This window comes from Corynebacterium minutissimum (assembly GCF_000805675.1).
Lineage (GTDB): Bacteria > Actinomycetota > Actinomycetes > Mycobacteriales > Mycobacteriaceae > Corynebacterium > Corynebacterium minutissimum.
Window position 1 is genome coordinate 1 of record NZ_JSEF01000015.1, and the last position, 57,671, is coordinate 57,671.

The window sequence follows — 57,671 nt, forward strand, 5'->3', positions numbered from 1 at the left end:
TGGAGCGGATGACGAGACTCGAACTCGCGACCCTCACCTTGGCAAGGTGATGCGCTACCAACTGCGCTACATCCGCATGGCAAGCAAAAGCCTGCCACGGGCTCCTCTAAGGAAACCCTGTGCGCGATACTGGGATTGAACCAGTGACCTCTTCCGTGTCAGGGAAGCGCTCTCCCGCTGAGCTAAACGCGCGCAGTGCCCATGGAGTGGGCACTAACAGTTTGAGGTGGAAACGGGAATCGAACCCGTGTGCACGGTTTTGCAGACCGTTGCCTCACCACTCGGCCATTCCACCGTGGCGATACCGCCTCACACACTACATGTGCTGGAGCGGATGACGAGACTCGAACTCGCGACCCTCACCTTGGCAAGGTGATGCGCTACCAACTGCGCTACATCCGCATTCGAAAACCAGGCCCGGTTTTCTAGGACTAAGAAGTCCGTGTGCGCGATACTGGGATTGAACCAGTGACCTCTTCCGTGTCAGGGAAGCGCTCTCCCACTGAGCTAATCGCGCTTATGTAATTGTCAAGGCCTTCCAACTAAGTGGAGGTCTTGGAGCGGATGACGAGACTCGAACTCGCGACCCTCACCTTGGCAAGGTGATGCGCTACCAACTGCGCTACATCCGCATTGCATCTTCCCGGCTAGTGTGCCGTGGTGCGAGTAAAGACATTATCGTGCACCGTCCCAGTTTCCAAATCCGCAGCCCACGGCAATAATTCCACCAACTACAAAAGAGCGAAGATTACACCGATGTGATTGAGACTCATTTTCGGCGAAAATCTGGTTGAGCTGGGCGATTAGGGAGTTAGTCCAACTGCGGTGTAGCTTAAGGGCTGCACCGGGGTTCTATAGCTCAGTGGGAGAGCGTTCCGTTCACACCGGAAAGGTCGCTGGTTCAATCCCAGCTAGAACCACCAAACCCCGCAGCTACGCTGCGGGTTTAGTTGTTTTTGTAGTACGGCATGTGGGGACAACATGGGTACAGAGTAGCTGGACCATGGATACAAAGTAGCTGGCCGCAGCTAGCCCACGTACCCTCGGGCGTCATGGAAGACACCGCACTCATTGACTCGTTGCTGGGCCCGGATAGCGAGGGCATTCGCCTTATCGCGGTCAGCACTCTCCATGGCTCGGCCACTATTGACGGAACGTCGGACCCTATGGGCAATGACGCCGATGCCAAGCTCTTCGCCGCGTTACGCGAGTGGGCGGACGTTGCTGTGGTTGGCTCGGGCACGGTGAAGGCGGAGGGGTATGAGGCGTCGACAAGCACGCGCCTCGCCGTCTTCAGCCACTCCCTTAATTTTGAGGGATTCGAGGAATTCATCGCCGGCAGTCCCATTATTCTCACCCCAGAGGATCGTGCGGACTCCGAAAAAGCACATGCCTTGGCTACAGCTGGTGCGGAGATTGTGAGCACTGGTACTGGCACGGTCACTGAGGCCATCGAGGCCCTTCGTGCACGCGGCGCTACACGAATTTCCTGCGAAGGTGGACCGTCGGTTTATTCAGCCTTCATCGAAGCTGGGCTCGTGGACAAGCTGTACCTGACAATGGATCCGCATCTGTCGCCCTCAGTGGAAAAGCCCGTTGTCGACGGCAGCACGACGTCGCCAGCACTTCGTTTAGAGCTCGAGAACGTCACGCCCGTCGACAGCACGGTGTTTCTGCGCTACCGGCGCATATCAACCCCGTAAACTCTCTTGCCGTGACTTCTCTGGCCTCCTCTCCCCCGACCCCTGCCCGACTGTGGACAGCCGCCGCGTGGCCGGCAGCCGTCGTTCTTGTGTTTCACCGTGTTGTCGTCCTTGCTTTTACCGGGACGGTCACGGATGACTTCGGCACGGTGTATCGCGCGATTCGCCGCTTCTGGGAAGGTGCGCCAGTTTACGAGCAGGATTATTCCTCCGTAGAACCGCTCTACCTCTACAACCCAGGAGCAACGGCACTGCTCTCCCCCATGGGTATCGTTTCTGAGGAGCACGCACGCTACGCCTTTATCCTCGCCAATGCTGTGGCCATCATCGCCGCCTTGGCGCTCCTGACTCGCTATGTGGGCCACAGCCTGCGCGGCCCTGTCTTGCCCATCAGCATCGCGGCAGCTTTTGCCTCCGAGTCCGTCATCAACACCTTGGTGTTCACTAACATCAACGGCCTACTACTATTGGCCATGGCAGCTTTTCTCGTCCTCCTAGAGAAGCACGGCTGGGCAGCAGGGCTATGTATCGGACTAGCCATTTTGATCAAACCCCAATTCGCACCGCTACTTTTCCTCGCACTCGTGCGCACCCAGTGGTGGGCACTGGGCCTCGGCCTAGCCGTGCCCATCACGGCCAACCTCATCGCCTGGCGGCTCGTTCCGGGCTCTGAGGGATTCCGCGAGCATCTTCTGCCCTACCTTTCCACCACACGTGATTATGCGAATGCTTCGTGGCCAGGTGTGAAGGCTTACTTCGACATGCCAGGAGACCTCTATTACCCCATATGGCTGCTGTTCGCTGTCTTGTGCGCCGTGGCCATCCTGGGTTTGCTGCGCTGGCGCGACTCCGAGCCCGAATTCTGGGCACTGAGCACTACCGGCATCATCATGGCGGGAATCTTTTTCCTGTCATCACTAGGACAGCAGTACTACTCCATGTGGCTTTTCCCCATGATGTTCACGGTTCTGCTGCATCGCTCGGTTTTCCACACGTGGGGCGCATGGTTGGCGGCATTTTTATTCTTGGCGCCGTTCGAGTGGACGTCGACAAGCATGCCCACCGCCGCACATTGGATGAGTGTGTTCATCGCCACCATCGGGTGGGGTTTGCTCATTGTAGTCACTGCCGCATCGGTGGTCGGCTGGTGGATATCTGAACGCAATGGTGGCCCGAAGGCGGACAAGAGCGATAAAATCCCCGCATGACCGATTTCAAGCTCATTGCGGATACCGAATGGCGCAAGCGCCTCACCTCTGAGGAGTACTACGTCCTGCGTGAGGCCGGAACCGAGCCCCCACACGTTGGCGAATACACCAACACCACCACCGAAGGTGTGTATTCCTGCAAGGCCTGCGGCACCGAGCTTTTCCGATCTACCGAAAAGTTCGAGTCACACTGCGGTTGGCCGTCCTTCTTCTCCCCACTCGCGGGAGACAAAATCATTGAACGCGAAGACAACTCGCTTGGCATGCGCCGCGTCGAGGTGTTGTGCGCCAATTGCGAATCACACTTGGGCCACGTTTTCGAAGGCGAAGGCTACGATACCCCTACCGACCTGCGCTACTGCATCAACTCCATCTGCCTCACCCTCGAAGAAAAGCCGGTCGAAGGTTAAACCTTCAACCGGCCCATTGTGAGCTCTCTGCAGACGGCTCCGCGTTAGGGAAGCACGGCGATAAGCTCTGCCACATCCTTGACGCGGCGGCCCGTGTGGAACGGGATTTCCTCACGCACATGGTGGCGTGCCTCGGTGTAGCGCATGAGGTACATCAGATCGACGATGCGGTGCAGCTCAGGAGCCTCAAAAGCAAGGATCCATTCATAATCACCTAGAGCAAACGCCGGAACGGTGTTCGCGCGAACATCCGGGTAGTCACGGCCCTGCATGCCGTGCTCCATGAGGATGCGGCGGCGCTTTTCCTCATCCATGGTGTACCAGTCATAAGAACGCACGAAGGGGTACACAGAAATCCACTCGCCTGGTTCTTCACCCATGATGAAGGACGGCAGGTGGGACTTGTTGAACTCTGCCGGGCGGTGCAGGGCGTTGCCTACCCACGTCACCTCAGACACCTGGCCCAGGACGGTCTCTCGGCGGAAATCAGCGAACGCCTTTTGAATATCAGCGAATTCCTCTGCGTGCCACCAGATCATGAAGTCAGCAGACTCGCGCATGCCGGACAGGTCATAGATGCCACGCACGGTTACGACGCCGGCCTGCTCAAGGTCAGCAAAGAACTTCTGTGCCTGCGCAATGGCCTGCTCACGCTCGGTACCCAGCGCGCCAGGAATCACCTGAAACACTGCGTGCTGCGAATACCGCTGGACCTTATTGAGCTCCTTGAAGTTGACCTTCGACATGCATTTCTCCTTGCTCGGAAGCGACTAGAATTCCTATCCATCATAAGTTGTAGACCTCGCCGTGCGCCACTACCCCACGGCGCGCCTTCCCCCGCTTGCGGCACAGAACTTATACGTTGTTTCCCGTGAGCAATTCAGACGTTTCTTCGCGCACTTTGGCAGGGGCACCGACCAACCTGCATGATCGTGCTTCGTCCGCCAACGGCTCCCGATCTGCAGAGCCGTCGACTCCGGCCGCTTTCACAGAGGCCGTTGAGTCCCTTCATGCAGCGCAGCTGCGCTCTGAAATCACCTTGGGCACCATTCGCCCGCCGCAGCGCCTCGCACCGTTTAGCCATGCCATTGGTTTGGAGGTTGAGCGCGGACACCACGACGCAGACATCGTTCCAACCGATTCCGAAGGTGATGCCTTCGGTCGTCTCATCCTTCTACACGACCCCGGCGCTGAAGAAGCGTGGGAAGGTGCCATGCGTCTGGTCGCCTATATTCAGGCCGACCTGGAGGATTCGGTAGCAGGCGATCCGCTGCTTCCCGACGTCGCCTGGGAATGGCTCACCGAGTCCTTGGAGTTGCGTGAGGCTGCGCACACCAATCTGGGCGGAACCGTAACCTCAACCTCCTCGGTGCGCTTTGGTGAAATCGGCGGCCCACCGCGTGCTTACCAGCTTGAGATGCGTGCATCCTGGACTGCTGAGGGACTCGACTTGGCCCCTCACGTCGAAGCATTTTCCCAGGTGCTTGCTCTCGTTGCTGGCCTGCCGCCGGAGGGCGTGGCCGAGCTCGGCCGCTAAGCACTGCGATACACAAGCTCACTGAGGAGGCTCAGGGATGACTGAACTGCGCCAGGTACCCAAGGACGGAACCCCGAAGGTCCTCACTTCCCCGCGTGACTTTCACGCGGCCGCCGAACGGCTAGATGCTGGTACTGGCCCTTTTGCTATCGATACCGAGCGCGCCTCCGCCTACCGCTTCGATGATCGTGCCTTCCTCGTGCAGATTCGTCGGGAAGGCGCCGGAACGGTCTTGCTGGCCCCAGAGAATCGCCGCGCGGAGTTTAGCGCCGCACTCGCCCCTGTTCTCACTGGGCAAGACTGGGTTATCCACGCCGCGCCTTCTGATCTTCCTTCTTTGGCATGGCTCGGCCTCTACCCAGGGACACTGTTCGACACAGAGCTAGCCGCCCGCTTCGCGGGTTTTGCGCACCCCAACCTTGGTGCCATGGTGCTGGAGCTTTTCGACGTCGAATTGGAGAAGGGCTATGGCGATTCCGACTGGTCCGAAACCCCCATCCCGCAGAAGTGGCGCAATTACGCAGCACTCGACGTCGAGCTTCTCAACGAACTGGCAGTAGCATTGCGCGACATCCTCGCAGAGGAAGAAAAGTTGGACTGGGCCTACGCAGAATTCGACCACATCGCTGCCGAGCATTCTGGCATCACCGCACCAGAGCCGCGTTCGTGGCGCGAGCTCAAGGGCATATCCTCCCTGCGTTCGCGCGAGCAGCTTGCCGTGGCCCGTGAGCTGTGGCAACGCCGCGAATCTATCGCGCGTTCGCAGGACATCGCTCCCAACCGTCTGCTTCCCCATCGCGTGCTCGTGGAGATCGCGCGCCGCGTTCCCACCACGCCCTACGAGATCAACAAAATCAAAGGCTTTCCCCGCCGCCGCGGCGGAGCGACCCTGCAGTGGCTCGATGCCGTCACCACGGCGATAGAGAGCCCCAAAGAAAAGTGGCCGGTACAGCTACGCAGCCCGCAACCGGTGCCTTCAAAGTCCGTCTTTACCCGCGAGTTCCCAGAGCTGTGGTCTGTGTATCAAGACATTCGCGGCGCCTTCGAGGACCTTGGCGACGAGCTCACCATGAGTTACGAACTCATCCTTAAGCCCAGCCTTGTCCGCGCGGCCGTATGGGCTGCCTTAGGACCTGAAGGCGGCGTGGCCGGCGAGATTTCTGGTTCTGCGGACATTCCAGGTTTCCTGCTCTCTCAAGGCGCACGCGAGTGGCAAGTAGAGCTTGCCGCCCCGCTCATCGCAGACGGCCTCCACGCCTTCCGTGGTTAGGCCTCGCCTGAGCCTTCCTCGTCGCTGCGCGCAGCAACCCACTCCTCAATCGACTGCGCAATGCCCTGCGGCGTAATACCGAACTCATCGAGGATTTCTCCACGGCTGGCGTGGCGCGGGAAGGTGCTCGGTATACCGAGGCGATGCACCGGAGTATCCACGTCTGCTGCATCTAAGGCCTCGGCGACCATGGAGCCCACGCCGCCGCGCAGCACGCCGTCCTCGACAGTCACGACAAGGTCATGGTCGCCAGCCAGCGCCACAATGGACTGCGGAACGGGCACTGGCCACCGTGGGTCCACCACCGTGACGTTGAAGCCGCGTGCCTCAAGCAGTTCAGCAGCACCCAGTGACCGAGTGCTCATTGCGCCGACAGAGACAATCAGAACGTCGGTCGCTTCCTCTTCAGCGTCATCAGAATAGCGCAGGATGTCCACGCCATCATCCAAGCGCTTGAGTTCGTCTGTGTCTTCAAGCAAATTGCCCTTGGGGAAACGGACGACAGTGGGGCCATCATCAATAGCGATAGCCTCGTTGAAGAGCTCGCGGAGCCGAGCACCATCACGCGGTGCAGCAATGCGCATCCCCGGCACAATGCTCATAAACGCCATATCCCACACGCCGTTGTGCGACGGGCCATCGGAACCGGTCACGCCCGCGCGATCGAGCACGATGGTCACCGGCTGCTTGAGCAAGGCAATGTCCATAATGACCTGGTCCACCGCGCGGTTGAGGAAGGTGGAATACACGGCCACCACCGGATGCATCCCGGCCAATGCTAAACCGGAAGCAGAGGCCATGGCATGCTGCTCAGCAATTCCGACGTCAAAGAAACGCTCCGGAAACTCTTCCTGGAAAGGCGCCAAACCAGTAGGGCCAGCCATCGCAGCAGTGATTGCCACAATATCCTCACGAGCGTGGCCGGCCTTGATGAGCTCTTCGGAAAAGGCTGCGGTCCACCCCGGCTGTTTCTGCCCCTTGGACACGCCAGTAACCGGGTCAATAGCTCCTGTGGAGTGCATCTGGTCCTTCGGCTCATTGACAGCCGGAGCAAAGCCGTGACCCTTCTCCGTCACCGTGTGGACGATGATGGGTCCCTCATAATCGCGGGCATAGCTCAGCGCACGTACCACCGCATCAATGTCGTGGCCATTAATAGGGCCGACATACTTGATACCGAGCTCCGGGAACATCTCCGTGGGCATCACGGTGGATTTGACGCCTTCCTTCATAGCATGGAGGGCATCAAAAGTACGCTCGCCAACCCAGCCCATAGACTTCAGGCGCTTTTTGCCCAATTCCATGAATTCGTCATACCCATGCTGTGCACGGATACGACCAAGGTTTTCTGATAAACCGCCGATAGTGGGCGAATAAGAACGGCCATTGTCATTAACCACGATGACCACGTTGCGGTCTTTATCAGCGGAAATATTGTTCAGTGCTTCCCAGCACATGCCGCCGGTCAAAGCACCATCGCCCACGACTGCCACGGCGTTGCGGTGCGATTCGCCGCGAATCTTGAAGGCCTTAGAGAGGCCATCCACCGTGGACAGTGCAGCCGACGCATGCGAGGACTCGGTCCAGTCATGTTCTGACTCAGTGCGGTCGGTGTAGCCAGACAAGCCACCTTTCTGACGCAGTGTATCGAACTGCGCAGTGCGGCCGGTCAGCATTTTGTGCACATAAGACTGGTGGGAGGTGTCGAAGACGATGGGGTCTCGTGGGGAATCAAAAACACGGTGAATCGCCACGGTGAGCTCAACCACGCCCAAATTCGGGCCGAGGTGGCCACCGGTGACAGATACCTTCTCAATGAGGCGCTGGCGGATATCCGCCGCGAGCTCGGCCAGCTGCGTCTTGCTCAGAGCCTTGAGATCAGCTGGCGATTCAATGGAATCCAGAATGCTCATAGAGCTGCCGTCAACCCCTTCATCGTTCGTACTTTCTTTACCACCGTACCCGCTTATGTACGTGACACGACAATCATTAGGCAGTACTTCTCTTCTGTCTTAGGCCGCAGGAACGAGGAGTGCCAAAGTTTCAAAATGATGGGTCCCCGGGAAAGCGTTAACCATGGCTAGGCGTTGCAGTCGGTAGCTGTGCTCCGACCATGCGGCGAGGTCACGGGCAAAGGTGGCAGGGTCGCATCCAACATGCAACACTTTTCGCGGCTCCGCTGCGGCGACCGCAGCGATAACGTCAGTACCTGCACCAGTGCGCGGAGGGTCCAAGATTACATTTACTGGCTTCGGCAGCTGGGCCGCAATCTCTTCGACTTTGGCGGTGCGAAACTCCACATCGATTCCCTCAAGACCTGGTTGCGAGCCAGAAGCTGCGGGCGAATAGTCAACGGAATACACCGTGGCCTGTCCTCGCTGCGGGGCCGTGACTTCCGCTAGAGCTGGTACAAACAGCCCCACACCGCCATAAAGATCCCACGCCACGAGCGGTTCGTTGGCATCCACGCGTTTGTCGTCTAGCTGCCCAGCGACGCCGCTTTCCACCGTCAACCACTCACGTGCAATACGGGTATAGGTGTCAGGCGCTGCGACGTGCGCCTGCCAGAAGGCCGTGGGCGGGAAACGGAACTCGTGACCATCCGCTCGCTGGACCACATTCTTCGTCGGGGCCTCGATAACCTCCCGCACGGTTTCGACCCGGCGTCCCCTCGGTGCTTTACGAGATTCCACGACGTGGCGGTTGCCATCGCTGTCCATGACGGCAATGACCTCTGCACCAGGTGTGAAGATACGGGCATTAGGGCCAACGAGGCCGTCGACCAGCCCTGGCACTAGTTGGCTACAGGAAACGTCCGTGATGAGTTCGGTCGAACCACGTTTTCTGGTACCAGCACGCCCCTGCTTGTCGACGCCCAACCGTACCCGAGTTCGCCAACCCCGTTGCGGTTCTAAGTCGATGCTCTCAACCTCGGGAGTGTGCTCAATCCGCGCAACGCGGCGAATTTGGTCAAGCAAGACCTCAACCTTGATTCCCGGTTCTGCGGCTGGGTCCAATTCGGCGAAATCGCAACAACCGGCTCCTTGCTGTGCTGCCGGGCACGAGGACTCCACGCGGTACTCCCCTGGCTCGATTACCGCATCACGTTCTGCCTCTACGAAAGCCTTCTTGACTTTTCGTGCGGTCACGGTGAGACGGTCTCCGGGAAAGCCTCCCGCAACGAAGCACACACGGCCATCCGGGGCAGCGCCGATGCCTACTCCTCCATGTGCCATCCGCTCGATGGTGACGTCGAAGGACTGCCCCTTTGCGACGCGTTGGGCTGCCGCAGCGGCAGATGCGATGGCGTCAGGATTAGTCATCGACGGTCTCCTTCTCAGTGGTGGCGTCCTCAGTGGTGGCGCCCTCGGTGTTTTCCGCAGCTTCGTCCACGGCCGCGTTGGCGCGCCGCACCATCCAAATGGTGAGCAGGGTGACTACGCCGGTAAGCGGCCAGCCCATGATGATGCGGACAACGCCCAGAGTGGTCGTCGCGTCGGCGTCGTACAGCGCGCGTTGCACAGCGAACCGGGCGAAGAAAACCACAGCCCAGCCCGCCGTAGCCCATGCGTAGGCGCGGCGAGCCTTCGGAATCGTGCGCCAACTCATGTCATCGCCGTTGAGGCCCTTCCACACCACGCCAACCAATGGCCAGCGCGCAATGATGGATATCGCCGCGACGATGAAGAGCGCCAATGACATCCAAATGCCGTAAAGGAAGTAACCTTTGGCATCCCCTGTAAACCACGCGATGCCTGCGCAAATACCTACTCCTAGAAGACCTGACAGGGCCGGTTGCAGCGTTTCCTTGCGCAAAAGGCGCCACACGCTAATGAGCAACGCCACGCCCAAGGCAGCGATGAGCGCTGGCCCCAAGCCCCAAACGTTATTAACCGGGATGAGGACCAGAACCGGCAACGTCGCTGAGACCAAGCCTGTAAGGCCGCCCATCTGCTCCAGAGGGGACGGTTCAGCGTTGGCTTCTACCGTCGTCGGCTCTTCCTGCGAAGTTTCCGGCGCAGCGCCTTCGTTGTCCAGAGATCTAGCGGCCTCGTGCTTATCCGCGTCAGGGTTAGGTGTGGTCACGGTGGTGAGTGGTCCTTGTCGGTGCGGTTAGTTCTTATCCGGATTATCGAGCTCACTTAGCTGCTCGCGAGCCTGAGCTTCGGCAGGAGTTTCGTTCTCGGGGCTAGCGGGAGTGCCCGGGGTGCCGGAGTCTGCGTTGTTAGCCGCCGCTTCTTGTTGGCGCTGCTGAAGAGCTTGCGAGACCTGCTCCGCCAGCTGCTGAGGCAGCATCACGGGCAAGGAGCTACCGGCGAGGATCGGATCCTCACCACGGTAGATGAAGGTGCGGGCAACGACCTCGCGGCCGAGCTTCGCCAGCTCCTCTTCCTTCCCCGCTGGGGCTGCCAGTGTGAGGCGGTACATCCAGCGCGGACCTTCCACACCGATGATGCGGATGCCGCCCTTGTCGCTAGTGCCCACGATTTCCGAACCCCATGGCCCATCTTCTGGGTGGGCAGAGAAGCCATCAGACTCCAAGCCATTGATGATGTCGGCGGCGGATTCCGCCCACTGGCCCGGGGTGCGCGGGGCAGCGAAAGCCACCGGAGTCATCCGACCATGCGGGGTGAGGATGTGAAGCATACGGGGGCCGTCCTGGCCCATCTCTACCTGTACTTGGGATCCCTTGGGAAGCGGGATACGCATCGAGCCAAGGTCGAGCAAGCCGACAGAGAAATCTTCGAAGTTGAACTCAGCAATATCGACGGTATCGCCATCGTAGGGGCCCATGTCGCCGTTGACTGCGTCGTGTGCCACGGCCTTAACTCCCAGCCCTGCGGCACTATCAGCACTATCGGCGCTATCGTTGTCCTCGCTTACGGGGCCTGCCGAGTGCGAAGCGTTAGCATCAGTGTCTTCGTGCGCCGGTGCGGCAGCACCCGATGCTGCCTCATCGCGCTCAACAGCGCTCTCTGAGTTGTTCTCTTTGTTCTTCTTGCCAAAGGGCCACAACGCCATTATCTGTGCCTTTCTGCTAGTCGGTGTGGGTACGCACGGTGTTCGTTAAGTGTGTGCTGTCTTGGTGTGTACCGGGGGATGTACAGGGGTCTTAGTTCACGCCGGTGGAACCGTAACCACCGTCGCCGCGTGTGGTGTCATCGAGCTCCTCAACCTCGCTAAAGCCCACCAGCTCTACCCGCTGCACAATGAGCTGCGCGATACGCATACCGCGCTCAACCTCGAAAGTCTCGGTTGGATCGTGATTAATGAGACATACCTTAATCTCCCCGCGATAGTCCGCATCAATAGTCCCCGGGGTATTGGTAACGGAGATGCCATGCTTCGCAGCCAAACCGGAGCGTGGGTGAACCAATCCCACCGTGCCTAGGGGCAAGGCAAGGGCAATACCGGTTCCAACTAGGGCGCGTTCACCGGGACGCAAGGTGACATCGTGTGCGGCATACAGATCCGCACCAGCATCGCCTCGGTGGGCACGCTTTGGCAATGGAAGCTCTTTATCAAGGCGCTTGACCTTGACATCACCAAAAGGACTTACCGGATCTACAAGGGGGTGTTGCTCATTCACTCGGCCCAGCCTACCTTGTCCCCTCTTACTGGGGACCACGTGGCAGGGAGGCGCTCGCGGCCAACATGCTCCCCTGGGAGGTTAGGCTCCTTCATCGAGTGGCGACTAGAATCGAGGGCCATGACTTCCAGTTCCTCGTCTGCCGAGCAGAGCCCTGCTGCTGATTCCCCGGTTGTTCTCTACCGCGAGCGCCAGTGGGTGCCGTGGTACTGGTGGCTAATGGCGGCTTTCGTTGTGGTGATCAGCACAGCAACGGTCAGCCTTAACCGCGGAATTCTGTGGGTCATCATTCCCGCTATCTTGCTGTCTGCCATCGCTGTGTGGGTGCTGCTGACATGGTCCAACACTGTCGTGCAAGTAGAGCAAGACAGTGACGGCACGAGGTGGCTGACGGTTAAGGAAGCACAACTGCCCCACGATGTGGTCTCGCGCAGTACTGCGGTGCCCGCCACCGCACGGCGAAATGCACTCGGTCCGCAGCTGGACCCAGCAGCTTTTATTGTCACGCACGGCTGGGTTCCCGAGCACGTCATGCTCGTCCTTGATGACCCCGAGGACCCCACCCCCTATTGGCTCATTGGCTCAAAGAACCCCGAGAAGCTGCTCGCTGCTTTCGTCCCTGACCAAGCTGGAACGAGCGCGACTCACTGACTTCACTTACTGTGCCCCTAGCGCTCGCAGAGTCCGCAGGGCCCACAGACCCCGAAGAGCGACATGCTTAGACGGCGTTGTTAAGCACAATCCTTACATACCAGTTCGCCGTTCTCTTCGTGGTCCAAGCGCTTGTTGGACTGGACGAGGAAGCATACCGAACAGGTGAATTCGTCTTCCTTGCGCGGAACGACGGTGACGTTGAGCTCTTCGCCGGTCAGGTCGACTGACGGCGGCTCGAATGCCTCAACGATTTCGCCGTCATCATCCATGCCATTGTTGTCATTTTCCGCTGCTTTGAGGCCCTCGAGGGAGTCAGCCTCAAGCTCGTCTTCAGCGCGGCGACGCGGTGCGTCATAATCGGTGGCCATAGTGTTCGCCCCTGTGTGTCAGATCGATGGGAATGTGTATTTATCGACGGCATCCTAAACCACGCGCGCCTAACTGTCACACTCGCCTCGCCGCGGGGGCAGGATTCTGCTCACCCCCACACCACTTTGCCTGAAAGTTTCCCCTGTTCAGCCTCTTCTTTGCGCGGCTTTTTCGGCAAAGAAAAATTACCTTGATCCACCTCACATAGAAGGAACTATGGCTCTTTTCGGCACCGCCCATGTCGTCTGTTTCACGCCTAAATGACACCGGAATGTCCGCACATCATGCGGGACAGTTGCTTAAACTAGACACCATGACTGCGCAACACTCACAGCACCAAGCGCCTCTCCATGATGGCCACTCTTTCGGTATCGACGTCGGCGGCTCCGGCATCAAGGGTGCCGAGGTCGACCTCGCCACCGGTGAGTTCGTGGGCGACCGCCTCAAGATTGCCACCCCCAAGCCTGCCACTCCGGAGGCAGTTGCCGAAGTTATTGCACAGATCGTCGCTGAGAAAGGCTGGGATGGCCCCGTTGGCATCACCATGCCCGCTGTAGTCAAAGACCAGGTTGTTCGCAGCGCCGCCAACATTGACAAATCCTGGATTGGCATTGATGCCCAAGAGCTGTTCAGCCAGTACCTTGCTGCGCCTTTTACGGTGCTGAACGACGCCGACGCGGCCGGGCTCGCCGAGGTTGCTTACGGTGACGACGTCGCTCGTACGGGCCCGGTTATCTTCCTTACTCTCGGTACGGGTATTGGTTCTGCTTTCCTTCTCGACGGTCAACTTTTCCCCAACACTGAGATTGGTCACCTCATTGTGGGCGAGCAGGAGGCCGAGCACCAAGCGTCCTCCGCCGTCAAAGATCGCGAGGGCCTCAAGACCAAACAGTGGGCCAAACGTGTGAACCGAGTGCTGTATGAATACGAGGCGTTGTTTAACCCTTCCGCGTTCGTTATCGGCGGTGGCATCTCCCGCAAGTTCGACAAGTGGGGCGAGCACCTCAGCATTGAAACCCCAGTTGTGGCAGCTCAACTGCGTAATCGTGCAGGTATCGTCGGCGCTGCTATGGCGGCGAAGGAAGGTATCCGCCCATAAGCAAAGGCGCGTTCAACTTTCCCAGTTGACCCCAGTCACCGCCAGCAGGAGAAAATGATCTATACTGGGCTGTCGATTACCCAATCTTGAGCGGCGCGCCTCTCCTGCTCATCTCGGAGGCGGGCTAGCATCGGGGACTAGTTGCGATGACTTTGCGCTTCCCCATATTTTCCACACAGAGAGCAAGTCGAAAGGGCGTACGTGGCAGCCACTGATTCTTCAGACCAGGTACTCGGTGAAGGCGAGAACACCTCCGAGGCATCTGCACCTGCACAGAAGACCGCCAAGAAGACGGCAAAAAAGACCGCTAAAAAGACGGCTAAAAAGACCGCTAAGAAGACTGCGAAGAAAACAGCTAAAAAGACTGCCAAGAAGGCAGCCAAAAAGACGGCTAAGAAAACCACTCGCAAGTCTGCTCAGAAGGCTACAAAGAAGACGGCTAAAAAAACCGTCCGCAAGTCGGCCGCTAAGAAGGCAACGTCTCCGGAGGGAAACGCTGAAGCAACCGAGTCTGATGAGGACCTGATCGAGGACCAGACTGACGACTTGGACGCAGACGCAGCAGACGACGCGGATATCGATTTTGATCCGGACAACGCCGACATCGACGATGATGATGAGTTCGGCGACGAAGATGATCTGGAAGGCGAGGACGCTGACGACGAGGACGAGGAGGATGGCTCCTCCGTCTGGGACGAGGACGAGTCTGCTGCCCTGCGTCAAGCGCGTAAGGACGCAGAACTTACTGCGTCTGCTGACTCCGTTCGCGCTTACCTCAAGCAGATCGGTAAGGTCGCACTGCTCAACGCGGAGCAGGAGGTCTCGCTAGCCAAGCGCATTGAGGCAGGCCTCTACGCGCAGTACCGCATGGACGAGATGGAAAAGGCCCGCGCTGAAGGCGATAAGGCCGCCAAGCTCTCCCCCATGGAAAAGCGTGACATGCGGGCTATCGCCCGTGATGGCCGCAAGGCAAAGAACCACCTTCTCGAGGCGAACCTGCGTCTCGTGGTGTCCTTGGCCAAGCGCTACACCGGCCGCGGTATGGCTTTCCTTGACCTCATTCAGGAAGGAAACCTGGGTCTTATCCGCGCCGTGGAGAAGTTTGACTACACCAAGGGCTACAAGTTCTCCACGTACGCCACGTGGTGGATCCGCCAGGCTATTACCCGCGCTATGGCAGACCAGGCCCGCACCATCCGCATTCCGGTGCACATGGTGGAGGTCATCAACAAGCTTGGCCGCATCCAGCGTGAGCTGCTGCAGGACTTGGGCCGTGAGCCCACCCCGCAGGAGCTGGCCAAGGAAATGGACATCACCGAGGAAAAGGTGCTGGAAATCCAGCAGTATGCCCGCGAGCCGATCTCCCTGGACCAGACTATTGGTGACGAGGGCGATTCCCAGCTTGGTGACTTTATCGAAGACTCCGAGGCAGTTATCGCCGTCGATGCAGTTTCCTTTACATTGTTGCAGGACCAGCTTCAGGATGTGCTGACGACTCTCTCCGAGCGTGAGGCTGGCGTGGTTCGCCTGCGCTTTGGTTTGACCGATGGCATGCCGCGCACTTTAGACGAAATCGGCCAAGTCTACGGCGTTACCCGCGAACGTATTCGCCAGATCGAGTCCAAGACCATGTCGAAGCTACGCCACCCATCGCGTTCGCAGGTTCTGCGCGACTACCTCGACTAAGAGGCCAAGCTAGCCAAGGCAAGCGACCAGACGCACACGCTTGCCGACGCCGCCCCTCGCCTCCCCCGTTAGCACTAAGCTGCGGAGGGACGCGATACCGCGCACATCAGGAGTTGAGGTATCAGGATTCTTGATGAAGGAGAAACTCTCAACCTGAAAGATGGTCATTCAGCCAGCTCACTGTACGACATCGCCACCATTTGGAAGTGGAGTACTCATGTGTAGTCCATAATGGACACCATGTCTGCTTTCGGTGAAGTCCTATCCCAGCTCCGTGAAAATCAGCCTCAAGGCTCGTACGGCATTAAGTTCGAGAAATTAATGGTCAATTACTTCCGAACCGATCCCGTCCTCCAGGAGCAGTTCTCGGAAGTCAGCCGTTGGAGCGATTGGGAGTTCAACGGCGGTAAGCAAGACACCGGCATCGACCTCGTTGCCCGGCGCGCCGATGACGACGCGTGGGTTGCCATCCAGTGCAAGTTCTACAAGCCGGATACCTATATTCAGAAGCGTCACCTCGATTCCTTCTTTGAGGCATCCGGACACTCGTTTACTACAGACAAGGGCAGAGAGTCCTTCGCACAGCGGATCATCATCTCCACGTCGGAGCGATGGTCAAAGAATGCTGAGGAGATGCTGGAGCACCAGCTCATCCCGACCAACCGTATCGGCACGGCAGCGATTGCAGAATCCCCTATCAACTGGGATGTGACCTTCCCGGGTTCTGAGATCGAAATTAACCTCACCCGGCGCGAGGTTTTCTCCTCGCGTCCACACCAGCAAGAAGCGATCTCGAAGGCCATCGCAGGCTTTGAAGCACACGACCGTGGAAAGCTCATCATGGCGTGCGGTACGGGAAAGACGTTTACCGCCCTGCGTCTGGTGGAGCAGTATGCAGAAAACAACGGCGGGCGTGCCCGCGTCCTCTTCCTCGTTCCCTCCATCTCCTTGCTCTCGCAGACGTTAAAAGAATGGACCGCACAGAACCAAGAGCACCTGCCTCTGAAGTCCTACGCAGTCTGTTCGGATACGAAGGTCTCCAAAAAGGCTGAAGACATTGCCTCCTATGACTTGGAGGTTCCGGTCTCTACCAACGGCAAGGACATTGCCGAGCGCACCGCGCAGGGCAAGCGTCGTGCCGGTATCAACGTCATCTTCTCCACGTACCAGTCCATTGAGGCCATTCACGAGGCCCAAGCGGAGTACGGCATGGATGACTTCGATCTCGTCATCTGCGACGAGGCCCACCGCACCACCGGCGTCACCCTCGCCGGGGAAGACGCCTCCACCTTCGTGAAGATTCACGACGAAAAATACATCAAGGCCAGCAAGCGTCTCTACATGACCGCGACTCCCCGACTCTTCGATGACAACGTCAAGGGCAAGGCCGAGGAACATTCCGCGGAGTTGGCCTCCATGGATGACGAGGCCATCTACGGCCCCGAGTTCTACCGCCTCGGCTTCGGCGAAGCCGTGGACAAGGGTCTACTCACCGACTACAAGGTCCTCGTCATGACCGTCGAGGAAGATATCGCCGCCGACGTCCTCGCCGCCAACCCCACCAACGAAATCAACCTCACCACCGCCTCAGCCATGATTGGCGCCTGGAACGGACTCGCGAAGCGTTCGGGTGCCGAGCAAGACACCAAGTCCGGCTTTGAAGCGAACGCCCAACCCATGCGCCGTACCGTTGCCTTCGCCAAGGACATCAAGGCCTCGAAGACCATCCAGGAGACCTTCCCCACACTCATCCGCCAGTACCAAGAGCAGCTCAAGGACCACGCCGCCACCAACGACGTCAGCCTGCTCAACATCGATCTCCAGGTCGCCGTCGAGCACGTCGATGGCACCATGAACGCCCTCGAGCGCGGCAACAAGATCTCGTGGCTTGAGTCCTCCATCCCCGAGGACGAGACCCGCATCCTTACTAACGCCCGCTGTCTGTCCGAGGGCGTGGACGTCCCTGCCCTCGATAGCGTCATCTTTTTCCACCCGCGCAATTCCATGGTGGACGTAGTCCAGTCCGTCGGCCGCGTCATGCGCAAAGCCGAGGGCAAGGACTACGGCTATATCATCCTGCCCGTCGCTATCCCGCCGGGAGTCTCCCCGTCCCAGGCACTCAACGACAACACGCGCTTCCGCGTGGTCTGGCAGATTCTCAACGCCCTGCGCGCCCACGATGACCGCTTCAACGCGAAGGTCAACTCGATTGCGCTCAACGAGAAGGTCGAACTGCCCATCGACATCGAAAGCGTAAAGAAAACCAAGAAGGACGAGGAACAGTCCCTCGCGGACAAGGCCAAAGAAGCACAGGCAAAGCTCGATGCTTCCGATACCACCTCAGCCAGCCACTCTGAGTCCTCCGGTGAGCAGGACCTCACCTCGGCACAGATCGCGCTGTTCTCCCTCGAGGCCTGGCAGGAAGCCATGTACGTCAAGCTCGTCGACAAGGTCGGTACGCGTACTTATTGGGAAGACTGGGCTGACGATGTCGCCACGATCGCCGAAGCACAAATCGCCCGCATCAAGGCACTCATCAATGCCGCGGATGACACGATCCGCAAGGAATTCGAGGTCTTCATCGAGGGCCTGCGCGGGAACCTCAACGACTCGATCACCGAGGACGAAGCAATCAGCATGCTCTCGCAGCACCTTATCACTGCCCCGGTCTTCAACGCGCTGTTCACCGAGCACGACTTCGCCGCGCACAACCCAGTCGCCCGCGTCATGCAGCGCATGGTCGACGCATTGTCCGACGCCAAGCTCGAATCCGAGACCGAGTCCCTCACCAAGTTCTACGAGTCGGTCCGCATCCGCGCCTCCGAGGTCTCCTCCGCTTCCGGCAAGCAGCAAGTGATCAAAGACCTCTACGAACGATTCTTCCGCAAAGCCTTCAAGAAGCAGTCCGAGGCCCTCGGCATCGTCTACACTCCAGTAGAAATCGTCGACTTCATCCTGCGCTCCGCCGATCACATCTCCCGCTGGCACTTCGGCAAGGGCCTTACCGACGAAGGCGTCCACATCCTCGACCCCTTCACCGGCACCGGCACGTTCATGGTGCGGCTCCTCCAGTCGGGTCTCATCGAACCCGACGCCCTCGCCCGCAAGTACGCTGGCGAACTCCATGCCACCGAGATCATGCTGCTCGCCTACTACGTCGCCGCGGTCAACATCGAGACGACGTATAACGCACTCCAGGCCGAACGCGCCCAACGCAATGGCGAACCCGAACCCGAGTACGTCCCCTTCGACGGCATCGCACTTGCCGATACCTTCCAAATCCACGAAGAAGGCGACATCCTCGACCTCAAGGTCTTCAAGGAAAACAACGCCGCCATCCAGCGCCAGATCGATTCACCGATCAACGTCATCATCGGCAACCCGCCCTATTCTGCAAAGCAGACTAGCGCAAACGACGATAATGCCAATCTGAAGTACCCGACCCTAGACAGCCGCATTGAAAGTACATTTGCTGCAAACTCCACGGCAACAAATAAGAACTCACTGTATGACTCTTACCTACGAGCTTTCAGATGGTCTATCGATCGGCTCGGCACGCATGGTGTCTTGGCATTTGTTTCAAACGGAGGTTGGATAGATAGTAACACTGCGGACGGCGTCCGACTTTCACTAGAAGATGAGCTCAGCGACATCTACGTGTACAACCTCCGTGGCAACCAACGAACTGCCGGCGAGCAATCCCGCAAAGAAGGCGGCAAGGTCTTCGGCTCCGGTAGCCGCAACACCGTCGCCATCATCATTGCCGTCAAGCGCGAAATCGCGGACGATGTCACAATTCATTACCGCGACATTGGTGATTACCTCAGCACGGAGGAAAAGCTCGATATTGTCGAAAGCTCGACCCTTGAAAATATTGACTGGGAAATTATTGAACCAAATGAATACGGTGACTGGCTTAATCAACGAGATGTAGATTTCGAGACTTGGCCAGTTCTTGGTAGCAAAGGGGATCACAACAAAATCGAAGTTTTTCGTGAATTTTCTTCAGGCTTGCAAAGCAATCGCGATACTTGGGTCTACGATTTTGGCTTCGATAAACTCCGATCAAAGATCTCGAGATTAAAAGGGGTCTATGCCGCTGCCCTAAGTAAGAAGGGCGAGCACTCAACGCTTCAATCCCTCATATCAGCCTTTCCAGAATTCAATGATCCGTCGGCGATCAAGTGGTCCTCGAGTCTGGAAGCGAGGTTTAACCGCGGTCATGCTTTGAGCAATGACGGTTTTATTGCTGAAGCTCTGTATCGTCCATTCTGCAAACAGCACGTTTATTTTGATACTTCGCTAATTCACAGGCGTTATCAACTCTCAAAGCTCTTTCCATCTATTAAGCAGGACAATGTCTTGATCACAGTCGCGGGGCCGTATCCCAATGTCGCCGGTCATGTTTTCGCCACTGAAATAATCCCGGATCTAAACGTTTTCACTGCCAGCCAAAACTTTCCCCGCTGGACCTGGGAGCACATCAAGGCGCCGGAAGGTGAGCTGGACTTTGGAATGGGGGCATCGGAAGGCTCGGAGCCTGGTACGGAAGGAGAAATCCTCGACGGGTACCAGCGCGTGGACAACATCACGGACGAGATTCTTGGGATTTACCGCGAGGCGCTGGGCTCGGATGTGACGAAAGATGACATCTTCTACTTCGTCTACGGGCAGCTGCATGACCCGGGGTACCGGGAGAAGTACGCTGCGGACCTGAAGAAGATGCTGCCGCATATCGAAACGCCGACGTCGCGGGCGCGGTTCGACCAGCTGGCTGCTGCCGGCCGAGAGCTCATGGATCTGCACGTGAACTACGAGGACGTGGAGCCGTGGCCGGTCACGGTGGATGTGAAGGCGTCGGCAGACGAGTCCGACCGCGGGACCTGGCGCGTGCAGAAGATGAAGTGGGCGAAGAAGAAAGACTCGGAGACGGGTAAGAACGTCAACGACGTTACGACTCTCGTCTACAACAAGTCCGTGACCGTGCGCGACATCCCTGCCGAGGCGGACGAGTACATGCTCGGCTCACGGTCTGCGCTGGCGTGGATTATTGACCGGTACCAAGTGAAGAAGGACAAGGCATCGGGAATCGTGAACGACCCCAACGACTGGGCTGACGAAGTGGGCGATCCGCGGTACATCGTGGACCTAATCGCGAAGGTCACGCGCGTGGCGGTGGAGACGGTGCAAATCGTGGAAGGAATCAGGGAGGTTGACGAAGATAAGTAGCTCTGGGGGACGTGCTATCGATTTAACCGGGGTCGAGCCTACGCCTCAGTACAGCGCGGTCGCTTCCTCTTTTTAGTCTCTGAAAGAATCATTTCAAGGCCACCAATTCTGCTCGGCGAGACAGAGTATGTCTCGCACATGCAGGTGACAGGCTGAGGCTAGCTGTATGTCGTAATGCCAGGTAAAATAAGCTCTAACTTTTGACTCAAATCTTCGCCGATAAGGAAAGGTGGACAGAGCCATGAATCGCAAAGACGCAGCACGTAAGCGTCTTCTTGAAAGCACTCAAAAGTCTGCCGCCTCTGTCGAAGTACTTAGCGACAACGAACTTGCTACAGCTGCCTACCGTCAGCTTCTCCGCACAATCGATGCTCAATCTGAGCCCCTTGATCCCGGTGCTGCGGAAGCGTTTGCTCGTGAAGAAATCGCCACTATGCGAATGGAAAAGAGGATCCGTACCGCCTTGGGAGCAGGTAAGTGACCGAAGAGCTTCAACAGATAGCAGCACACAGAAAGTTGCGTCTGGTTGTTGATACTAACCTCTTTATATCGTCTTTGCTGTCACCTCGCGGCTCCGAGCGCGCGCTGATTGAAGCATGTTTTGCAGGAAAATCTGAGCTGCTCTACTGCGAACACCTTCTCCAGGAGATTGAAGACGTTATTTCTAGAGCAAAATTTCGGAAGCGCTTCACTGTAGAAGAAGGCCTATCCCTCATCGATGCCATCGTCCTTGTCGGGACGGAGGTTCCGGACCGCGAGGAGCAAAAACTACCGCGAATCTGCGATGACCCCGATGACGACTTCCTTTTCGCTCTCTACGAAGACGGTAACGGAGACCTCCTAGTTAGCGGCGACAAAAAGGTCCTCAAAGCCGCAGCCAGCGCACTTTGGATTACCAGCGCCGATGGCAAAATGGCAGCCACTCTCCTAGAGAATAGGAAGGCTTGGGGATCCGAACTTCTCAGAGGTGATAGTGAGAGCGGATGGGAGGCTATCGAAGCAGCGGGAAATCGGGCTATTTTCAACGCCGTTAATTTCCTATTCGAGGTAATAGAGGGCATTAAGTCTAAAAATTTTGACCGTGAACTACTAGCCCAAGCCGTTGTCCCCGGCACCGCAACTGCGTGGCTTGATGACTTCGAATCAGCTCAGTCACTGTTAACGAACCGCGCATTCGGTACTCACCCGATCATCATCTCGCCCGAGATTGTTGCCATCAAACTGGTGCCTGATCTTGGAGATTCCTACGTCGCGCTGCAGCCGACTGCACCGATCGAAAACGCCGTTTTCCTCACACTTGAGCGTTGCCCAGACCTTCTCGATAACAAAGGGAACGACGCTCTCGGCCTTGACGGTTGGAGAGCACACAGCATAGGGCCACGATTCTTACAGCCCAATGAGGTCCGACCTCCAACGGATGCAGTACGCAAGAAGGCAGTTCAGTCACTACGCGGTTCGCGAAACTAAGCAAGACCCAGGAAACATATCACCATGTTTTTCGAGCCCTTTGGAGTCTTTCACGCGCACACCTTTCGTTAATTTTTGTGACTCTTCCGGAAGAGCCCCTAAAACGACGACCACCCCGCCTGACCACATTGGTGGTAAAGACCGAGGGATCTTACTGGCGGGGTGGAACCTTTCAATTAAGGTTACCCAATGGGGTTCCTCGCGGATTACCTTGACGAGGTCGTCGAGCGCGATTGACCTAGTTTTCAATCAAATTCCACTGGTCGAGGTAATCGATGAGCCCATTTATAATGGAGCTCTTTCGCACGACGATGTTTTCCTCGGTGAAATCTTCCTGCTGGCTTGCGATCGATTGAAGCTCCTGATTCTTCGTTCCGGCCTTCTCGACGCCATTCGCCGTGGTGTAGCCGGTGTAGTAGCGAGTCTTGTCCTCAAAACGGTAGTCAGAAGCCCGAATATTGATGTTCTTTTCGAGGAAGGCTTTATTGCCCAGCGACTCAAGCAATCCCTTCGACGAAAGAGAATTCTCCTTATTTGCTCGGGCCCGAGAGTAGATGTGTTCAATCTCGAGCTTCGTATCATTGTCCAGCACGGTCTGACCGGGCTGTTCAAACGCCCACCACAGGATCATGGACTTAGTGATCGGGCGATTGTTGCTGAACGTGAAGGAATTCAACTGCTCAATCAACTGCTGGCGATCAAAGCGATAGTTTTCGAAAGTTACCTTTTCGTCGTTAACGATTGAGATCATCGCGGGAACAGAGGCGTTCGAAGTGCATTGACACCAGGGCGGTGAACGGCATAAGCAAAGATGAAGCCAGTTATAAGAGCAAGGAAGTCGAAGAATTTTTCTTCTTCGAGATTCCCATTCTCGTCACGGTTTTTGAGGAAGTACACGGAGACGATATAGGTCCACATGCTGTTCGGGGCGTAGCTCAAGACATAGAGGCGTTGATTGACGCGTTCCGAAAACTCTTCTTGCTGGTCGACCCTGTCCCAGAAGGCAACGAGGGATTCAAGGTCTTCAAGCGATTCTTCTTTCTTCAGCAACGCATAGGAATCACGTTCATAGAAGTCACGCAGGCCTTCCGTTGTAGTTGTCCTAATTCCTTGCAATGCTCGCTGGTAATACATGTACCGCGCAAAAAGCTCATCCATGGGATTGTTATTTCCACGGGTATGCGAGAACACACGTGTAGCGGTCTCTTCAAGCGCTTTCCACCGCTCGATAAATCCCTCTTTCTCATTCTTTGCGGTGAAGTACTTATAGAATTGCGACTTAAAAATATCAGCGTCTGCCAGTGGCAGGCCGCGATCATTCAGTGTCGAGAAAATCCGAAGAGCCGTGTCTTGTGACTCGGCCTCGATGGGCAGAAGAATAACTTTCTTGAGAATTCGGTTAGCCAACTTCGCTGTGTATGACGGATATTCGTTGATAAACCGATCAACACGCCCCTCGAAATAGGAGTAGTTCTTCGCATACGCGCTGTGCGCACCGTCGGGAATTTTCCCCTCGTTGAGGATAAAACGGAATTCATCCTTATCGTCATCAGAAGCTACTTCTGAATCAATGCGCAGCTGACCAAGAATGGGATCACCAAACTCAGTAGTACGCCAAATGCATTGAGCAATTTCGCGGAAGGTAGTTTTCGAGTCTGGATCCTGCATGTACTGGAATTTCTCGTAGAACGCACGCAGCAAAAGCATAAGCGTCGTTAGACGCTGCTGACCATCAATGACTTCCAATTGCCCTGCATCATTGCGGAAAGTAACAATCGGACCCAGAAAATATTCATCGCTGGGGTCAAACGCGTCTGCGTTACCCTCCGGAATACAAAACGCTTCAATGTCGTCCCACAACGTTGCGCATTCGTCTTCAGTCCATGCATACGGGCGTTGGTAATCCGGAATGAGAAAGCTCGTCGTAGTGGTTTGATTAATAAGTGCCAAAACGGACTTCTGATCGACGCTGAGTTTAGACATCTAGGATCCTCTGTGAATTAGAAAGCGAAAAGGGAACCTACAAGGCAGAGAAAGTGGTCGCCTGTACTGGATTAAATATAACCTGTCACGGCTACGCCAGGGCGTGACCCCTGAAAAGTAGGCTGGGTGAGGGGCAGTTATGCTGCCTTGTCAGTGTAATAGATTGGGCTTCAAAGACATCGGGCGATATCTGTCCGCACCATGAGTGCCGGCGCTGTGTGTTGTATCTGATGCACCACCGAAATACCTCCCGCCGGCATTGCAGCGGATTGGAGAAGACTTTCCTATTGCGCCGGACTTCTCTTTTCATCGTGAAATTAAATAACTCTGCTAACGCATTATCTGCACCGGTACCGATAGCCCCCATAGACTGGATTACGCCAAGCTCCTGGCATCGTGTGCTAAACGCTGCTGATATGTACACGCTGCCATGATCTGAATGAAAAATGGCACTATCAAGCCCCCCACGCATTGTATTGACATGGTCTAGAGCCTCAATCACGAGGCTGCTTCGCATATGGTCTGCGATCGCAAAACCAGCAAGTTTGCGCGAGTACAGGTCAATAACCGTGGCCAGATACATATTAGAGCCGTTCCTACAGGGCAAATAGGTAATATCACCGACATACACCTGGTTTGGTGCTTGCACATGAAACCGTCGTTTCACTAGGACCTCAAACACCGAAGTTGACGTGCTGCGCTGGGTAGTCGCGCACCGGCGGCGATTGCTAAATCCACGTAGTTTCATGTTTTCCATGATCCGGGCAACCTTTTATGATTGCCCCGCGCAAAGCGCTCATCGTCGTTGAGTGAAGCTCTGATGCGTTTGCGCCATACAGTCCAACTTCTTCAGCAAAGACTGCAGCAATACGGGCTCCAAGTACACCGACTGCACAGATACGCGATGCGCGGCGGGTTTGCGTGGCTTTCCATTTATAAATCGATGAAGGTGTGAGCTTTAAAAAGATTCGCATCCGCTTAACCGAGTACTCGGTCTCGTGGTCCGCAACCAACTGGAAGCGGATCACCAGCTTATCTCTTCGGCAAAATATTTCGCAGCCTTACGCAAAATATCTCGTTCTTCGCGCAGCTTTGCGTTTTCTTTTTCCATCGCACGTATACGTTCTGCATCGAAGGCTGCTACTGCTTGGGGCTTTAGCCTCGATCATGCGAGTCCTTTCACCAGTACCGAGTTCTTTCTTCCACTGATGTAATGAAGCACGATTGACTCCCAGTTCGGCGGCGCCAGCAGCCAGAGACAAGTTCTCATTGTTTTCATAGAGAGCAACGGCGTCACACTTGAATTGCTCAGAATAGAACTTAGACATAGTAGGTAGAATGCCTTTCCTCCCAGCCCGAACGGCCGAGAATCTAGATGTCTACCAAACAGGGGTCAGGTCCGTACTTGTCTTCGGAAACCGAGGACACGAACGCGGAGCCGCCGACGTTATCGCCCGAGGATACGAATGCGTATTCCTGCCCTTGGTTGACCTGCTTGGCCAGGCCCGCGAGTTTGGCAGCGCCCATTTCCTTGGTGCTGTCATCTTCCAAATGGCCGTGGAAATCGGTGAAGTTGGTGACGGAAAACTCCGCCAACTCCGCCGCCGATTCTGGCGCTACGAGCACGGAGCCACGTACCGACACTGAAACTTATGCCGCCGCTACTGCCAGCGTCCGGCCCATCCGACGAGTTTGCATTTCTTCCCTTACACAGCGGATAAGAAAACGTTAAATTGCCGCTTTCTAGTCTTAATCCGCCCACCGAGCCCCCACAGCGCACGCACGGAAAAATCACGCCTGTGTAGCTTGTCCTTCACCGTCGGCATTAGCCTCATCAAGGACATCCCCGCCGTGGCGGAGCTGGTGGAGTGGCTCCTTACTAACTGAGATCGAAAGTCATTCCTGGGGCAACCATCGTGACTTGGCCATCAAACTGAGTCTTGACCTCAGCCTCAATATCGCCGGACTGGGCGGGGTCGGCCAAGTGCGTGACGGCGAGATGCTCGGTCTGGGCATTCTTTCCGAGCAGGGCCACAGTGTTTCCATCCAGGTGTCCATGTCCGGTCACGTCGATGTTGTCAGCACCACGGTAAGTACACTCAGCAAGCAGAAGACGTGAGCCGGTTGCAAACTTCTCTAGCTCGTCCGTGTACGCGGTATCCGCAGTGTAGACGAAACCGAGCTCAGGGAACTTGATGCTCATAGTCGGGACCGGGTGATCGGCACGAATCGTTTCAACCTGCAAGCCCGCGAGCTCGAAGGATTCACCCGGTTCCTTTATAACAGTGTCGAAACGCGACTCAAGGGGGCTGCGCATCGTGTCCAAGCTTGGGATGCCAAATACCTCGTCCAAAGCGGGGAGGCGGGAGGTGAGGTCCTCAGGAGCGATTAGCGGGATGGGCGATAAGACTTCCGGGAACGAACGGCGGTAGGCCAGAACAGTGAGGTCAGCACAATGGTCCGCGTGCGAATGGGAAACCAACAGGGCAGTTACTCGGTCCAAAGCCCCAGACTTAGCCAGTGATGCAATCACACCGGGGCCGCAGTCAATGAGGATGCCCTCGCGACGCTCACTGCCTTCGAACTCTAGGAGGTAGCCTGAGGCTGCTCCAAGGGCGGTTGGTGCACATGCAGATGCACCGATGACAGTGAGCTGCGCGTTCATGTTAGTTGGCGTGGTCAATTAGTCTACCTCCGGAATATTTCTGCGGTTGCTTGCACACAGTGTGACTGTTTCATTTACTTCCCGCACCACTGCTGATTGAGCGGGTAGGGTGAAGGAATTTTGCTGCGGATGGGGCACAGCAACGCTGACTGCATAGTTGTCGCCGTGGTATTCACAGTCCACGACGCGTCCTTTGATGCCGTCGGCGGTTCCTGCGTCGATAGCGTAGAAATCTAAGGCGCGGACAGCGATGTTGGACTTTGAACCGCCCGTGGTGGGCACCTCGAGCCCGGGGAGAATCTCACTTCGACCATCCGTCAGCCGATTGGCGACTGGAACGACGGTGGCATGGCCAAGGAAGGAAGCAATCCATGAGGAATTGGGTTGTGCCCACACCTCATTAGGGCGGCCAGACTGAACGATGCCACCGTTGTTCATGACTACAATGTGGTCGGCCATCGCCAAAGCTTCTTCTTGGTCGTGAGTAACCATGATGGTGGTGACCCCCGCCTGACGAATCATCGTGCGAAGGTCCGCCCGAAGCTGACCACGAAGTTGTGGGTCTAGCGCTGCCAACGGCTCGTCGAGAAGCAATAAGCGCGGGTAGGGGGCCAAGGCGCGCGCGATGGCTACGCGTTGGCGTTGTCCGCCGGAGAGCTCGTCGACGGCGCGATCCGCAAACTCTGCCATATGGCACAGCTCCAGCACCTCGCGTACGCGTTCAATCCGCTGTGGCTTCGGGTATTTCTGCGCGCGCAGGCCGAAGGCGACGTTGCTTTTGACGTCCATATGCTCGAACAAAGCATATTGCTGCGGGACCCAGCCGATTTTGCGCTTGGTCATGGGAGTGTTGGTGACATCCTGCTCGCCGATTACTACCCGGCCGCTATCCGGGAGAATCATGCCACCGACAGTCTTGAGCAGCGTAGATTTGCCGCAACCAGAAGGTCCTACGAGCGTGCTGATGGTCCCCGGTTCAATGCGCAAGCCTATATCGGAGAGAGCCGGCTTTTCCGCGCCCGGGTATTGGAAATTTACCGCCTCAAGAGCGAGGGACGTCACCGTGGTGGTGTCAGTGTGAGTTGCAGTCATACTTAGACAGCTCCTGGTTTCTGCGTTTGGAACTTTTCCAGCAAGATGGCCGGGATGAGTACCATCGCGAGGAAAATAACGGTCTGTGCTGCGGCCTGCTCAATGCGTCCAGTGAGATAGCTATCGAACAAGAACACTGGCATGGGCTGAGCCGTCGGGGTGAACAAGAAGAAAGACACGTTGAATTCGCCCAGCGAAAGCGTGATCACCATCAAGATGCCGCCCAACAAAGCCTTGCGAATTGCGGGCAAGGTCACAGTGAAAAACGTACGCAGAGGCGGCATACCCAGTGAATACGCTACGATCTCCTGGCTGCGAAGGCTTGGACTGTTAAGCGCTGGGATGAGCGTTCCCAACAGGAAAGGCACGGTGTACAGAATATGTCCCATGACCAAAAGCCAGCCGGAATCGCGGAGATGTGGAAACGACAAGATGAGACCCAATCCGATGGCGATGCCAGGGATTGCAATGGGCAGCGTCGACATCGAACTCAGAATCTGCCGACCGGGAAACCTGTAGCGGGTAATAAACCATGCTGCGGGGAGCGCGATCACAAGATCAATAATCAGGACGTAGACCATGATCTGAAGGCTGACCATAATTGCTTGATCCATGCGGGACCAGGCGCGTTCAAACCATTCCGTGGTAAGTCCTCCGCCAAGTCCCTGAACCCAGCTCGCACTGATCGAAACCATCACTACGATAGGAAGCGGAATAAGCGTGAGGAACGCTGCGAAAATCGCGGCCCACTTTCCTAACTTCTCTACTGGATCAAGTTGCGCTTTGCGAGGACGTTTCGTTGTTCCTGGAGTCACCGTCATGGTCGCGAACTCACCACCTTCTTATTGCCCCAAGCGTTGATGGCCACGAGTACTGAGGTCGTGATGGTAGCCAGGATGAGGCTCAGTGTAGCTGCGGTACCAGGTTGGAAGTTGTCAGTGAAAGCAGCGGCGATTTCCAGTGGCATGACGCGTTGGCCACGGGCCAAGGTAGCTGCAGTTCCGTAGGCTCCAAAAGCAGTCGCAAAGGCAAGAACGCTGGCGCTTGCGATAGCTGGACGAAGCGCCGGCAGAATAACCGAACGGTAGATAGTGGTGGTGTTCGCGCCCAGCGTACGCGCTGATGCCACAACCTCGGGCCTTACTCCATCAGCAGCACCACGCACCACCAGAACCACGCGTGGAATCTGGAAGTAGAGATAGCCGAGCGTCAGACCTGTCCAGGTGTACGCCAATTGCAGGTGCCTTTGACCGGTGGTTGCCTCGAATAGCATCGGGACCACGCCAGTGTTGCCAATGAGCAAAATGACAAAGAAGCCGATAACGATTCCGGGAAGACTCATGGGAATTGACAACGCGATGGCGAGAAGCTTACCCAGCACTGATTTATCGGCGCTAATGTACAGACCAGCAGGAACACAAATCAGCAATGCCAACAGCGTGGAAACTGAAGCGAGAACTGCTGTCACTACCAAAGAACCTAGATACCTGCGGCTCGTGAGTACGTCGGCATAACGCTCCAAAGTGAATGCTGAAGTCTCCGTAGTGAAACTTTGCACAGCCAGCGTAAGCAGGGGCCAGACTAAGACTAGACCCAACACCACCACGAGAGGCAGTGCCAACCACGACGCCCGCAGCACTGACAAAGTAGACGTTGATTGTGCCGGCATTAGTTGCGGACGCGCTCCTCGAATTCGCCGGTGACCTTCTCCTGAACTTCGTTCATCTTGGCAAAGTCAGTGTCCTTCACGAGGCGCTTGTATTCCTCGTCAGACGGGAAGGCGTCCTTGGCTTCCTGGGGCAGCTCGACGTCGCGAACCGGGCGAAGGAAGCTGGCTGCGAATTCCTTCTGCGCTTCGTCGGAGAGAACGTAGTCCAAAAGCTCCTTACCCTGATCCTCGTGCGGCGCGTCCTTCACCAAACTCATGGTGTAAGGGATGCTCAGGGTACCTTCACACGGGTAAACAACTTCGATGGGGGAGCCCTCAGCGGCCAACTTGTATCCGTTAAAATCGGCATCGATGAGGATCGGAATTTCACCCTGCTGCACGGAGGAGGTTGCGGTCTGTGCTGGGTTTTGGGTGCCGTTCTTAGCCATCTTCTCTGCCCACTCCAGGCCAGGGTCAAAGTTATCCAAGTCGCCGCCCATTCCGAGGTTGGCGGCAGTAAGAACGGAGTATCCTACTGCAGCCTGCGACGGGTCAAGGTAGCCCACCTTGTTCTTGTATTGCGGATCAGTAAGGTCTGCCCAGCACTCTGGAACCTCGGCGTCGCCAAGCTCCTCGGTATTTACCAACATGGCAACTGCGCCCTGGTGGACCGTAAACCAGTTGCCGTCCGCGTCCTTCAGGTTCTCCGGAACCTCGTCGAATCCTTCCGGCTTGTAGCTGGTAATGAGGTCATCCTTCTTTGCGTTCATACCGAACACGATGCCGTAGTATGCTACGTCAGCTGCGGGGGAGGCCTTCTCCGCAGTCAGCGCGGACAGCGTCTGACCGGAATTCTTCGGATCGTTCGGTGCCTCGATGCCGGTATTTTCAGTGAAGGCATCAAGCACCTCGCGCCAGTTCGCCCATTCCTCCGGGGTGTTGTACGACACCACGATGTTCTCACCGCCATCAGCGGAGTTGCTTCCGCCGATGGAGCAGGAGGTCAATGCGAGCGCCGCCACAGAGGTGGCAACGATGGTGGTTAGCAGCTTCTTCGTGTTAAACATGGGCTTTAAATACTCCAAGGTAGTAGTGGATAGTAGCAACCAAATAGTTTCGACAAATTAGTGGGTGAGGGCGACTAGGTCTTCGAGACGGTCAGTCATGAACATGTCCACACCGAGCTCAATTGCCTTCTGGTTGTCGTCTTCCAAAGCATCAGGCCATCCCCATGCGGAGACAACCAGGCCCTTGGACTTCGCGTATTCGATGCTTTCGGGACGCAGGGCATCGATATTGATGTTGATGGCGTCGAACCCCTGGCTGACCGTGGCATCAATCCATGCGTTCGTGACCGGAACCTCGCCAGTCCAAGCACGCACCCGCATCAGGGAAATAGACGGTGCCTCCGCACGAATCACGTTCAATGAAGTTTCATTGAACGCGGAAACCCACGACTTGTCCGCGAGGCCCTGCTCGGAAATTTCTTCAGCGAGGCGCTGCGCACCGGTCCGTGCCGTCAGCGGTGAATCCTTGAACTCATATACGAAGTTGGTGTAGCCAGTCTCAGCGATTATGTCGAATACATCGCTCAGTTCAGGCAGACCGCACTTGGTCACCACGGATTCGTAAGAAGCCGTGTCAATGATTGCTGTGCCACCCGAACCGCTGCAGGTGTTGTCATGCGCGATAAAAAAGGTGCCACCATCTAGGTTGTAGCGGAGATCGATCTCGATCCAGTCTGTGTTCTTCTTAATCGCGGACTCAATACCCGCGATGCTATTGTCTGGGAAGTACTGCTTGTCTCCGCGGTGTGCGACCGCAGCCACAGGTTTGGTCTCACCAGTCTTTTCCTGTGCGTACGCAACTGGTCCAACAGTTGCCGCAATTACTGCAAAAGATAGCCCGATGAGTGAGAGCTTCTTTTTCTGGTTCGCCATTCATTCAATCCTTTAGTTTTCGAAGCATCCACAGCGCACCAATCACAAGACATAGCTAAAGTCGGCGTTCCTGGGTGCGCACTCTTCGGTATCATACTTTCCACAGGGATCCGTTAACTGAAGTCGAAATTAACGGATTGGTAAAAAATGGGAAATGCGAAGTTAAAGGAGTGCCGGATGGTTTGTGTGTGGGTACCTAACCTGCATAAGGAGATGGACCAGAATGGCTACAGTGGCGAGACGGGATCCGGCTGATAAGGCCAAGATTGATGCGATTGAAAAGAAGCTGATTGCTAAGCCTGAAATTGCGAAACTGATTGATGACCTAGGCACATCTACGACAGATGCCAATGACTTAGTTCGAGGTATGCTGCAAGCTTGGATTACTAGGGGTTTGAATGCTGAGATGGATGCCCACATTGGCTATGAGTCTGGCGATAGGAGTGGCAAAGCTACTGCTGGGACAGACAACCACCGCAACGGGTCGTATTCAAAGACCGTGGATTCTAACTACGGGCCGGTTACTGTTGATGTGCCGAGAGATCGGGCTGGAACATTCTTGCCGACCATGGTCCCTAAAGGCTCGAGGCGCTTGACTGATGTTGAGTGAGATGATCGCCAGCTTGTATGCAGGTGGGATGACAATTGGGGATATCCAGCATCATATGGCAACTGCGATGCGGGTCGATAGGGCGTGACCCCTGAAAAGTAGACAGAGTGAGTGGCAGTTCTGCTGCCTTGGTCAGTGCAATAGATTCGGCTTCAAAGACATCGGGCGATATCTGTCCGCACCATGAGTGCCGGCTCTGTGTGTTGTATCTGATGCACCACCGAAATACCTCCCGCCGGCATTGCAGCGGATTGGAGAAGACTTTGCGTTGTACGGGCACCGTCCCTCTCGTGAAAACCATGGTCCGTGAGCGCAAGACGCCAGGTTTCACGCAGTTTTCCATCCTCTTCCATGCCGCCGGCGCTATCGCTTTTGCCGCAATAGTCGTAGCGCTGCTAACCAAAGAGTTTCTCAACGTCTTTACCACCACAGGTTTTAGCGCTAACGGCAATCACATCATCTGGCAGGCAGCACTGATGGAACTAACTCTCATTGTGATGGTTACTTTGTGGTGAGCGCCGCGGTCTCGTTATTGAGGCGCGGGGCCTACGGCATCGACAATGAGCGCAATATCATCCTTGGAGTAGTCGGCATGAGCTGTAAGTCTTAGCAAAGCCTGTCCGAGCGGTACCGACGGATAGCGGATCGGAGAAACAATGACTCCCCTTTCAGCCGCCTGTGCTGCACGCTCCATAGCTGCGTCCTCAGCGCCTACTGGCAAGACGATAATAGGTGCAGGCGAGTCCACCACTTTCCATCCGTTCGCCCGCAGACGCTGCCGAAGGTTGTGCACGACGTGGGCAAGCCGCGGCACATGCGAAGGAACGAGAGCTAACGCCGCGCTGATGGTGACTGCCTGCGATGGTGGCATGGACGTTGAGAAGATATAGCTGCGGCAGCGTTGGCGGCATAGCTCGATAAGTGGCTCACTGCCCGCGACGAAAGCGCCCGCCACACCTAGGGCTTTGCTCGCGGTACCGATATAGATATCCGGCAAGGGCAAATCGAAATCCTCACAAGCACCGCGTCCATTTCTGCCAAGTGTGCCGATCTCGTGCGCGTCATCGATCATCAACCAGGCGTTGTAATCCTGAGCAAGTTCCTGAAGCGCATGGAGATTCGCAAGCTCGCCGGACATGGAAAAAACGCCGTCACTGACAATCAATCGGCGCTCCGATGCATCGGCAGCAAGCTGCTCTTCTAAGGTTTTCACGTCGAGGTGCGGATAAACAGATGACCGGACCCCTTGGTAGCACGACTTGGCCAGCCGGATGCCGTCGATGATGCTCGCATGATTATCAGCGTCAGAGAAAATAGAAAGTCTCTCGCCACAATCTCGCGCAGCTGCAGCAAGCGCAGGGATTACTCCCATGTTGGCGTGGTAACCCGAACCGAACACGAGCGCTGCCGGCGCACCGACAAACCCAGCCAGTTCACGCTCGAGCGCGACGTGATAGTCACTCGTACCCGTAGTCAGTCGCGATCCTCCTGACCCCACCCCGGCGCGCAGCGTTGCTTCGTGGGCCGCGTCGGCAAGCGCGCGATTCGCCCCGAGCCCCAGGTAATCAGACGATCCCGCAAGCAGCGTTTCACGCCCATCGACCACGGTGTGCGGACTTTGACTACCGCAAATGACCCTTTCGGTTCTTTCCAGACCACGCTCACACCACGAAGCATTGGAACTGAATGCCCAGTCTTCCAGGCTCATTGCCAAGAGCCTTCCACGAGGACAGGCTTCTCACGCAGCCACTGCTCTGTCTCCGGAAGTGCACTAAGTGCGCCTGAATAGAACAAGACACGTCCACCTTGTTTCCCGCCTTCAGCCTTGACGTTGCGCAAAGCCGTATAGGAACCTTCGACTGCTACATAACCCGTGGTGTAGCTCGGGTCATCGGAAATACAAACTTCCGCGACAATGCCCGGCGCAGCAAGAGCCTTGGATGCTAAAGCAACGGCATCAGCCCGATGGTTCTTCGACTCGGCGCAAAAGGAATCAGCCCAATCAAATGTTCCCACCCGAACACCACGTTGCCCATGAGTGTCTAGACGCTCACCGGTTTCAGCGCAGACGATGCTCGCACCGCGCATATCGCGGGTGCGGTACAGAAGCTCGATACCTCGGCGGGCTGCACTTTCGGAAACGCAGTTACTCTTCGTGAGCACGTCCATCATCACCGTTTGTGCAGACTCCGGGTTCTCTCAGTCCCGTGTACTAACTTTCAAGGCACTGACATGAGCAATGTCGCTTGCTGCAACCGCCCTCGTAGCGATATTGATGGAATCCGGCACGCCCTTCTCGTTCCGCAATGCCCGAGTAGCAAGCTCTGAGCTCACGCGAGGAACAAGGTGCGGTTCTACGATGCGTCCAGCGCCCGAGATATGCCTACCTTCAAGGCTTGCACGCATCTTAATGCTCATCAGCACAGTCGAGGTTTCTGCCATGCAGGTATCGTAGCCCAGCATCTTGAACACCGTTCATTAATTATCGAAACAAGGTTAATCCCCTCTCCTAGCTCCGCTCGGAAACGCACTTACCGATGCCAAGTGACAGTGCGACTTCCACGAGACATTAAGAACCCCCCACGTGCCTTCCAACCACGTATGTGGTCGGGGCTCGTGGGGGTTGCTTAGTGCGGTGTGTGGGTATTTCCCCTACTGCTGTGGTGCGGTGCCCAGGGTGTCCTCCATGCAGGCCTGCTGCTGGGCAGGGTCCTGCATCTCCAGGCACTTGTCGGCGCCGGTGTCACCGAGGATCTTGACGCCGAGGGCCATGACGGCGATGGTGCCAGCGAGGGCCAGGATGGAAGTAATCAGGCCGACGATGGACATCCAGGTGCGGCGCAGCTCCTTCGGGCGCTTGCGGCCAACGACCAGCGCGATGATGGAGACGATGATGCCGATCGGGCCAAGCAGCAGCGGCGGAACAATCAGCAGCAGGGACAGCAGCGCGATGATGCCGATGACCATCGCCCAGATAGCAACGGCGTTCTTCTTTGCCGGCTGGCTGTCGGCACCAGCGTAGGCCGGGTAGCCGGCGCCAGCGGCGGTTGCGTCCGTGCCGTAAGCATCGTGGGAGGCGTGGTCGTGAGCGGTGTGGTCGTTCAGGCCATCGTGGTTGTTTGCGGCGTCGACGTCGTGGGCGTGCTCCTCGTTGGCCTTGGAGGTTGCCTCACTATAGGAGGGCAGCTTGCTGGTGCTGTCGCTACTAAATGGGTTCTTTGCGTTGTCCGGGTTTTCTGCGTTGTACGGGTTCTCTGAGCTGTTCGGGGTGGTCATATGGTTGGCCTCCTTGGGGCAGCCCTAATAGCGTGCTCTTCATCAAATACGTGCGTTTAATAACTTATGCGTTTGCAATAGCTTCCGGCCACGTTACTTACGGAACCTGTGAAATCACTGGCAACCTAGTTTTGAGTAACGCCATTCAAAGAATCTTCCATGCAGGCTTGCTTTTGCGCTGGGTCATCGATGGTCGTGCACATCTCAGGGTCAGGCATCATCGTCCAACCAATGTGCGTATACAAGTAAATCGAGAAAGCAACGGACAAGATTAAAGCGATAATTGAGGTAATCAAGCCGGCGATGGACATCCAGGCGCGACGCAGCTCTTTTGGTCGCTTCTTGCCTTTTAGCAATGCGATGATGGAGACGATGATGCCAACCGGCCCCAGCAGCAGCGGTGGGACAACCAGGAGCAAAGACACCAGCGCAATGATGCCGATAACGAGAGCCCAAACAGCGATTACACTTTTCTTTTCGGCTTGAGGTTCACCGACACCACCACCGGCAGAGGCCGGGTATGCCGCGCCTTCGGTGCCGTCGGAATTCCTCCCGTTGCCCGGGGTGTGAGGGTCGTTCGGAGCGGTCATACGCTTGGCCTCCTTGAGTGCAGCCCACAAGCCTTAATCGTGTTATTGCTAATCGTGCTATTACTTTTGACTACTGCTTTTGTCTAAGTTTCCCACGCTGGCTGCGCATTGTACTGCGTCGCGTCACCTACCACTTGCGCAGGTACTCGATGCGCTGGCGCAGCTGCTCAGCGTCGCACAACGCGGTGGGCGGGCCACCGCAAGCCTTTCGGGCTTCGGTATGGATGGCACCGTGCGGCCGGCCAGTGCGCTGGGCGGTGATGGACACCACCGTGTTGAGCTCCTTGCGCAGCGCAGAAATCTCATCCACCACGCCCGCATCAGAGCTGCCAGTGCTTGCCGACGTCCCCGCGGCACCACCCTGCCCTCCACGTTTCGGCGCATGCGGGGTGCCATAGAGTTTGCGGCGCTGCTCCTCCGCTGCCTCCGCTGCCCGGCGCGCCTTTTCCTCGGCTTCGCGCCGGTCCATCTCCTCCGACTGCTTCTTGCGCAGGAGGTCCTTGACCTGGTCGGCGTCGAGAAGCCCGGGAATGCCCAGAAAATCCTCGTCCTCGTCGGTAATGGCGCCGGTAGTAAACTGCGAGCCGTTGTAGAGCAGGCCGGAGAATTCTGCCTCGGCGCCAAGGGACTCGTACGAGGACTCAAGCATGTCGGGCTCGGTCTTCTTCTGGTTAGCGTCCTCCAGAAGTTCGTCGTCCCAGCCCTCCTTGTCGGGGTTCTTCTCCCCTCCCAGGACGTGGTCGCGCTGCTTCTCCATATTTTCGGCAAGCCCGAGTAAGACGGGCACGGAAGGCAGGAAGACCGAGGCGGTCTCACCAGGCATGCGGGAACGTACGAAGCGACCAATGGCCTGGGCAAAGAAGAGCGGGGTCGACGCTGAAGTGGCGTAGACACCCACGGCGAGACGGGGAACGTCAACGCCCTCAGACACCATACGCACGGCCACCATCCACTCATCCGTGGATTCAGAGAACTCCGCAATGCGAGCGGAGGAACCTGGGTCATCAGACAGGATGACGGAGACTGGGGTATTGGAAATCTGCTTGAGGATCTTCGCGTACGCGCGCGCGGTGGTCGTGTCGGTAGCTAATACGAGGCCACCAGCATCTGGCATGTTGCGGCGCATCTGCATCAGGCGGGTGTGAGCGGCGTGCAGGACCGTGGGAATCCACTCGCCCTTAGGGTCCAAAGCGGTACGCCACGCGCGGGCAGTCTGCTCGGGATTAAGAATGTCCCCTAGACGGGCCGCATGTTCCTCGCCGGCGCTGTCACGCCAGCGGGACTCGCCGGAGTAGCTGAGGAAGACGACGGGGCGCACGACGCCGTCGGCAAGCGCATCGCCATAGCCATAGGTGTGATCAGAACGGGATACGAGGTGGCCCTCCCCATCCTCCTCGTAACGCACGAAGGGAATCTGCGAGTCATCCGAGCGGAAAGGCGTACCCGTAAGCGCTAAGCGGTGCTCGGCGTCGTCGTAGGCCTCGCGTACGCCGTCGCCCCAACTCTTAGCATCACCGGCGTGGTGAATCTCATCGAGGATCACCAGGGTGCGCCGCGCTGAGGCCACCGCGCGGTGCTTGTACGGGTGCATGCCCACCTGGGCATAGGTCACTACCACGCCATCCATCGCTGGGTTCACGCCAGATGAGTTGGTGAATTTCGGATCCAATGCCAACCCCACGCGGGAGGCGGACTCGGACCACTGCACTTTGAGGTGCTCCGTTGGCACCACTACGATGACGCGCTCAACGGTGCGGTCTGCCATAAGCTCGGTGGCTACACGCAGCGCAAAGGTAGTCTTACCGGCGCCAGGAGTCGCCACCGCCATGAAATCCTTCGGCTTGGTGGCCAGGAATTTGTCCAATGCGGCGCGCTGCCACACACGGAGTGAACCATTGTTGGCAAATCTTTGTGCTGATGACTGTGTCGACACGGTCAGCGACTATCCCCCTCTACTTTCCCAAAACCCGATGCTGTATGTCGTTCTTCGCGCTGTGCCTCCTCTTCGGGCAAGACAAAGCGCGCCTCGTCTTCCTCTAGGGACGATGTGGCCTTCCTAGCGGCGGCGCAGGCTCTTGTATTCGCGCTCGCAGTCAGGGCACACAGGCGAACCAGGCTTAGCCTGCTTAGTCACCGGGAAGGTCTCGCCGCACAGCGCGACGACGTACTTGCCGTTGACCGCGGAATCGAGGATATGGTCCTTCTTGACATAGTGGAAGAACTTCGGGGTGTCGTCATTGGTTGACGTATCCTCGCGGACATCTGGGCGCTCAATAGTCTTAGTCGTCGTACTCACGCCCCCTATCATGCCGTATCGGTATCGAAGTTGGCGAGTCCTCCCGCTACGCTTGTGACCATGACCCCTTCGAACTCGCGTGATAACGCAGGCCGCACCCCACAATCGGGGCAAAGACGTGGTCGGGCGTTTGGCCGTGAGCGCTACCTCATCACCACAGCCAAACTCGCCCCCGGGCAAGATCGCCACCGCCGCGAGGTTATCTACTTTGTCTTGCAGTTTCTGCGCATCCCCTCCCTCATCATCGCTGGACTCCTGGCCTATGTGTGGCAGTGGTGGATTCCCGCAGCACTTGTCGTGGCTGTGACCTTCCCGTTGCCGTGGATTGCAGTTGTCATTGGTAATAGCCGTGGGCAGAAGAAAGATAAGCGCGAAAAGTCGGTGTACAAACCGGCACTGGCACGGCAGATGGCGCAAGCTCACCGCGAGCAGTTAGAACGCCAGAACCGCGGTGCGTTACCCGGCGCGCCAGATGCGCCACAACCTGACACCATTGACCACGACGACTAGAACTTTCTTGAAGGAATTAAGGAATTATTGTGAGCATCCCCGACTCTTCCCCGTTTGGCCCGCGCATGAACCCAGAACACCCCATCGCTGAGTTTGCTGATGAACTAGTCCAGGTCTTCGACGGGGCGGGCTTTAACGCTGATGGGATAGCTGGACACTTGGGCCCGGAATACACAGAGGCTTTGCACCGAGGGGAGCCCGCCGCTGTGGTGATGGGTGCCAGTGGTGATACCGACCTGGACCGTCTGATCCGGATCTTCATCGTGCACGAGCACGTACCGGCCACAGTGCTGTCTGAGGTTTTGGGGGCACGCCTTGCCACCAAGCTTCTCGATTCGGGCGTAGCACAGACCGATGAGCACGGCACCGTGTTCATCGCCTACGACATTCGCCCACACATCATTGTGGGCCGCAACCGTGTGGTCTTCTCTGATGTCGATGCTTCCTTGGTGGATCACGTACCAGGTCCTGACCATGTGCTGGGCGTGGGCTCTGCCAGTCTTTCGCTACTGCATTCCACCCCGACGTCCCCGGTGTCCTCCGTGCTGGATCTGGGCACAGGCTCGGGTGTGCAGTTGCTGGGCCAGCTGGATTCTGCCGAGCGCATCGTGGCCACGGACGTCCATGAGCGCGCGCTAGACCTTGCCCGCGCCACTGTCGCGGCTGCCGGTGTGTCTTCGCGTGTAGAGCTGCGCCAAGGTTCCTGGTTCGAGCCTGTGGCTGGGGAGCGCTTCGACCGTATTGTGGCCAATCCGCCTTTTGTAGTGGGCTTGCCGGAGGTAGGCCATGTCTACCGCGATTCCGGTCTCAACCTTGATGGGGCTAGTGAGCTCGTGGTCTCCCAGGCCGCGGAGCATCTCACCCCTGGTGGCACCGCCCACCTGCTGGCCGTGTGGGTACACCAAGGTGAGGAATCCTGGCAACAGCGCGTTGCCTCGTGGTTGCCCGATACCGGTGTGGCTGCGTGGATCATTCAGCGCGACGTTGCCGATCCCGCTCTCTACGTGTCCACGTGGTTGGCCGATGAGTCCGTTGATGTACGCAGCACCGAGGGGCAAGCGCGCTCACGTGAATGGTTACAGCACTTCCATGATCACGAGGTCACCGGAATTGGTTTTGGGTTCGTCGCCATTCAGCGCATCGGCGATGATGAACCTTCCGATATCTTGGCGGAGACCATGTCCCAGCCGGTTGTCGGTCCGCTCGGGCCCGAAGTCGAGGAATACTTTGCCCGAGTGGAGTGGCTGCGTGGGCTTGTGCCCGGCGAGTTGGAGAAAGCTCATGTGCAGCTGCGCCCTGGCGTTGCCCGGGAGGATGTAGCACTTCCCGATACTGAGGTGGGCATGGGCTTTACCCGCGCTGCACTACGCCTAACGCGCACCGATGGTCCACGCTGGCAGCATGATGTGGACGAGCACCTGGCAGCCATCGTGGCCGGCCTGAACCCTCAAGGTTTGAGCATTGGCGAGACCATTGAGCTGTATGCCGCCGCACAGGGGTTTGACGAGGCTGCGCTTGTCGACGCCGCCCTCCCCGCCATCGTCGATCTCATCCGACACGGCGTGCTTATCCCTACCGAGCTGCTGGCTTTTTCACATACCGACTAGCTGCTTTAAATAATCGCAGATAACGCTGTAGAAGACTGTAGAAGAAAGGTATTTTTCACCAACCATGCGTGCAGTACTCACCCGTGTGTCCCAAGCTTCAGTGACCGTCGATGGAGACACCGTTGGCGCAATCGAATGTCCAGACACCGGCGGGCTTTTGGCTCTCATCGGCGTCTCCACGGAGGATCTTGATAGCTGGCACTCTCGTGCGGAGAAAATGGCGCGCAAGATCGCGGAGCTCCGCATCTTAGAGGGCGAACGTTCAGTACTCGAGGCTCAAGCCCCAGTACTGGTCGTTAGCCAGTTCACGCTTTATGGTCGCACTGCGAAAGGACGGCGACCTTCCTGGTCTGATGCTGCACCAGGACACGAAGCAGAACCGGTCATCGATGCCATTGTTACCCATTTGAAGGAGCGCGGACTCAGCGTCGAAACCGGTCAGTTTGGCGCCATGATGCGCGTGTCTTCGGTGAACGAAGGACCATTTACAGTGCTGGTAGAGACCTAGTTTTAAAGTCCAGCCGGCCAACTTTGTTGAACAATACATAAAAGAACTGAGAAAGCAAACTCAGCGAGTGTGATAATTTTCCTGCCTCTGCTGCGATAAATTATTATCATTTCTCACCACTTCGTGCTTATACTGGGGGCACAGCGAAGCAAACGGGCTGTATACGCAGTAGGTGTGAGAATCATTCTCACACCCTGCAAAGCAAGATTGCAGACGAGAATCTTTTCTCACTACAAGGTTGCAGAAGCCCAATAGCTTCGATCGACCACTAGGACAGTAGGAAAGAAAATGTCTCACTCAGTATTGCGACACAATCACGATAGGGACCAACACCCCGAAAACCGCGCAGAAATGCCCGATAGCCTCGCGGTCTCGCAAAGTTCAACCCCTGCATCAGACCAGTCATCTTCCGTCCCCGGCATCGACACCCCGTTCGAAGGGCGCAAGGGTGCCCCGAAGTGGAATAAGGAAGACACCGTATGGATGCTCTCCCTCTTCGGCACCGCCATTGGCGCCGGCGTCCTCTTCCTCCCCATCAACGCCGGTATCGGCGGCATCATCCCGCTCCTCATCATGACTGTCATTGCTCTGCCAATGACCTTCTGGGCACACCGCGGCATGACCCGCTTCGTGCTCTCCAGCTCCAAGCCCGACGGTGACCTCACCGACGTCGTCGAGGAGCACTTCGGCATCAAGGCCGGCGTCTTGATGAACATCTTGTACTTCCTGTCGGTATACCCCATCCTTCTCGTGTACTCGGTGACCATCACCAACACGGTCAATTCCTTCCTGGAGAACCAGCTGGGAATCACACCACCTGATCGCTGGCTCACCTCCCTGCTGCTGGTTGGCGGCCTCATCCTCATTGTGCGTATGGGCAAGGACGTCGTCGTTCACGTCATGTCCTACCTGGTGTACCCCTTCATCGGTGTGCTCGTTCTGCTCTCTATCTACCTCATCCCGAAGTGGAATACCGCTCTGTTTGAGTCCTTCGATCTGAGCGTCGCTCGCGAGGCTTCCGGCCACAGCCTGGGGGTTACCCTGATGCTGCTGGTTCCGGTCATGGTCTTCTCCTTCAACCACTCCCCGATGATTTCCTCCTTTGCAGTTGACCGCCGCCAGACCTACGGCAAGTATGCCGAAGTTAAGGCCAGCAAGACTCTGCTTCGCTCGGAAATCCTGATGGTTGCTGTGGTCATGTTCTTCGTCTTCTCCTGCGCACTCAGCCTCTCCCCGGAGCACCTGGCTGAAGCAAAGGCCCAGAACATCACCATCCTGTCCTACCTGGCAAACCACTTCGATACCCCGGTCATCCAGTGGATTGCTCCTATCATCGCCATGATTGCCGTGGCTAAGTCCTTCCTCGGTCACTACCTCGGTGCTGCTGAAGGATTCGAAGGCCTCATCGTCAAGGGCAGCAAGAAGGCCAACAAGGATGACGCCAAGTCCCTGCGCAAGCTCAACCTCATCACTCTCATCTTCATGCTGGTCACCTCCTGGCTCGTTGCCTGGGCCGACCCCTCCATCCTCGGCATGATTGAAACCCTGTGTGGCCCGACGATTGCCATCATGCTCTTCATCATCCCGATGGTCGCCATCCACAAGGTGCCTGCACTGCAGCGCTTCAAGGGCAAGGCTTCCAACTACTTCGTATTCGTGATGGGCCTGGTTGCACTGGCCACCATCATCTACTCCATCGTCCAGGCCTTCTAGAACCGGCACCCCGCAAGAAACACTCAGAGGATTCAAGGAAAGAACAATGTTCATCAGCATCTTCGATATGTTCAAGATTGGCATCGGCCCCTCCAGCTCCCACACGTTGGGCCCAATGAAGGCAGGCAAGGCGTTCGTTGACGAGCTGCAAGAAAAAGGCCTCTTCGACAAGGTCACCCGAGTACAAGCTAACGTCTACGGCTCACTTTCCCTCACCGGTATCGGCCATTCCACCGACAAGGCCATCCTCCTCGGCCTCGCTGGCGAAGAGCCCGAAACCGTTGACATCGACGGCATCTCCGAGTTCGTCAAAAACGTCCGAGGTAGCGAGAAGCTCATGCTCGGTGGAACTCGTGAGGTTGATTTCCCCAAGGAAGGAGGATTCTTCTTCCACGATGAATACCTCCCTATGCATGAAAACGGTATGTGTCTCATCGCTTTCGCCGGCGAAGAGGACATCCTGCACAAGACCTACTACTCAGTGGGCGGCGGCTTCATTGTCAAACAAGAAGACTTCGCAATGCGCGGTTCAAACAAGGTGGATATCCCCTTCCCGTACTCCAGCGCCGAAGAGATGCTCGAACTGTGTGAAAACAATAACTTGACGCTTCCAGAGCTTGGGTTGGCCAATGAGCTAGCACTGCGTTCACAAGAAGAAGTCACTGAGCACCTGGGCAAGGTACGTGATGTCATGTTCACCGGCATCGAGCGCGGCTCCTCTACCGACGGCCCGCTGCCTGGCTCGCTCCTAGTGCCGCGCCGTGCGGCTGCGCTGAGGCGTCGCCTCGAGCAAAACGATCATCACGACGATGGTCTCGATGTTCTGAGCTGGGTCAATATGTTTGCCTTGGCCATCTCTGAAGAGAACGCATCCTGCGGTCGCGTTGTGACCGCGCCGACTAATGGTGCCTGCGGCGTCGTGCCTGCAGTGCTTGCCTACTACGACAAGTTCGTCGAACCGGTCACTGACGAAATGTTTGCAGACTACATCTTCGCCTGCAATCAGATTGCGTCTTTGTACAAGATGAACGCATCCATCTCCGGCGCTGAGGTTGGCTGCCAGGGCGAAGTGGGTGTCGCTTGCTCCATGGCTGCAGGTGGTCTTGCCCAGCTCATGGGCGCTACCCCAGAGCAAGTATGCGTCGCCGCAGAAATCGGCATGGAACACAAGCTTGGCCTCACCTGCGACCCGGTCCTCGGCCAGGTTCAGGTCCCCTGCATCGAGCGCAATGCTGTCGCTGCTGTTGACTCCATCACCGCAGCTCGCATGGCCCTCGAGCGGGAAAGCAAGCCCTGTGTGTCCCTCGATGAAGTTATTTGGACCATGTACAAGACTGGTAAGGATATGAACGCCAAGTACCGTGAGACGTCGCAAGGCGGTCTGGCACTAGCAGTCCATCCGCCAGTCGCCGTATGCGGCTAGAGACCTCCTAAAGAATCGGTGAGCCGGGTGAGCACAGCAATTTTGCCGCTGGTGTTCACCCGGCTCACCGCTTTCGTGTGGTAACTTCTCTATAAACTGACAGGAATATAAGGACATGCTTCAGCTAATGAATCTCTCTAGCAGCCATGCCTCCGAAGAAAATATCCTCGAGCAGTACGTACCACTCGTCGAATTTCTCGGTCAGGCCATGGGCCCTAATACCGAGATCGTTCTCCATGATCTCGATGTACCCGACCGGTCCATTATTGCTATTGCCAATAGCCATATTTCCGGCCGCGAACTTGGTGGCCCAGTCACGGATTTTGCGCTCTGGTTTATGAAACAGGGTGATGCCGCCGCCGTCCCCATGATGACCGGCTATCGAGCGGTCAACGCCGAAGGCAAAATCTGCCAATCATCCAGCTACTTCATCCGCGATGAAACCGGCCACATGCGAGGCATGCTGTGCATCAACGTCGACGTTTCGGAGTTAATCCACATCCGCGAAGCCGCCGACGCCCTCATCGGCAACGCTGATGATCCGGCATTCGACAAGAAAAAGGCCTTTAGTGGTTATCCCGGGGCTTCGCCTCAGCCCCCGCGCCCCATGGCCGCTGTTCCGGATCAACAAGAACCAGCCGAAGAACACATCAGCGAGTCCTTGGGAACAAACGTCGAGCAGCTGCTTGATTCAATGCTCGATTCTGTAATTTCCAAGCAGACCACGGACGTCTCACGCATGCACCGCGACGAGCGTATTCAGGTGGTCTCCGAATTGGAAGACGCTGGATTCTTCCTCCTCAAGGGCGGGATTGCAGCGGCAGCCTCATGTCTCGGAGTCTCCGAGCCCACGATTTACCGATACCTCGTTACAGTGCGTGGATAGAGGCGAGTGAGATGACTCACCATCGCTAACGTGCCACTGAGCACATTTTCTCCCCGCAGTGCGACTCCCCCAAAAAGGTGGAGCCCTACCGCGGGGATTGAGCTGTTTTGAGCATTCCTCGCATTTAAGGGAACTCAACCGCGTGGAGCAACGTTGTAACTCTTGAAACCGGCGAACAACTCAGGAGGCTTCACGATGACCCACACATCAGCCAACACCGCCACTGGCACTGCAGGTGCCACTTTCGATGAAGAACAGGAAGTAGACCGCGGCTCGCGCCGTAACCAAACCAATGACAATCCCTCCGCGGACCTTGTCCGCGTCTACCTGAACGGAATTGGTAAGACCGCGCTGCTCAGCGCCGAGGACGAGGTGGAACTCGCCCAGGCCATTGAGGTGGGTCTCTACGCCGAATACAAGCTAGCTAATGCTGAGAAGCTGACCCGCGCTGAGAAGCGTGACCTCAAGATTCTTGCCCGCGAAGGCAAGAAGGCTCGCTCCCACCTCCTAGAAGCTAACCTGCGTTTGGTGGTCTCCTTGGCTAAGCGCTACACCGGCCGCGGAATGCCTCTGCTGGATCTTATCCAGGAAGGCAACTTGGGACTTATCCGTGCAATGGAGAAATTCGACTACGCCAAGGGTTTCAAGTTCTCCACCTACGCCACGTGGTGGATCCGTCAGGCCATTACCCGTGGCATGGCTGACCAGTCCCGCACCATCCGCCTTCCTGTGCACTTGGTGGAGCAGGTCAACAAGCTCTCCCGCATTAAGCGTGAGATGTACCAGTCCCTGGGGCGTGAGGCAACGAACGAAGAGCTGGCTGAGGAATCTGGTATCGAGGAATCTAAGATCGAGATGCTGCTGCGCCAGTCCCGTGACCCAGTTTCCCTCGATATGCCGGTAGGTACCGATGAAGAGGCCCCGTTGGGTGACTTCATCGAGGATGCTGAGGCTACCGACGCAGAGACCGCAGTCGTTGCTTCCATGCGCCACTCTGATATTCGCTCCGTCATCGGTTCCTTGGAGGAGCGCGAGCAAGACGTTATTCGCCTGCGCTACGGCCTCGATGACGGTGTGCCGCGCACCTTGGACCAGATTGGCCGCAAGTTCGGCCTGTCCCGTGAACGCGTCCGCCAGATTGAGCGTGAGGTCATGGCCAAGTTGCGTGATGGCAACCGTGCCGACCGCCTCCGCGAGTACGCACTCTAAGTAAAGCTAGCTACGAGCCGCCCAGCGGTCACGGCCCACAGATGTGGCGTGAGCCATCGAGACATCCCTCCTATCCTGTGTCGACTAACCACGGGGTCTGGGAGGTCGACGCTCGGTGGCTTTCGTCGTTTCGCGCCCAACCTCCTTTCCACCTCCCCCAATAAAACTCCGAGCCAACGCTGGAGCAACTAGTGCTCTGTGAGCCACGGAATACGCTATTGTTTAAGTTATTCTCTTAATAGATTGCTATTACCGCGCCTAAACCTATGTGGACGCAGAAAGCCTGCGTGGCAGATACACGCTCGAGGTATCCGCCTAGAATGTTGTTTTAGCCGCTGCTAGCGCTCTGTGCCCAATCCAACCGCCATAACGCAGAAAGGTAAGCCCACGTGAGGGACCTAGTCGACACCACGGAAATGTATCTGCGGACCATTTACGAGCTCGAGGAAGAAGGCATCACCCCGCTGCGTGCCCGTATTGCAGAGCGCCTCGAGCAGTCTGGCCCTACTGTGTCACAGACCGTGGCGCGAATGGAGCGCGACGGTCTCCTTCATGTGCGCACCGACCGCAGCCTTGACCTCACCGCCGAAGGGCGCGAGTTGGCTACCAACGTCATGCGCAAGCATCGCCTCGCTGAGCGTCTGCTGACCGATGTGCTGGGGTTGGATATTCACCAGGTTCACGATGAGGCATGCCGTTGGGAACATGTCATGAGTGAGGAAGTGGAAAAGCGCGTCGTCGCAGTTCTCGAAGATTCTTCTCGCTCACCTTTCGGAAACCCCATTCCGGGTCTGGCACAGCTCGGCGCCTCCCCGGCTGAGCTCGAGCTAGGAACCCGAGCTATCGATTTGCCCAAGGGTGAAGAAACTGAAGCCACAATCGTGCAGATCAACGAGGTCCTCCAAGCGGATAATTCCACTTTCCGTGACCTTTATGCGTCCGGACTTCAGGTTGGCTCACCGGTGACCGTGGTGAATAACAACGGATCCATCACGCTGAGCACCGAAGACGGTAAGACGATTGAGTTAGTCGATGATCTCGCCCACGCAATTCGCGTCGAGGTGAAGTAGCTATGAAGCTTTTGGTCACTGGTGGCGCTGGATACGTCGGTAGCGTGTGCGCTGCGGTCCTTGTGGAAGAAGGCCACGACGTCACAATCATCGATAACTTTTCTACCGGCAATCGGGATGCCGTTCCCGCGCAGGCTCGTCTCGTGGAAGGTGACGTAGCGGATGTGGCTCGTTCCGTTCTTTCCGAGGGCGGTTTCGAGGGCGTTCTTCACTTTGCCGCGCGATCTCTCGTTGGTGAGTCCGTAGAGAAACCCGCAGAGTACTGGCAGCACAATGTGGTCACCACGTTGACGCTTCTCAACGCTATGCGCGAGTTCGATGTGAAGAACCTCGTCTTCTCCTCAACAGCTGCTACTTATGGTGAGCCGGAGCAGGTTCCGATTACAGAAGCGATGCCGACTAAGCCGACCAACCCCTATGGTGCTTCAAAGCTCGCTATCGATGACATGATCACGTCCTTTGCCAAGGCTTATGGCTTAGGCGCTACCTCTCTGCGCTATTTCAACGTGGCCGGTGCCTACGGCACGATTGGTGAGAACCGTGAGGTCGAAACCCACCTCATCCCGCTTGTCCTTCAGGTGGCGTTGGAGCACCGCGATAAGATCTTCATCTTCGGTGATGATTACGACACTGCTGATGGCACCGCTGTTCGCGATTACATCCACATCCGTGACCTTGCGGATGCCCACGTGTTGGCGCTAAGCACCAACACTGAAGGCACCCACCGTATCTATAACTTGGGTTCCGGCGATGGCTACTCTGTCAGACAGGTTATTGAGACCTGCCGCGAGGTGACCGGCCACCCCATCCCGGCAGAGTTAGCTCCCCGGCGCGCAGGAGACCCAGCAACACTGGTAGCTTCCTCCGACAAAATCAAGGCGGAGCTCGGGTGGAATCCGAGCCGCACGGATCTCACCACCATTGTCACCGATGCATGGAACTTCACCCGGCAGCTCGGCGAGCGAGCTCACTCGGCACGCCGCTAGTTACTGGGGTTGTAGGGGTCACTGCAGTTGAAGGGGCTCCGCCTGTCTTGCCAACAGCAGTGTTGTACGCCTCATGGGCCCCACTGCGAATGGTGTCACGTATCTTCTCATGCAGCCCATAGCGGTAGGCCCGACACAGTAGTGAGCCTAGGCGGTGGCTGGGGAACTCTTCTGCCACCGTCTGCAGGGCGGGTCCCGCATGGATTTCCCAATCTAGCTTTAGCTGTGCCAACGCGAAAAGTGTCAGCGCATTCGCTCTGATTTCGCCGTCGAATGTGCGCGCGGCCGCTAGCAATAGGTGTGCGGCCTCCTTCCCTGCTTCCGCGCATTCACCGACCACCAAGTCCCGAGTCCAGGTGGTTGACAGCCACACCGCACATGTCTGAAGCATATCGACATCGCCGGCTGCCTCCTCGACGGTGGTTACCTTGCTGAGCGTCCATTGAACATCGTCCAGAAAGTTATCAATGAGCTCCTTGCGCTTGGCTCCTGTCGCAGCCGCTACGCACGCACGCAATCTCGTCGCGCTATCGCGCGCTTGACGGGCAAGGGCTTCCGCCTCGAGGGCGTCAACGTGAGTGTTTCCACGTGCAAAGACGGAAAAGAAGTCTTCACGGCTGAGTTCCGGAACGACGTTATGGTCCACCAAGGAACGCATCGTGGGGGCGTCGGTCAATGCCGGTACGGTCCCCTCAACCCATTTTTTCATTGGGCCACTACCGTCGGTGTTCACCGTGCCATGGAGCATGGCATAGTGCTCGCCGCACGCAATCTCCCTCACATACCATGCCGCGTCAACATCAATGCCATCACGGACTCGGTCCAAGTTATAGAGCCAACAGGAAATCTCTTCGAGCTCTTCTAGCGGGCGATGCGAGACGAGGAAGGCGAAGATTCCCTCGCACGCCTTATCAGCTAGCGTAGCGGCTATATCTGGAAGGACCTCTTGGGCATCTGCGATGTCGACGCGGGCAATGGGGCCCATGGCAGACCCCCGTGGAGTGGTATCAATGGCCATGAAAATGACCGACTCCGTGGGATAGAAACCTAGGAGACCTGGGATGTTCGCAAGAAGGTGGCCGGGAGTTGTAATCGGTGGGGTGTTGTCTGTGTGTGCTGCGTAAGAACTCATGTCTTCAGCCTGAAGCAGGTACCGCCGCGGTGCCAGAAGCGCGCTTCGGTTTCTGCCGATTCTGTGGATAACCCTCCCCGACCCTCTCTACAGAAGCCACAAAATTGAAGTTATCCACAGATCAGGCTTTAAATCCTGACGTCCCCGCACGACGCGGTGTGGCGCAATCCCTGCTTCTATGGCATGCTAGATCGATCAACACGAGTTTTCACCGGCCTCGCACATCAGATGTCGACAAGGCTGATCCGGTGGGAACCTGGGAATAGGCGGCAGCCCCATAGCGTTGCATGCCACAGAACGCTGATGAAGTCCGTACGCTCGATACCAAGCGCCGGACACGAAGGGAGAGTCACTACACCATGCAGGAAGAACAGCGCCGCATGTATGAGCTGGAGTACCCCGCTCCAGCGGTCAAGGACGATTCCACTGAAGGCAACGGTCCCACCATGATTGTGGCTATGAACGGCTACGCCGATGCCGGGCAGGCAGTGGAGGCTAGCGCGGACCACCTCAAGGCTGCCTTGGACAACCGCCAGCTGGCATCCTTCAACAATGACGAGCTCATCGATTACCGCTCTCGCCGTCCGGCTGTCACCATTGATCATGACCGCACCGTGGAGATCGAAAACACTGATCTCGGCATCAAGGTACTGCGCGATAACTCTGGGAAACCTTTCCTGTTGCTTTCGGGGCCAGAGCCGGATTTGCGGTGGGAGGCGTTTACAGACGCCGTAGTCAACTTAGTGGAAAAGTTCGATATCAAGAACACCATCATGCTCTACTCCGCCCCGATGCCGGTGCCGCACACTCGGCCAACGGTTGTCACTGCACACGGTAATGCGCCTGAACTCCTTAACTCCATGGTGCGCATGGAGTCCACGATGATGGTGCCGGGGGCCGCTGCCCTCTATCTCGAGCGTGCTCTGGATAAGAAGGGCCGCCACGTCGCTGGCTATACCGCTCACGTGCCGCACTACCTAGCGGCATCCCCGTACCCGGCAGCTACGCTTCGCCTATTGGATTCCGTTGCGTCCGCAGTAGATCTCAACATTCCGCTGGGCAGCCTTGAAGCCGACGTTGACCGCATCAACCAGCAACTGGAAGAACAGGTTGTCGATTCAGAGGAGATCGCCGGCGTGGTCAACCAACTCGAAGAGCAGTATGACGCGTACATGGAGCGCTACCGTAAGCGCCATCCGCAAGCGATCATGCCGGGCGAAGAACACATGCCTACTGGTGAGGAAATTGGCGCGGACTTCGAAGCTTTCCTCGCCGGCCTCGACGACGATCCCGATATTCTCTCTGAGAATATCGACGACCGTGAGGACAACTTCGGCAACAACGAAGGTCCAGAGTCCGGCAACGGGGCTGCTGACATGGGCGACGACGTGTAAGTCGTAACTCTCTGACTTTCCCTTCTTCCTCATTGTCTGCCGTCATGAGTGGCCCGCCCCTCTGCGTAGCCACTCATGCTTTCGCCTAAGGTGGGACTGGTGAACCTTTCTCAGATGCTGCCAGATCTCGCCGAAGTCCCCGAGTCAATGGTTGATGAGGCTATTTGGGACACCTTCCAGTCATGGACCTCTGGCCGGGGTATTTCGTTGTATCCCGCCCAGGAAGAGGCTTCCCTTGGCATCCTCGCCGGCGATAACGTCATCCTCGCCACCCCAACTGGTTCCGGTAAGTCCATGGTGGCCAACGCCGCGCACTTTATCGCGCTCGCCCGTGGTCAGCGAAGTTTCTACACTGCGCCCATCAAGGCGCTCGTGAGCGAGAAGTTCTTCGCCCTGTGTGAGATTTTCGGACCGGAGAACGTCGGAATGATGACCGGCGACGCCACCGTCAACGGTTCTGCGCCCATCATCGCCGCGACCGCGGAGATTGTGGCCAACATTGCGCTTCGCGACGGCCCAGAAGCCGCCATCGACCAAGTAGTCATGGACGAGTTTCACTATTACTCCGAACCGGACCGCGGTTGGGCTTGGCAAGTACCGCTTCTGGAGCTACCCAAGGCCCAGTTCCTCCTCATGTCTGCCACCCTCGGTGATACCGCGTGGCTGGAGAAGGACCTCACTGAGCGCACCGGGCGCACCACTACCCTCGTGGCAGGCACCACCCGCCCAGTCCCGCTGGATTTCTCTTACGTGTTCTCCGCAGTGCACGAGACTATCGAAGAGCTCCTTGAATCCGGTAAGGCTCCCATTTACGTGGTGCACTTTTCCCAGCGCGAGGCATCCGAGCGCGCCCAAGCGCTTACTTCTCTTTCAAAGATCATCACACCGCAAGAAAAGGAGGCCATCGCCTCCGAGCTCGGCGCCTTCCGCTTCACCACCACCTTTGGCAAAGATCTGTCGAAACTTCTGCGCAAGGGCATCGGCGTGCACCATGCGGGAATGTTGCCTAAGTACCGCCGCCTAGTGGAGCGCTTGGCGCAGAAAGGCCTTCTCAAGATCATCTGTGGCACTGACACCTTGGGCGTGGGCATTAACGTGCCTATCCGCACGGTACTTATGACGGGCTTGGCCAAGTATGACGGCACGCGCCAGCGCATCCTCAAGTCCCGTGAGTTTCATCAGATTGCAGGCCGTGCCGGACGTGCAGGTTATGACACCGAGGGCACGGTTGTCGTTGAGGCACCTGAACATGAGATTGAGAATGCCAAGGCTCGACGTCGCCTCGGCGATGACCCGGCGCGCCTGAAGAAGCTGAAGAAGAAGTCCGCACGCGACGGCGAGGTTTCTTGGTCGGAGAAGACCTACGCCAGGCTTATCGACGCCGAACCGGAACAACTCACTTCCCAGTTCCGAGTTTCGAACTCGATGTTGCTCAACGTCTTAGCTCGCCACGGCAACGGCTATGAGCATCTCAAGCACCTGCTGCGCACTAGCCACAACACCCGTGCTCGTCAGAACGAGGACATTCTTACCGCGCTTAGCTTGTTCCGCGGCCTGCTGAATGCCGGAGTGGTCCAAAAGTCCACCAAGGGGCTCGATATTTACGGCCGCCCCTATCACGTGGTGCGCGAGATGCCGCGCGACTTTGCTCTCAACCAGCCCCTAGGCCCCTTTGCCCTTGCCGCACTGACTTTGCTGGACCCTGAGTCGGAGTCCTATGCCCTCGATGTCATTTCTGTCTTCGAGTCTGTACTTGATGACCCGCGCCAAGTGCTTATTGCCCAGCAAAAGCAGCGGCGAGGCGAAGAGATCGCAGCGCTCAAGGCGGAGGGCGTGGACTATACCGAGCGCATGGCTATCGTGGAAGACATCACGTGGCCCAAGCCCTTGGAGGAGCTCCTCGAGCAATCATATGAGACCTTTTGCCAGACCAACCCGTGGGCTAAAGAGTTTGAGCTGCGGCCTAAGTCGGTAGTGCGTGACATGCTGGAGAGCGCCATGACGTTCTCAGACCTCGTCGCGACCTACGGCCTTGCTCGTTCGGAAGGCGTTATCCTGCGCTACCTCACTGACGCTTGGCGCACGCTTAAGCAATCCATCCCTGAGGAGTATCTCACCGAAGAGCTTGAGGATATTATCGTGTGGCTCGGTGAGCTCATTCGCCAGGTGGACTCTTCGTTGGTCGATGAATGGGCAGAAATGGCTGGCGAAGACTCCCCTATCTCCCAGAAGGATCTAAACCGAGAGCTTGCTTTCGGGGTAGAGGATCCCACGGCACTGACAGCAAACCAGCGTGCCTTCAGCATCATGGTCCGCAATTACTTCTTCCGACTTGCCCAGCTTTTCGCTTTGGAGAAGGAAGACCGGCTGGCCGAGCTGCTGGACTATCTCGATGAGGTTCCGGACTTTGGTGAGGCGCTTGACGCGTACTTCGAAGATTACGACGATATCGACGTCGGTCCGGCTGCACGTGGACCCGAATACTTCGTCCTCGACAAGGGCGACACGTCAGCGAAATCAGGATCACGGTCGTGGACTGTGCGCCAAATCCTCAAGGATCCTGAAGACGACAATTCCTACCAGATCGTCGGCACCGTGGATTTGGACGCGTCGGATGAAGCGGGCGAGGTACGCCTGTCTGAGCTGCACGTAGAGTACTAAAAACTCAGCGGAACATTAATAGACTCCACCTGACAAAGCCTGAATACTACGCGCTCAATTTCACGTAAAGAGTACAGTGGGTGGCGCTATGACTCGACCAGATTCTCCAGCCACCAACATTCGTCTCGCCGGCGTACACTTCGATACGCATGAAGAAGCCGTCACGGTGCATTGGCTGCTCGGCGGTCTACCCCATCACCGTGACGTGGTCTTTACCCTCCACACAGTCGACCTCGAACTCACCGTCCGCTTCGACAATGAGCACTTAGAATCCATGAACATCGCATCCTTCGGGGAAGACGAACGCGATATCCAACGCACGGTGGAATATGAATACACCTACACCCCAGAAGCACTGGCAGTGACCGTCCCGTCCTCACATTTCGAACTGCAGGACCAAGTCTTTACCATGGCCCTTTCCGTAGACGGCACGTCCTGCGGTGAATGGACCGGAACTGTTACCTAAGGCTAGCTACATCCACCTCATCTAAGGCTGCGCTACCGCCGCTCAGCTTAGCCTACACACGCTTTACAAGCCTGTGACCAGCGGTAATACTTAGATATAGAAAGTTCTCTAGACAACTGAGAACCTGAGCTAAGTAAAGGAGCGGGCCATGACCATTCACAGCAACGAGCCCCACGGCGCGTCCCACAACGCGCGGCTGAATTCTTTGCGGGCCGGTGTGCTCGGCGCGAATGACGGTATCGTCTCCGTCGCCGCACTTCTGTTAGGCGTGGTGGGATCGGGGGCGTCGGCAAGCGCCATCCTCACTGCTGGTCTCGCAGCCACCGTTTCCGGCGCCGCCTCGATGGCGCTTGGCGAATACGTATCCGTCTCTGCCCAGCGCGATTCCGAGCGGATGATGATCGCCAAGGAAACACGCGAACTCGAAGAGCTTCCCGAGCAGGAGCACGAGGAATTGGTAACCATGCTCTCCAGCTATGGCATGGGTCGGACAACTGCAGACACTGCAGCGCGTGAAATTGCCGCCGAAGACAGGCTTCTCGAAGCACACCTGCGTTTAGAGATTGGCATCGACGGTGAAGACCTCACCAACCCGTGGCATGCGGCGTTCTGGTCAGCCGTGTCTTTCTTGGCAGGCGCCTGCCTGCCCTTGCTGTCCATCTTCCTTGCTTCGGCGAAAACAGCAGCGCTTACCGTCGCCATTGTCACGCTCATCGCCCTCGCCGTCACCGGATATGTATCCGCCCGCCTCGCAGACACCGACACTACCCGTTCTGTTCTGCGACTGGTTATCGGTGGCGCCTTGGGGTTGGCCATCACCTACGGCATCGGTGTTGCCTTTGGTGGAGTCGTGGGCTAGTCCTGTCGCACAGGTCCAAAGCGGCTCCCACAATGCAGAAACGTCCCACCACCGTGACTACGGTGTGGGACGTTTCGAGGATTAAGCAGTAAAAGCTTGACTCTTAAGCATTGCGTACGGCCTCAGCCTGCAGCGCCTGAGCTACAGCCTGGACCACGCCGGCAACCTTGATGCTTTCCCAAATCTGCTCCTTGGTCATGCCTTCCTCGAGCAGAGTCTTAGCGTGGGCAGAAAGGCAATGCTCACAGCCGTTAATGGCGGAAACTACGGTGTTCCACAGCTCGAACGTGGCCTTGTCCACGCCCGGCTTAGAGATGATGTTCATGCGCAGGCCAAACTTCACCTGTGCATAGTCATCACCCAACCAGCTCTTCGCACGGTAGGCCACGTTGTTCATGGCCATCACCGTGGCGGCACCGAGGGCGGCGTCAATAGCTTCCTCGCTCAGGTGCTCGCGAGCATCCTCCAGGATCTCCTTGAGCACCTGGTCATTGCGGGTAGCGGCTGCAGCAGCAACCAGGCTGCCCCACAGCTGCTCCTCGTTAAGCTCGGTGGTGCGAGAAAGCGTACCAAGGTTAAGTTTCTGATCCTTGGCATAAGCCGGAAGTGCGGACTTCAAGTTATCGATAGACACTGAGGGTCTCCTTTCGAGAGCTCTCTGTTTAGACAGCGGCCTCTGGTTAGAGGGCGGACTGAACGACGTCCAGCTTGTTGATGTTCTTCGTTGGGTCGTTAGCCTCCCAGTTGCAGGCACAGACCTCTTCCGACTGCAATGCGTCAAGCACACGCAGAACCTCATCAACATTGCGGCCCACAGCGTCCGGGGTCACGGAGACGAACTGGATAACGCCATCTGGGTCGATAATGAAGGTGGCACGGTCTGCCACTCCATCGGCGTTCTCCACACCGAGGGCACGAATCAGGTCGTGGCGAATGTCGGAGAACATCGGGAACGGAACTTCCTTGAGCTCCGGGTGGGTAGCGCGCCAGTTGAAGTGTGCGTACTCGTTATCGGTGGAGCCGCCGAGGATCTGGGTATCGCGGTCCTGGAATTCCTCATCCAGCTTGCCAAAGGCAGCAATCTCAGTCGGGCACACGAAGGTGAAGTCCTTCGGGTAGAAGAACACAACCTTCCACATGCCACGGTACTTATCCAGGGACACCTGCTCGAAGTAGTCCTCCGGCTGGTTCGCGTTTACGTCGTGCAGATCGCCGCCCTTGAGCGCGGTCAACTCGAACTCGGGGAACTTTTCGCCGACGGTCAGGATAGACATAGAAAGGGTCAACTCCTTGAAGAAACTGTGATGCAAATCTCCGTAACCACACGCCAGTGTGCCACCACGCAGGCGCATAGCCACTCACCTGCCAAGTATGCCAACAGTTTCTTTGCAAGTCAATAGTTTGACTTATTTATAAGTGTTAGAGTTATAGGCATGAACAATAAGGAGTATCGTCCGACGCTAGCCCAGCTGCGCACCTTCGTCACCATCGCGGAGAATAAACACTTTGGAACCGCAGCGTCCAAGCTCGATATCTCCCAGCCATCCCTGTCACAAGCCCTCGTTGCCTTGGAACAGGGCCTCGGCATACAACTCATCGAGCGCTCTACCCGAAAGGTCATCGTCACCTCCGTTGGCGAAGAGCTCCTCCCCTTTGCCAAGGCAGCCCTTGAGGCCTCCGATGCTTTCCTCGCCCGCGCCCGCGGGGCTAATGGCACGCTTACCGGCCCCTTGACCATTGGCGTCATCCCCACTATCGCGCCGTATATCCTCCCGGAACTCCTCCAGTCCATCACGGAGGTCTACCCCGAACTCGAACCGCGCTTCGTGGAGGAGCAGACTCAACACTTGCTCGACAAACTTCGTGAAGGCACGATCGACCTCGCCATTACGGCCCTTCCCACCGAGGCCGCCGGCATGGTGGAAGTGCCGCTCTACGCTGAGCACTTCACTGTCGTTACGCCCTCCAAGCACCCTCTAGCAGGGCGCTCCGATCTCACACTAAAGCAACTCGAAGACCTCGACTTATTACTGCTTGATGATGGCCATTGCCTCCGCGACCAGGCGCTCGACCTCTGCCGGCGGGCCAAGATTAACCCCTCCGAAGCAACGAATGCAGTCACCCGCGCATCATCACTCACCACCATTCTGCAACTCGTCATGGGCGGACTCGGTACCACGCTCGTGCCCGAGTCAGCGCTGGCAACCGAATGCACGAGCCCTGATCTAGCAGTAGCGCGTTTTGCACCTGCCGTTACCGCCGAGCGACAGGTAGGCCTGACGTTCCGGTCGTCCGCAGCGCGCGCCGAAGAATTCCACGCCTTCGGCTCACTGGTCACCTCTGCCTACCAGGCAGCGGTGGAACGCTCACGTGCACTCGTTCCCGTCACCTCCCCTCACGACTAAAACGACAAACGCCACCGTCTTGCCTTCACGCTATGACGCGTGAAGAAAGAGGTGGCGTTTACAACCGCCCAGTAGAGCGGGATTCTAATTACGCAGCCGGAGCATAGCGGCCCTGGCACTGACGGCATAGATGCGCCGTGGCCAATTGCATTGCCGGAGCGATGACCACAAGTGCCAAGCCCAGAGTAATTACAGAAGCCGCAACGAGAAGGCCCGACAGCACGAGGAGCAGCAGGATGTGGCTGTAGTTCTGCTTGCCCAACTTCAGGCCCTGAGAGAATGCCTCACCGATGGAGGAGGTATCCGCGGCCAACCACGGCATCAAGGTGAAGAAAGGCTGAATGAACAAGGCAATGAGTCCAACCACAATCACACCGCCAAACACAGAGCCTACGAGGGCCAGGATTTGGCCCTCCTCGAGCTGCTCCATGCTGTTGGCGCCCGTCGCCGCAGCACCACCGAAGCCCAAGAAAAAGATTGCGACAATGGCGATCACCATGGCAATAGTCGCAAGCACACC

51 protein-coding genes, 7 tRNA genes and 3 pseudogenes (1 of these 61 running past the window's edge) are annotated in these 57,671 nt (G+C 57.2%); 28 read left to right on the plus strand and 33 right to left on the minus strand.

All coding sequences use genetic code 11. The features are described from left to right. The 6 genes from NX84_RS08040 to NX84_RS08065 all read right to left on the minus strand — a co-directional run bounded on the left by NX84_RS08040 (position 1) and on the right by NX84_RS08065 (position 632). A tRNA-Gly gene (locus tag NX84_RS08040) sits at positions 1–76 on the minus strand. Between the two features lie 44 nt (positions 77–120). Beyond that, positions 121–192, minus strand: a tRNA-Val gene (locus tag NX84_RS08045). Positions 193–224: 32 nt separating this feature from the next. Continuing rightward, positions 225–295 (minus strand) — tRNA-Cys (locus NX84_RS08050). 31 nt (positions 296–326) lie between these two features. Continuing rightward, a tRNA-Gly gene (locus NX84_RS08055) sits at positions 327–402 on the minus strand. Positions 403–445: 43 nt separating this feature from the next. Continuing rightward, positions 446–517, minus strand: a tRNA-Val gene (locus NX84_RS08060). A 39-nt stretch (positions 518–556) separates the two neighbouring features. Continuing rightward, a tRNA-Gly gene (locus NX84_RS08065) sits at positions 557–632 on the minus strand. Between the two features lie 216 nt (positions 633–848). Here NX84_RS08065 and NX84_RS08070 point away from each other — a divergent pair. From NX84_RS08070 to msrB, 4 genes are all read left to right on the plus strand, one after another. After that, positions 849–923, plus strand: a tRNA-Val gene (locus NX84_RS08070). A 129-nt stretch (positions 924–1,052) separates the two neighbouring features. Continuing rightward, on the plus strand, positions 1,053–1,703 hold the full coding sequence (locus tag NX84_RS08075) for a dihydrofolate reductase family protein (protein ID WP_039675700.1): 651 nt from the start codon (positions 1,053–1,055) through the stop codon (positions 1,701–1,703). Positions 1,704–1,714: 11 nt separating this feature from the next. After that, positions 1,715–2,911, plus strand: coding sequence for a glycosyltransferase family 87 protein (locus tag NX84_RS08080; protein WP_039675704.1), 1,197 nt, complete (start codon positions 1,715–1,717; stop codon positions 2,909–2,911). Then, the gene (gene msrB, locus NX84_RS08085; protein ID WP_039675706.1) at positions 2,908–3,321 is read left to right on the plus strand and encodes a peptide-methionine (R)-S-oxide reductase MsrB; all 414 of its coding nucleotides are present in this window, start codon (positions 2,908–2,910) and stop codon (positions 3,319–3,321) included. The genes NX84_RS08080 and msrB overlap by 4 nt, the downstream gene beginning before the upstream one ends. Before the next feature lie 44 nt (positions 3,322–3,365). Here msrB and hemQ read toward each other — a convergent pair whose 3' ends face one another. Then, entirely contained in the window at positions 3,366–4,067 is a 702-nt protein-coding gene (gene hemQ, locus NX84_RS08090; RefSeq protein WP_039675708.1) for a hydrogen peroxide-dependent heme synthase, read from the minus strand. A 125-nt stretch (positions 4,068–4,192) separates the two neighbouring features. Between hemQ and NX84_RS08095 the strand changes: the two genes are divergently transcribed. Both NX84_RS08095 and NX84_RS08100 read left to right on the plus strand, forming a co-directional pair. Next, positions 4,193–4,858 (plus strand): DUF3000 domain-containing protein, encoded by a 666-nt coding sequence (locus NX84_RS08095; protein WP_039675710.1) that lies wholly within the window; start codon positions 4,193–4,195, stop codon positions 4,856–4,858. A 37-nt stretch (positions 4,859–4,895) separates the two neighbouring features. Beyond that, positions 4,896–6,128 carry an HRDC domain-containing protein gene (locus NX84_RS08100; protein ID WP_039675712.1) on the plus strand — a complete coding sequence of 411 codons (1,233 nt, stop codon included), beginning with the start codon at positions 4,896–4,898 and terminating at the stop codon, positions 6,126–6,128. On the opposite strand, the gene dxs is transcribed toward NX84_RS08100, so the two are convergent. From dxs to dut, 5 genes are all read right to left on the minus strand, one after another. Beyond that, a complete protein-coding gene (gene dxs / locus NX84_RS08105; protein ID WP_039675715.1) occupies positions 6,125–8,041 on the minus strand; it encodes a 1-deoxy-D-xylulose-5-phosphate synthase in 1,917 nt (638 codons plus the stop codon). The genes NX84_RS08100 and dxs overlap by 4 nt on opposite strands. Before the next feature lie 99 nt (positions 8,042–8,140). Then, entirely contained in the window at positions 8,141–9,451 is a 1,311-nt protein-coding gene (locus tag NX84_RS08110; RefSeq protein ID WP_039675717.1) for a class I SAM-dependent RNA methyltransferase, read from the minus strand. After that, the gene (locus NX84_RS08115; RefSeq protein ID WP_039676227.1) at positions 9,444–10,166 is read right to left on the minus strand and encodes a DUF3159 domain-containing protein; all 723 of its coding nucleotides are present in this window, start codon (positions 10,164–10,166) and stop codon (positions 9,444–9,446) included. The genes NX84_RS08110 and NX84_RS08115 overlap by 8 nt, the downstream gene beginning before the upstream one ends. 75 nt (positions 10,167–10,241) lie before the next feature. Further along, positions 10,242–11,150, minus strand: a complete 909-nt coding sequence (locus NX84_RS08120; RefSeq protein WP_039675719.1) for a DUF3710 domain-containing protein — start codon at positions 11,148–11,150, stop codon at positions 10,242–10,244. A gap of 91 nt (positions 11,151–11,241) precedes the next feature. Beyond that, the gene (gene dut / locus NX84_RS08125; protein WP_039675721.1) at positions 11,242–11,718 is read right to left on the minus strand and encodes a dUTP diphosphatase; all 477 of its coding nucleotides are present in this window, start codon (positions 11,716–11,718) and stop codon (positions 11,242–11,244) included. A gap of 120 nt (positions 11,719–11,838) precedes the next feature. On the opposite strand from dut, the gene NX84_RS08130 reads away from it, so the two are divergent. Beyond that, positions 11,839–12,369, plus strand: coding sequence for a DUF3093 domain-containing protein (locus NX84_RS08130; protein ID WP_039675723.1), 531 nt, complete (start codon positions 11,839–11,841; stop codon positions 12,367–12,369). 80 nt (positions 12,370–12,449) lie between these two features. Here the strand turns inward: NX84_RS08130 and NX84_RS08135 are convergent, their stop codons facing one another. Further along, a complete protein-coding gene (locus NX84_RS08135; protein ID WP_039675725.1) occupies positions 12,450–12,740 on the minus strand; it encodes a DUF4193 domain-containing protein in 291 nt (96 codons plus the stop codon). A 314-nt stretch (positions 12,741–13,054) separates the two neighbouring features. On the opposite strand from NX84_RS08135, the gene ppgK reads away from it, so the two are divergent. The 5 genes from ppgK to NX84_RS12360 all read left to right on the plus strand — a co-directional run bounded on the left by ppgK (position 13,055) and on the right by NX84_RS12360 (position 22,222). Then, positions 13,055–13,840: a polyphosphate--glucose phosphotransferase gene (ppgK, locus tag NX84_RS08140; RefSeq protein ID WP_039676229.1), complete on the plus strand. Its 786-nt coding sequence runs from the start codon at positions 13,055–13,057 to the stop codon at positions 13,838–13,840. A gap of 201 nt (positions 13,841–14,041) precedes the next feature. Beyond that, a complete protein-coding gene (locus NX84_RS08145; RefSeq protein ID WP_039675727.1) occupies positions 14,042–15,526 on the plus strand; it encodes an RNA polymerase sigma factor in 1,485 nt (494 codons plus the stop codon). Positions 15,527–15,766: 240 nt separating this feature from the next. Further along, entirely contained in the window at positions 15,767–20,755 is a 4,989-nt protein-coding gene (locus NX84_RS08150) for a DEAD/DEAH box helicase (RefSeq protein ID WP_039676231.1), read from the plus strand. 241 nt (positions 20,756–20,996) lie between these two features. After that, on the plus strand, positions 20,997–21,236 hold the full coding sequence (locus tag NX84_RS08155; protein ID WP_039675729.1) for a hypothetical protein: 240 nt from the start codon (positions 20,997–20,999) through the stop codon (positions 21,234–21,236). After that, the gene (locus NX84_RS12360) at positions 21,233–22,222 is read left to right on the plus strand and encodes a putative toxin-antitoxin system toxin component, PIN family (protein WP_052319716.1); all 990 of its coding nucleotides are present in this window, start codon (positions 21,233–21,235) and stop codon (positions 22,220–22,222) included. Before NX84_RS08155 ends, NX84_RS12360 begins: the two co-directional genes overlap by 4 nt. A gap of 238 nt (positions 22,223–22,460) precedes the next feature. Here NX84_RS12360 and NX84_RS13185 read toward each other — a convergent pair whose 3' ends face one another. From NX84_RS13185 to NX84_RS08205, 10 genes and pseudogenes are all read right to left on the minus strand, one after another. Beyond that, complete coding sequence (locus tag NX84_RS13185; RefSeq protein ID WP_231913818.1) at positions 22,461–22,973, minus strand: GmrSD restriction endonuclease domain-containing protein; 513 nt, start codon at positions 22,971–22,973, stop codon at positions 22,461–22,463. After that, positions 22,970–24,205, minus strand: coding sequence for a DUF262 domain-containing protein (locus NX84_RS08165; RefSeq protein WP_231913816.1), 1,236 nt, complete (start codon positions 24,203–24,205; stop codon positions 22,970–22,972). Before NX84_RS08165 ends, NX84_RS13185 begins: the two co-directional genes overlap by 4 nt. Before the next feature lie 91 nt (positions 24,206–24,296). After that, positions 24,297–25,533 (minus strand): annotated as a pseudogene (locus NX84_RS12805) (IS3 family transposase). Between the two features lie 43 nt (positions 25,534–25,576). Next, positions 25,577–25,849: a hypothetical protein gene (locus NX84_RS08175; protein WP_039675731.1), complete on the minus strand. Its 273-nt coding sequence runs from the start codon at positions 25,847–25,849 to the stop codon at positions 25,577–25,579. A gap of 235 nt (positions 25,850–26,084) precedes the next feature. Next, the gene (locus NX84_RS08180; RefSeq protein WP_126297610.1) at positions 26,085–26,888 is read right to left on the minus strand and encodes an MBL fold metallo-hydrolase; all 804 of its coding nucleotides are present in this window, start codon (positions 26,886–26,888) and stop codon (positions 26,085–26,087) included. After that, positions 26,889–27,962, minus strand: a complete 1,074-nt coding sequence (locus NX84_RS08185; protein ID WP_052319718.1) for an ABC transporter ATP-binding protein — start codon at positions 27,960–27,962, stop codon at positions 26,889–26,891. 2 nt (positions 27,963–27,964) lie between these two features. Continuing rightward, the gene (locus NX84_RS08190; RefSeq protein ID WP_052319719.1) at positions 27,965–28,783 is read right to left on the minus strand and encodes an ABC transporter permease; all 819 of its coding nucleotides are present in this window, start codon (positions 28,781–28,783) and stop codon (positions 27,965–27,967) included. Further along, on the minus strand, positions 28,780–29,430 hold the full coding sequence (locus NX84_RS08195; RefSeq protein ID WP_052319720.1) for a molybdate ABC transporter permease subunit: 651 nt from the start codon (positions 29,428–29,430) through the stop codon (positions 28,780–28,782). Before NX84_RS08195 ends, NX84_RS08190 begins: the two co-directional genes overlap by 4 nt. A 200-nt stretch (positions 29,431–29,630) precedes the next feature. Continuing rightward, positions 29,631–30,677 carry an extracellular solute-binding protein gene (locus tag NX84_RS08200; protein WP_052319721.1) on the minus strand — a complete coding sequence of 349 codons (1,047 nt, stop codon included), beginning with the start codon at positions 30,675–30,677 and terminating at the stop codon, positions 29,631–29,633. A 57-nt stretch (positions 30,678–30,734) separates the two neighbouring features. Further along, positions 30,735–31,550 (minus strand): glycerophosphodiester phosphodiesterase, encoded by an 816-nt coding sequence (locus NX84_RS08205; RefSeq protein ID WP_039675733.1) that lies wholly within the window; start codon positions 31,548–31,550, stop codon positions 30,735–30,737. Positions 31,551–31,773: 223 nt separating this feature from the next. On the opposite strand from NX84_RS08205, the pseudogene NX84_RS08210 reads away from it, so the two are divergent. Both NX84_RS08210 and NX84_RS08215 read left to right on the plus strand, forming a co-directional pair. Beyond that, a pseudogene (locus NX84_RS08210) lies at positions 31,774–32,239 on the plus strand (transposase); the annotation flags it as partial. 211 nt (positions 32,240–32,450) lie between these two features. Beyond that, positions 32,451–32,675: a hypothetical protein gene (locus NX84_RS08215; RefSeq protein ID WP_039675735.1), complete on the plus strand. Its 225-nt coding sequence runs from the start codon at positions 32,451–32,453 to the stop codon at positions 32,673–32,675. 14 nt (positions 32,676–32,689) lie between these two features. On the opposite strand, the gene NX84_RS08220 is transcribed toward NX84_RS08215, so the two are convergent. The 6 genes and pseudogenes from NX84_RS08220 to NX84_RS08245 form a co-directional block, all read right to left on the minus strand. Then, positions 32,690–33,868, minus strand: a complete 1,179-nt coding sequence (locus NX84_RS08220) for an aminotransferase class I/II-fold pyridoxal phosphate-dependent enzyme (RefSeq protein ID WP_039675738.1) — start codon at positions 33,866–33,868, stop codon at positions 32,690–32,692. Then, a pseudogene (locus NX84_RS08225) lies at positions 33,865–34,623 on the minus strand (6-carboxyhexanoate--CoA ligase). Before NX84_RS08225 ends, NX84_RS08220 begins: the two are co-directional and overlap by 4 nt. A 189-nt stretch (positions 34,624–34,812) precedes the next feature. After that, the gene (locus NX84_RS08230) at positions 34,813–35,436 is read right to left on the minus strand and encodes a hypothetical protein (RefSeq protein ID WP_039675740.1); all 624 of its coding nucleotides are present in this window, start codon (positions 35,434–35,436) and stop codon (positions 34,813–34,815) included. A gap of 125 nt (positions 35,437–35,561) precedes the next feature. Next, entirely contained in the window at positions 35,562–36,026 is a 465-nt protein-coding gene (locus NX84_RS08235; RefSeq protein ID WP_039675741.1) for a hypothetical protein, read from the minus strand. Positions 36,027–36,153: 127 nt separating this feature from the next. Then, the gene (locus NX84_RS08240; protein ID WP_052319723.1) at positions 36,154–37,959 is read right to left on the minus strand and encodes a DEAD/DEAH box helicase; all 1,806 of its coding nucleotides are present in this window, start codon (positions 37,957–37,959) and stop codon (positions 36,154–36,156) included. A 123-nt stretch (positions 37,960–38,082) separates the two neighbouring features. After that, positions 38,083–38,334, minus strand: a complete 252-nt coding sequence (locus tag NX84_RS08245) for a DUF3039 domain-containing protein (protein WP_082013938.1) — start codon at positions 38,332–38,334, stop codon at positions 38,083–38,085. Positions 38,335–38,382: 48 nt separating this feature from the next. Between NX84_RS08245 and NX84_RS12365 the strand changes: the two genes are divergently transcribed. The 9 genes from NX84_RS12365 to galE all read left to right on the plus strand — a co-directional run bounded on the left by NX84_RS12365 (position 38,383) and on the right by galE (position 48,234). Beyond that, a complete protein-coding gene (locus tag NX84_RS12365) occupies positions 38,383–38,832 on the plus strand; it encodes a DUF3099 domain-containing protein (RefSeq protein WP_052319741.1) in 450 nt (149 codons plus the stop codon). Positions 38,833–38,897: 65 nt separating this feature from the next. Then, positions 38,898–40,439, plus strand: a complete 1,542-nt coding sequence (locus NX84_RS08255; RefSeq protein ID WP_052319742.1) for a DUF7782 domain-containing protein — start codon at positions 38,898–38,900, stop codon at positions 40,437–40,439. A gap of 64 nt (positions 40,440–40,503) precedes the next feature. Continuing rightward, positions 40,504–40,947, plus strand: coding sequence for a D-aminoacyl-tRNA deacylase (gene dtd, locus NX84_RS08260; protein ID WP_039675749.1), 444 nt, complete (start codon positions 40,504–40,506; stop codon positions 40,945–40,947). 351 nt (positions 40,948–41,298) lie between these two features. Next, entirely contained in the window at positions 41,299–42,660 is a 1,362-nt protein-coding gene (locus NX84_RS08265; RefSeq protein WP_370664346.1) for an SLC5/6 family protein, read from the plus strand. Positions 42,661–42,706: 46 nt separating this feature from the next. After that, positions 42,707–44,083: an L-serine ammonia-lyase gene (locus tag NX84_RS08270; RefSeq protein ID WP_039675753.1), complete on the plus strand. Its 1,377-nt coding sequence runs from the start codon at positions 42,707–42,709 to the stop codon at positions 44,081–44,083. A 127-nt stretch (positions 44,084–44,210) separates the two neighbouring features. Next, positions 44,211–44,969, plus strand: coding sequence for a helix-turn-helix transcriptional regulator (locus NX84_RS08275; RefSeq protein ID WP_231913814.1), 759 nt, complete (start codon positions 44,211–44,213; stop codon positions 44,967–44,969). 195 nt (positions 44,970–45,164) lie between these two features. Continuing rightward, on the plus strand, positions 45,165–46,178 hold the full coding sequence (locus tag NX84_RS08280; RefSeq protein ID WP_039675757.1) for a sigma-70 family RNA polymerase sigma factor: 1,014 nt from the start codon (positions 45,165–45,167) through the stop codon (positions 46,176–46,178). 389 nt (positions 46,179–46,567) lie between these two features. After that, positions 46,568–47,248: a metal-dependent transcriptional regulator gene (locus tag NX84_RS08285; RefSeq protein WP_039675759.1), complete on the plus strand. Its 681-nt coding sequence runs from the start codon at positions 46,568–46,570 to the stop codon at positions 47,246–47,248. Between the two features lie 2 nt (positions 47,249–47,250). Continuing rightward, on the plus strand, positions 47,251–48,234 hold the full coding sequence (gene galE, locus NX84_RS08290; protein WP_039675761.1) for a UDP-glucose 4-epimerase GalE: 984 nt from the start codon (positions 47,251–47,253) through the stop codon (positions 48,232–48,234). Here galE and NX84_RS08295 read toward each other — a convergent pair. Continuing rightward, entirely contained in the window at positions 48,191–49,366 is a 1,176-nt protein-coding gene (locus NX84_RS08295; protein ID WP_082013939.1) for a DUF4192 domain-containing protein, read from the minus strand. The two genes, galE and NX84_RS08295, sit on opposite strands and share 44 nt — an antisense overlap. A gap of 359 nt (positions 49,367–49,725) precedes the next feature. Here NX84_RS08295 and NX84_RS08300 point away from each other — a divergent pair, with 359 nt between their 5' ends. The 4 genes from NX84_RS08300 (at position 49,726) to NX84_RS08315 (ending at position 54,746) form a co-directional block, all read left to right on the plus strand. After that, positions 49,726–50,760 carry a PAC2 family protein gene (locus NX84_RS08300; RefSeq protein ID WP_039675763.1) on the plus strand — a complete coding sequence of 345 codons (1,035 nt, stop codon included), beginning with the start codon at positions 49,726–49,728 and terminating at the stop codon, positions 50,758–50,760. A gap of 99 nt (positions 50,761–50,859) precedes the next feature. Next, positions 50,860–53,421, plus strand: a complete 2,562-nt coding sequence (locus NX84_RS08305) for a DEAD/DEAH box helicase (RefSeq protein WP_039675765.1) — start codon at positions 50,860–50,862, stop codon at positions 53,419–53,421. A gap of 88 nt (positions 53,422–53,509) precedes the next feature. Continuing rightward, entirely contained in the window at positions 53,510–53,887 is a 378-nt protein-coding gene (locus NX84_RS08310) for a hypothetical protein (protein ID WP_039675767.1), read from the plus strand. Positions 53,888–54,035: 148 nt separating this feature from the next. Next, a complete protein-coding gene (locus NX84_RS08315; RefSeq protein ID WP_039675769.1) occupies positions 54,036–54,746 on the plus strand; it encodes a VIT1/CCC1 transporter family protein in 711 nt (236 codons plus the stop codon). Between the two features lie 103 nt (positions 54,747–54,849). Here NX84_RS08315 and ahpD read toward each other — a convergent pair whose 3' ends face one another. Continuing rightward, positions 54,850–55,380: an alkylhydroperoxidase, AhpD family gene (gene ahpD, locus NX84_RS08320; RefSeq protein ID WP_039675771.1), complete on the minus strand. Its 531-nt coding sequence runs from the start codon at positions 55,378–55,380 to the stop codon at positions 54,850–54,852. 46 nt (positions 55,381–55,426) lie between these two features. Then, positions 55,427–56,020, minus strand: coding sequence for a peroxiredoxin (locus tag NX84_RS08325; RefSeq protein WP_039675772.1), 594 nt, complete (start codon positions 56,018–56,020; stop codon positions 55,427–55,429). A 159-nt stretch (positions 56,021–56,179) separates the two neighbouring features. Here NX84_RS08325 and NX84_RS08330 point away from each other — a divergent pair, with 159 nt between their 5' ends. Further along, the gene (locus NX84_RS08330; protein ID WP_039675773.1) at positions 56,180–57,151 is read left to right on the plus strand and encodes a hydrogen peroxide-inducible genes activator; all 972 of its coding nucleotides are present in this window, start codon (positions 56,180–56,182) and stop codon (positions 57,149–57,151) included. 88 nt (positions 57,152–57,239) lie between these two features. Here NX84_RS08330 and NX84_RS08335 read toward each other — a convergent pair whose 3' ends face one another. Continuing rightward, positions 57,240–57,671 carry the 3' end of a hypothetical protein gene (locus NX84_RS08335; RefSeq protein WP_039675774.1) on the minus strand. Its footprint extends 693 nt past the window's final position, so 432 of the gene's 1,125 nt are visible here — the last part of the coding sequence; its start codon lies beyond the right edge, outside the window — the gene reads right to left on this strand; its stop codon occupies positions 57,240–57,242.

Coding starts and splice junctions, on each gene's coding strand:
- NX84_RS12365 (WP_052319741.1), top strand. CDS start 38,383: ATGACCCCTTCGAACTCGCGTGATAACGCAGGCCGCACCCCACAATCG.
- galE (WP_039675761.1), top strand. CDS start 47,251: ATGAAGCTTTTGGTCACTGGTGGCGCTGGATACGTCGGTAGCGTGTGC.
- NX84_RS08325 (WP_039675772.1), bottom strand. CDS start 56,020: ATGTCTATCCTGACCGTCGGCGAAAAGTTCCCCGAGTTCGAGTTGACC.
- NX84_RS08310 (WP_039675767.1), top strand. CDS start 53,510: ATGACTCGACCAGATTCTCCAGCCACCAACATTCGTCTCGCCGGCGTA.
- NX84_RS08200 (WP_052319721.1), bottom strand. CDS start 30,677: ATGTTTAACACGAAGAAGCTGCTAACCACCATCGTTGCCACCTCTGTG.
- ppgK (WP_039676229.1), top strand. CDS start 13,055: ATGACTGCGCAACACTCACAGCACCAAGCGCCTCTCCATGATGGCCAC.
- NX84_RS08245 (WP_082013938.1), bottom strand. CDS start 38,334: ATGATAGGGGGCGTGAGTACGACGACTAAGACTATTGAGCGCCCAGAT.
- NX84_RS08220 (WP_039675738.1), bottom strand. CDS start 33,868: ATGAGCCTGGAAGACTGGGCATTCAGTTCCAATGCTTCGTGGTGTGAG.
- NX84_RS08270 (WP_039675753.1), top strand. CDS start 42,707: ATGTTCATCAGCATCTTCGATATGTTCAAGATTGGCATCGGCCCCTCC.
- NX84_RS08185 (WP_052319718.1), bottom strand. CDS start 27,962: ATGACTGCAACTCACACTGACACCACCACGGTGACGTCCCTCGCTCTT.
- hemQ (WP_039675708.1), bottom strand. CDS start 4,067: ATGTCGAAGGTCAACTTCAAGGAGCTCAATAAGGTCCAGCGGTATTCG.
- dtd (WP_039675749.1), top strand. CDS start 40,504: ATGCGTGCAGTACTCACCCGTGTGTCCCAAGCTTCAGTGACCGTCGAT.
- NX84_RS08275 (WP_231913814.1), top strand. CDS start 44,211: ATGAATCTCTCTAGCAGCCATGCCTCCGAAGAAAATATCCTCGAGCAG.
- NX84_RS13185 (WP_231913818.1), bottom strand. CDS start 22,973: ATGATCTCAATCGTTAACGACGAAAAGGTAACTTTCGAAAACTATCGC.
- NX84_RS08110 (WP_039675717.1), bottom strand. CDS start 9,451: ATGACTAATCCTGACGCCATCGCATCTGCCGCTGCGGCAGCCCAACGC.
- NX84_RS08230 (WP_039675740.1), bottom strand. CDS start 35,436: ATGACCACCCCGAACAGCTCAGAGAACCCGTACAACGCAGAAAACCCG.
- NX84_RS08255 (WP_052319742.1), top strand. CDS start 38,898: ATGAACCCAGAACACCCCATCGCTGAGTTTGCTGATGAACTAGTCCAG.
- NX84_RS08235 (WP_039675741.1), bottom strand. CDS start 36,026: ATGACCGCTCCGAACGACCCTCACACCCCGGGCAACGGGAGGAATTCC.
- NX84_RS08190 (WP_052319719.1), bottom strand. CDS start 28,783: ATGACGGTGACTCCAGGAACAACGAAACGTCCTCGCAAAGCGCAACTT.
- NX84_RS08165 (WP_231913816.1), bottom strand. CDS start 24,205: ATGTCTAAACTCAGCGTCGATCAGAAGTCCGTTTTGGCACTTATTAAT.
- NX84_RS08330 (WP_039675773.1), top strand. CDS start 56,180: ATGAACAATAAGGAGTATCGTCCGACGCTAGCCCAGCTGCGCACCTTC.
- NX84_RS08135 (WP_039675725.1), bottom strand. CDS start 12,740: ATGGCCACCGATTATGACGCACCGCGTCGCCGCGCTGAAGACGAGCTT.
- NX84_RS08265 (WP_370664346.1), top strand. CDS start 41,299: ATGCCCGATAGCCTCGCGGTCTCGCAAAGTTCAACCCCTGCATCAGAC.
- NX84_RS08130 (WP_039675723.1), top strand. CDS start 11,839: ATGACTTCCAGTTCCTCGTCTGCCGAGCAGAGCCCTGCTGCTGATTCC.
- NX84_RS08295 (WP_082013939.1), bottom strand. CDS start 49,366: ATGAGTTCTTACGCAGCACACACAGACAACACCCCACCGATTACAACT.
- NX84_RS08205 (WP_039675733.1), bottom strand. CDS start 31,550: ATGGCGAACCAGAAAAAGAAGCTCTCACTCATCGGGCTATCTTTTGCA.
- NX84_RS08280 (WP_039675757.1), top strand. CDS start 45,165: ATGACCCACACATCAGCCAACACCGCCACTGGCACTGCAGGTGCCACT.
- NX84_RS08155 (WP_039675729.1), top strand. CDS start 20,997: ATGAATCGCAAAGACGCAGCACGTAAGCGTCTTCTTGAAAGCACTCAA.
- NX84_RS08120 (WP_039675719.1), bottom strand. CDS start 11,150: ATGGCGTTGTGGCCCTTTGGCAAGAAGAACAAAGAGAACAACTCAGAG.
- NX84_RS08150 (WP_039676231.1), top strand. CDS start 15,767: ATGTCTGCTTTCGGTGAAGTCCTATCCCAGCTCCGTGAAAATCAGCCT.
- NX84_RS08315 (WP_039675769.1), top strand. CDS start 54,036: ATGACCATTCACAGCAACGAGCCCCACGGCGCGTCCCACAACGCGCGG.
- dxs (WP_039675715.1), bottom strand. CDS start 8,041: ATGAGCATTCTGGATTCCATTGAATCGCCAGCTGATCTCAAGGCTCTG.
- NX84_RS08075 (WP_039675700.1), top strand. CDS start 1,053: ATGGAAGACACCGCACTCATTGACTCGTTGCTGGGCCCGGATAGCGAG.
- msrB (WP_039675706.1), top strand. CDS start 2,908: ATGACCGATTTCAAGCTCATTGCGGATACCGAATGGCGCAAGCGCCTC.
- NX84_RS08100 (WP_039675712.1), top strand. CDS start 4,896: ATGACTGAACTGCGCCAGGTACCCAAGGACGGAACCCCGAAGGTCCTC.
- NX84_RS08300 (WP_039675763.1), top strand. CDS start 49,726: ATGCAGGAAGAACAGCGCCGCATGTATGAGCTGGAGTACCCCGCTCCA.